This window comes from Streptomyces altiplanensis, assembly GCF_053591575.1.
Genome location: NZ_JBSFUB010000038.1, coordinates 1 through 56,349 on the forward strand (window position 1 = coordinate 1; position 56,349 = coordinate 56,349).

General features: G+C 70.4%; 51 protein-coding genes and 3 pseudogenes (1 of these 54 only partly in view). 26 read left to right on the forward strand and 28 right to left on the reverse strand.

The window, feature by feature from the left end; translation table 11 throughout:
- The 4 genes from ACWD0Y_RS18285 to ACWD0Y_RS18300 form a co-directional block, all read right to left on the reverse strand.
- A partial coding sequence (locus ACWD0Y_RS18285) for a family 78 glycoside hydrolase catalytic domain (RefSeq protein ID WP_450261369.1) occupies positions 1-2,505 on the reverse strand: 2,505 nt, incomplete at its 3' end.
- Between the two features lie 52 nt (positions 2,506-2,557).
- Positions 2,558-3,469 (reverse strand): carbohydrate ABC transporter permease, encoded by a 912-nt coding sequence (locus ACWD0Y_RS18290; protein WP_450261370.1) that lies wholly within the window; start codon positions 3,467-3,469, stop codon positions 2,558-2,560.
- A 5-nt stretch (positions 3,470-3,474) separates the two neighbouring features.
- On the reverse strand, positions 3,475-4,359 hold the full coding sequence (locus tag ACWD0Y_RS18295) for a carbohydrate ABC transporter permease (protein ID WP_450261371.1): 885 nt from the start codon (positions 4,357-4,359) through the stop codon (positions 3,475-3,477).
- 102 nt (positions 4,360-4,461) lie between these two features.
- Positions 4,462-5,781 (reverse strand): ABC transporter substrate-binding protein, encoded by a 1,320-nt coding sequence (locus tag ACWD0Y_RS18300; protein WP_450261372.1) that lies wholly within the window; start codon positions 5,779-5,781, stop codon positions 4,462-4,464.
- Positions 5,782-6,034: 253 nt separating this feature from the next.
- Between ACWD0Y_RS18300 and ACWD0Y_RS18305 the strand changes: the two genes are divergently transcribed.
- A complete protein-coding gene (locus ACWD0Y_RS18305; protein WP_450261373.1) occupies positions 6,035-7,093 on the forward strand; it encodes a LacI family DNA-binding transcriptional regulator in 1,059 nt (352 codons plus the stop codon).
- Positions 7,094-7,438: 345 nt separating this feature from the next.
- Here the strand turns inward: ACWD0Y_RS18305 and ACWD0Y_RS18310 are convergent, their stop codons facing one another.
- The gene (locus ACWD0Y_RS18310; RefSeq protein ID WP_093798292.1) at positions 7,439-8,356 is read right to left on the reverse strand and encodes a LysR family transcriptional regulator; all 918 of its coding nucleotides are present in this window, start codon (positions 8,354-8,356) and stop codon (positions 7,439-7,441) included.
- Positions 8,357-8,485: 129 nt separating this feature from the next.
- On the opposite strand from ACWD0Y_RS18310, the gene ACWD0Y_RS18315 reads away from it, so the two are divergent.
- The 10 genes from ACWD0Y_RS18315 (at position 8,486) to ACWD0Y_RS18360 (ending at position 19,162) form a co-directional block, all read left to right on the forward strand.
- A complete protein-coding gene (locus tag ACWD0Y_RS18315) occupies positions 8,486-9,484 on the forward strand; it encodes a fumarylacetoacetate hydrolase family protein (RefSeq protein ID WP_450261374.1) in 999 nt (332 codons plus the stop codon).
- The gene (locus ACWD0Y_RS18320; RefSeq protein WP_450261375.1) at positions 9,481-10,473 is read left to right on the forward strand and encodes a cyclase family protein; all 993 of its coding nucleotides are present in this window, start codon (positions 9,481-9,483) and stop codon (positions 10,471-10,473) included. Before ACWD0Y_RS18315 ends, ACWD0Y_RS18320 begins: the two co-directional genes overlap by 4 nt.
- Before the next feature lie 23 nt (positions 10,474-10,496).
- Positions 10,497-11,627, forward strand: coding sequence for an FAD-dependent oxidoreductase (locus ACWD0Y_RS18325; RefSeq protein WP_450261376.1), 1,131 nt, complete (start codon positions 10,497-10,499; stop codon positions 11,625-11,627).
- On the forward strand, positions 11,624-12,637 hold the full coding sequence (locus tag ACWD0Y_RS18330) for an amidohydrolase family protein (protein WP_450261377.1): 1,014 nt from the start codon (positions 11,624-11,626) through the stop codon (positions 12,635-12,637). The genes ACWD0Y_RS18325 and ACWD0Y_RS18330 overlap by 4 nt, the downstream gene beginning before the upstream one ends.
- Positions 12,638-12,650: 13 nt before the next feature.
- Positions 12,651-13,589, forward strand: coding sequence for a VOC family protein (locus tag ACWD0Y_RS18335; protein ID WP_450261378.1), 939 nt, complete (start codon positions 12,651-12,653; stop codon positions 13,587-13,589).
- Between the two features lie 298 nt (positions 13,590-13,887).
- A complete protein-coding gene (locus ACWD0Y_RS18340) occupies positions 13,888-14,859 on the forward strand; it encodes a fumarylacetoacetate hydrolase family protein (protein ID WP_450261379.1) in 972 nt (323 codons plus the stop codon).
- A complete protein-coding gene (locus ACWD0Y_RS18345) occupies positions 14,856-15,638 on the forward strand; it encodes an SDR family NAD(P)-dependent oxidoreductase (RefSeq protein WP_450261380.1) in 783 nt (260 codons plus the stop codon). The genes ACWD0Y_RS18340 and ACWD0Y_RS18345 overlap by 4 nt, the downstream gene beginning before the upstream one ends.
- A gap of 102 nt (positions 15,639-15,740) precedes the next feature.
- On the forward strand, positions 15,741-16,523 hold the full coding sequence (locus tag ACWD0Y_RS18350) for a CoA transferase subunit A (RefSeq protein ID WP_450261381.1): 783 nt from the start codon (positions 15,741-15,743) through the stop codon (positions 16,521-16,523).
- Positions 16,523-17,173, forward strand: coding sequence for a CoA transferase subunit B (locus tag ACWD0Y_RS18355; RefSeq protein WP_450261382.1), 651 nt, complete (start codon positions 16,523-16,525; stop codon positions 17,171-17,173). Before ACWD0Y_RS18350 ends, ACWD0Y_RS18355 begins: the two co-directional genes overlap by 1 nt.
- A gap of 297 nt (positions 17,174-17,470) precedes the next feature.
- Positions 17,471-19,162 carry a lysyl oxidase family protein gene (locus tag ACWD0Y_RS18360; protein ID WP_450261383.1) on the forward strand — a complete coding sequence of 564 codons (1,692 nt, stop codon included), beginning with the start codon at positions 17,471-17,473 and terminating at the stop codon, positions 19,160-19,162.
- 74 nt (positions 19,163-19,236) lie between these two features.
- On the opposite strand, the gene ACWD0Y_RS18365 is transcribed toward ACWD0Y_RS18360, so the two are convergent.
- Both ACWD0Y_RS18365 and ACWD0Y_RS18370 read right to left on the reverse strand, forming a co-directional pair.
- Positions 19,237-19,890, reverse strand: a complete 654-nt coding sequence (locus ACWD0Y_RS18365) for a response regulator (protein ID WP_450261423.1) — start codon at positions 19,888-19,890, stop codon at positions 19,237-19,239.
- A 41-nt stretch (positions 19,891-19,931) separates the two neighbouring features.
- Positions 19,932-21,077 (reverse strand): sensor histidine kinase, encoded by a 1,146-nt coding sequence (locus tag ACWD0Y_RS18370; RefSeq protein WP_450261384.1) that lies wholly within the window; start codon positions 21,075-21,077, stop codon positions 19,932-19,934.
- Positions 21,078-21,244: 167 nt separating this feature from the next.
- On the opposite strand from ACWD0Y_RS18370, the gene ACWD0Y_RS18375 reads away from it, so the two are divergent.
- From ACWD0Y_RS18375 to ACWD0Y_RS18385, 3 genes are all read left to right on the forward strand, one after another.
- Positions 21,245-22,219: a carboxymuconolactone decarboxylase family protein gene (locus ACWD0Y_RS18375; RefSeq protein WP_450261385.1), complete on the forward strand. Its 975-nt coding sequence runs from the start codon at positions 21,245-21,247 to the stop codon at positions 22,217-22,219.
- A 5-nt stretch (positions 22,220-22,224) separates the two neighbouring features.
- A complete protein-coding gene (locus ACWD0Y_RS18380) occupies positions 22,225-23,043 on the forward strand; it encodes a class I SAM-dependent methyltransferase (protein WP_450261386.1) in 819 nt (272 codons plus the stop codon).
- A gap of 100 nt (positions 23,044-23,143) precedes the next feature.
- Positions 23,144-23,647, forward strand: a complete 504-nt coding sequence (locus ACWD0Y_RS18385; protein ID WP_450261387.1) for an FBP domain-containing protein — start codon at positions 23,144-23,146, stop codon at positions 23,645-23,647.
- A gap of 325 nt (positions 23,648-23,972) precedes the next feature.
- Here ACWD0Y_RS18385 and ACWD0Y_RS18390 read toward each other — a convergent pair whose 3' ends face one another.
- The 7 genes from ACWD0Y_RS18390 to ACWD0Y_RS18420 form a co-directional block, all read right to left on the reverse strand.
- Positions 23,973-24,974: a TIGR03842 family LLM class F420-dependent oxidoreductase gene (locus tag ACWD0Y_RS18390; protein WP_450261388.1), complete on the reverse strand. Its 1,002-nt coding sequence runs from the start codon at positions 24,972-24,974 to the stop codon at positions 23,973-23,975.
- Between the two features lie 27 nt (positions 24,975-25,001).
- A complete protein-coding gene (hydA, locus tag ACWD0Y_RS18395; RefSeq protein ID WP_450261389.1) occupies positions 25,002-26,402 on the reverse strand; it encodes a dihydropyrimidinase in 1,401 nt (466 codons plus the stop codon).
- A gap of 76 nt (positions 26,403-26,478) precedes the next feature.
- Positions 26,479-27,774: an aspartate aminotransferase family protein gene (locus ACWD0Y_RS18400; RefSeq protein WP_450261390.1), complete on the reverse strand. Its 1,296-nt coding sequence runs from the start codon at positions 27,772-27,774 to the stop codon at positions 26,479-26,481.
- Positions 27,771-28,613 carry a nitrilase-related carbon-nitrogen hydrolase gene (locus ACWD0Y_RS18405; RefSeq protein WP_450261391.1) on the reverse strand — a complete coding sequence of 281 codons (843 nt, stop codon included), beginning with the start codon at positions 28,611-28,613 and terminating at the stop codon, positions 27,771-27,773. Before ACWD0Y_RS18405 ends, ACWD0Y_RS18400 begins: the two co-directional genes overlap by 4 nt.
- 185 nt (positions 28,614-28,798) lie before the next feature.
- A complete protein-coding gene (locus ACWD0Y_RS18410; RefSeq protein ID WP_450261392.1) occupies positions 28,799-30,223 on the reverse strand; it encodes a hypothetical protein in 1,425 nt (474 codons plus the stop codon).
- A gap of 132 nt (positions 30,224-30,355) precedes the next feature.
- Positions 30,356-30,754, reverse strand: a complete 399-nt coding sequence (locus ACWD0Y_RS18415; protein ID WP_450261393.1) for a PPOX class F420-dependent oxidoreductase — start codon at positions 30,752-30,754, stop codon at positions 30,356-30,358.
- 73 nt (positions 30,755-30,827) lie between these two features.
- The gene (locus ACWD0Y_RS18420) at positions 30,828-31,079 is read right to left on the reverse strand and encodes a helix-turn-helix domain-containing protein (RefSeq protein WP_450261394.1); all 252 of its coding nucleotides are present in this window, start codon (positions 31,077-31,079) and stop codon (positions 30,828-30,830) included.
- Between the two features lie 630 nt (positions 31,080-31,709).
- Between ACWD0Y_RS18420 and ACWD0Y_RS18425 the strand changes: the two genes are divergently transcribed.
- On the forward strand, positions 31,710-32,924 hold the full coding sequence (locus tag ACWD0Y_RS18425; RefSeq protein ID WP_450261395.1) for an IS110 family transposase: 1,215 nt from the start codon (positions 31,710-31,712) through the stop codon (positions 32,922-32,924).
- A gap of 572 nt (positions 32,925-33,496) precedes the next feature.
- Here ACWD0Y_RS18425 and ACWD0Y_RS18430 read toward each other — a convergent pair.
- Complete coding sequence (locus ACWD0Y_RS18430) at positions 33,497-34,228, reverse strand: restriction endonuclease (protein ID WP_450261396.1); 732 nt, start codon at positions 34,226-34,228, stop codon at positions 33,497-33,499.
- The gene (locus ACWD0Y_RS18435) at positions 34,225-34,434 is read right to left on the reverse strand and encodes a hypothetical protein (protein WP_450261397.1); all 210 of its coding nucleotides are present in this window, start codon (positions 34,432-34,434) and stop codon (positions 34,225-34,227) included. The genes ACWD0Y_RS18430 and ACWD0Y_RS18435 overlap by 4 nt, the downstream gene beginning before the upstream one ends.
- Positions 34,435-35,088: 654 nt before the next feature.
- Between ACWD0Y_RS18435 and ACWD0Y_RS18440 the strand changes: the two genes are divergently transcribed.
- Positions 35,089-35,655: a dihydrofolate reductase family protein gene (locus ACWD0Y_RS18440; RefSeq protein WP_450261398.1), complete on the forward strand. Its 567-nt coding sequence runs from the start codon at positions 35,089-35,091 to the stop codon at positions 35,653-35,655.
- 174 nt (positions 35,656-35,829) lie between these two features.
- On the opposite strand, the gene ACWD0Y_RS18445 is transcribed toward ACWD0Y_RS18440, so the two are convergent.
- Both ACWD0Y_RS18445 and ACWD0Y_RS18450 read right to left on the reverse strand, forming a co-directional pair.
- A complete protein-coding gene (locus ACWD0Y_RS18445) occupies positions 35,830-36,339 on the reverse strand; it encodes a hypothetical protein (protein ID WP_450261399.1) in 510 nt (169 codons plus the stop codon).
- Between the two features lie 70 nt (positions 36,340-36,409).
- Positions 36,410-36,685, reverse strand: a pseudogene (locus ACWD0Y_RS18450) (NF041680 family putative transposase); the annotation flags it as partial.
- Positions 36,686-37,930: 1,245 nt separating this feature from the next.
- Between ACWD0Y_RS18450 and ACWD0Y_RS18455 the strand changes: the two are divergent.
- Positions 37,931-38,434: a cupin domain-containing protein gene (locus ACWD0Y_RS18455; protein ID WP_450261400.1), complete on the forward strand. Its 504-nt coding sequence runs from the start codon at positions 37,931-37,933 to the stop codon at positions 38,432-38,434.
- A gap of 178 nt (positions 38,435-38,612) precedes the next feature.
- On the opposite strand, the gene ACWD0Y_RS18460 is transcribed toward ACWD0Y_RS18455, so the two are convergent.
- Positions 38,613-39,239, reverse strand: a complete 627-nt coding sequence (locus ACWD0Y_RS18460) for an SMI1/KNR4 family protein (RefSeq protein ID WP_450261401.1) — start codon at positions 39,237-39,239, stop codon at positions 38,613-38,615.
- Positions 39,240-39,312: 73 nt separating this feature from the next.
- Here ACWD0Y_RS18460 and ACWD0Y_RS18465 point away from each other — a divergent pair, with 73 nt between their 5' ends.
- Positions 39,313-39,864 (forward strand): helix-turn-helix domain-containing protein, encoded by a 552-nt coding sequence (locus tag ACWD0Y_RS18465; RefSeq protein ID WP_450261402.1) that lies wholly within the window; start codon positions 39,313-39,315, stop codon positions 39,862-39,864.
- Positions 39,865-40,361: 497 nt separating this feature from the next.
- Here ACWD0Y_RS18465 and ACWD0Y_RS18470 read toward each other — a convergent pair whose 3' ends face one another.
- Together ACWD0Y_RS18470 and ACWD0Y_RS18475 are read right to left on the reverse strand one after the other, a co-directional pair.
- Entirely contained in the window at positions 40,362-41,033 is a 672-nt protein-coding gene (locus tag ACWD0Y_RS18470; RefSeq protein WP_450261403.1) for a class I SAM-dependent methyltransferase, read from the reverse strand.
- Between the two features lie 48 nt (positions 41,034-41,081).
- Positions 41,082-41,642 (reverse strand): annotated as a pseudogene (locus ACWD0Y_RS18475) (transposase); the annotation flags it as partial.
- Between ACWD0Y_RS18475 and ACWD0Y_RS18480 the strand changes: the two are divergent.
- The 3 genes from ACWD0Y_RS18480 to ACWD0Y_RS18490 all read left to right on the forward strand — a co-directional run bounded on the left by ACWD0Y_RS18480 (position 41,586) and on the right by ACWD0Y_RS18490 (position 42,871).
- Positions 41,586-41,909: a hypothetical protein gene (locus tag ACWD0Y_RS18480; RefSeq protein ID WP_450261426.1), complete on the forward strand. Its 324-nt coding sequence runs from the start codon at positions 41,586-41,588 to the stop codon at positions 41,907-41,909. The pseudogene ACWD0Y_RS18475 and the gene ACWD0Y_RS18480 overlap by 57 nt on opposite strands.
- Before the next feature lie 402 nt (positions 41,910-42,311).
- The gene (locus tag ACWD0Y_RS18485) at positions 42,312-42,566 is read left to right on the forward strand and encodes a hypothetical protein (protein WP_450261404.1); all 255 of its coding nucleotides are present in this window, start codon (positions 42,312-42,314) and stop codon (positions 42,564-42,566) included.
- 41 nt (positions 42,567-42,607) lie between these two features.
- Positions 42,608-42,871 carry a hypothetical protein gene (locus ACWD0Y_RS18490; protein ID WP_450261405.1) on the forward strand — a complete coding sequence of 88 codons (264 nt, stop codon included), beginning with the start codon at positions 42,608-42,610 and terminating at the stop codon, positions 42,869-42,871.
- Between the two features lie 62 nt (positions 42,872-42,933).
- Here ACWD0Y_RS18490 and ACWD0Y_RS18495 read toward each other — a convergent pair whose 3' ends face one another.
- The 4 genes from ACWD0Y_RS18495 to ACWD0Y_RS18510 all read right to left on the reverse strand — a co-directional run bounded on the left by ACWD0Y_RS18495 (position 42,934) and on the right by ACWD0Y_RS18510 (position 48,341).
- Entirely contained in the window at positions 42,934-44,463 is a 1,530-nt protein-coding gene (locus tag ACWD0Y_RS18495; RefSeq protein WP_450261424.1) for an NHL domain-containing protein, read from the reverse strand.
- A gap of 112 nt (positions 44,464-44,575) precedes the next feature.
- Positions 44,576-45,094 (reverse strand): PDZ domain-containing protein, encoded by a 519-nt coding sequence (locus ACWD0Y_RS18500; RefSeq protein ID WP_450261406.1) that lies wholly within the window; start codon positions 45,092-45,094, stop codon positions 44,576-44,578.
- A 621-nt stretch (positions 45,095-45,715) separates the two neighbouring features.
- The gene (locus ACWD0Y_RS18505; protein WP_450261407.1) at positions 45,716-47,554 is read right to left on the reverse strand and encodes an FG-GAP-like repeat-containing protein; all 1,839 of its coding nucleotides are present in this window, start codon (positions 47,552-47,554) and stop codon (positions 45,716-45,718) included.
- Positions 47,555-47,621: 67 nt separating this feature from the next.
- On the reverse strand, positions 47,622-48,341 hold the full coding sequence (locus ACWD0Y_RS18510) for a hypothetical protein (protein WP_450261408.1): 720 nt from the start codon (positions 48,339-48,341) through the stop codon (positions 47,622-47,624).
- Positions 48,342-48,745: 404 nt separating this feature from the next.
- On the opposite strand from ACWD0Y_RS18510, the gene ACWD0Y_RS18515 reads away from it, so the two are divergent.
- Positions 48,746-49,840, forward strand: coding sequence for a hypothetical protein (locus ACWD0Y_RS18515; protein WP_450261409.1), 1,095 nt, complete (start codon positions 48,746-48,748; stop codon positions 49,838-49,840).
- A 40-nt stretch (positions 49,841-49,880) separates the two neighbouring features.
- Entirely contained in the window at positions 49,881-50,387 is a 507-nt protein-coding gene (locus ACWD0Y_RS18520; RefSeq protein WP_450261410.1) for a hypothetical protein, read from the forward strand.
- Positions 50,388-50,399: 12 nt separating this feature from the next.
- Here ACWD0Y_RS18520 and ACWD0Y_RS18525 read toward each other — a convergent pair.
- The 3 genes and pseudogenes from ACWD0Y_RS18525 to ACWD0Y_RS18535 form a co-directional block, all read right to left on the reverse strand.
- A pseudogene (locus tag ACWD0Y_RS18525) lies at positions 50,400-50,688 on the reverse strand (hypothetical protein); the annotation flags it as partial.
- 162 nt (positions 50,689-50,850) lie between these two features.
- On the reverse strand, positions 50,851-51,048 hold the full coding sequence (locus ACWD0Y_RS18530) for a hypothetical protein (RefSeq protein WP_450261411.1): 198 nt from the start codon (positions 51,046-51,048) through the stop codon (positions 50,851-50,853).
- A 95-nt stretch (positions 51,049-51,143) separates the two neighbouring features.
- Complete coding sequence (locus ACWD0Y_RS18535; RefSeq protein WP_450261412.1) at positions 51,144-51,992, reverse strand: Scr1 family TA system antitoxin-like transcriptional regulator; 849 nt, start codon at positions 51,990-51,992, stop codon at positions 51,144-51,146.
- A gap of 769 nt (positions 51,993-52,761) precedes the next feature.
- On the opposite strand from ACWD0Y_RS18535, the gene ACWD0Y_RS18540 reads away from it, so the two are divergent.
- From ACWD0Y_RS18540 to ACWD0Y_RS18550, 3 genes are all read left to right on the forward strand, one after another.
- Positions 52,762-54,144: an erythromycin esterase family protein gene (locus tag ACWD0Y_RS18540; RefSeq protein WP_450261413.1), complete on the forward strand. Its 1,383-nt coding sequence runs from the start codon at positions 52,762-52,764 to the stop codon at positions 54,142-54,144.
- 1,045 nt (positions 54,145-55,189) lie between these two features.
- Positions 55,190-55,900 carry a polyprenyl diphosphate synthase gene (gene uppS / locus ACWD0Y_RS18545; protein ID WP_450261425.1) on the forward strand — a complete coding sequence of 237 codons (711 nt, stop codon included), beginning with the start codon at positions 55,190-55,192 and terminating at the stop codon, positions 55,898-55,900.
- Positions 55,897-56,349, forward strand: the beginning of a protein-coding gene (locus ACWD0Y_RS18550) for an oxygenase MpaB family protein (RefSeq protein ID WP_450261414.1). 1,017 nt of this gene lie beyond the right edge of the window; only the first 453 of its 1,470 coding nucleotides appear in the window; its start codon is at positions 55,897-55,899; its stop codon lies off the right edge, out of view. Before uppS ends, ACWD0Y_RS18550 begins: the two co-directional genes overlap by 4 nt.

Below are 56,349 nucleotides of genomic sequence, written 5' to 3' on the forward strand. Positions count from 1 at the left end.
GGCCGTGCAGCCTTCGGGCACGGTGACGCGGGCCGTCACGCCGGCGGCGGTCAGCTCCCACGACAGGGCGGCGGTTCCGTAAGGCGTCTCGTGACGGGTGCGGGCCCAGGTGATGCCGCCCCCGGGTCGGGGCCGGAAGGCGATGGAACGGTATCCGAGGGCGGTGGCGGTGATGCCGCCGACCACGCGGTGGAGCCAGTCGGCGACGGCGCCGAGGGCGTAGTGGTTGAAGGAGGTCATCCCCCCGGGGTTGAGGGTGCCGTCGGGGCGGAGGCTGTCCCAGCGTTCCCAGACGGTCGTGGCGCCCATGGTGACGGGGTACAGCCACGAGGGGCACTCCGTCTGGGTCAGCAGGCGGTAGGCGACGTCGAGGTGGCCGGTGTCGGTGAGGGCGTCGCAGATCAGCGGGGTGCCGACGAAGCCGGTCGCGATACGGGCGTCGTCCGCCAGGACGAGTTCGGCCAGGCGGTCGCCCGCGGTCTGCCGCTGCCGCGGGGTGAGCAGGCCGAAGGCGAGGCCGATCGCGTAGGCGGTGGGGCTGTCACTGGTCATCCGGCCCGAGGGCAGGACGTACCGGTCGCGGAAAGCCGCTGCCACTTCGCCGGCCAGCGCCGCATACCGCCCGGCTTCCGCGTCGTACCCCAACTCCGCTGCCGACAGGGCGAGATGGTGTGCGGAGTGGGCGAAGTAGGCGGTGGCGACGAGGTAGCGGTCGGTGCGTCCGGCAGCCGGGTCGTCCGGCGGTGCGGCGGGATCGAGCCAGTCCCCCAGCTGGAATCCGGTGTCCCACAGCCTGCCGGGACCGGCCAGGCGCTCCATCAGGCCGACCCACTTCTCGGCCATGGGGTAGTGACGGCGCAGGAGTCCGAGGTCACCGAAGCGCTGGTGGAGCACCCAGGGGGTGAGGGTGGCGACGTCGCCCCAGGCGGCTCCGGGCTGGACGGGGGTCCACATCGGCCCGCCGGGGATGACGGGTACGTACCAGGGAACCGTGCCGTCGGGGAGCTGCTCGACGCCGACGTCGGTGAGCCAGGAGTCGAGCATGCCGGCGCAGTCGTGGAGGAAGCTCGCGGTGGGGGCGAAGACCTGGATGTCGCCGGTCCAGCCGAGGCGTTCGTCGCGCTGGGGGCAGTCGGTGGGGATGTCGACGAAGTTGCCGCGCATGGACCACACGACGTTCTCGTGCAGGCGGTTGACCAGCGGGTCGCTGCACTCGAACCAGCCGGTGCGGCGCATGTCCGTGTGGTACACCCGTGCGGTGACGGAGCCGTCCGTCAACTCCCCCGGCCAGCCGGTGACTTCGGCGTACCGGAAGCCGTGCAGGGTGAAGCGGGGTTCCCAGGTGAACGGTCCGCCGCCGGCGAGGACCAGGGTGTCGGTGGCGTGCGCCTCGCGCAGGGGGCGCGTGGCCGGTTCGCCGTCCTGGAGCACCTCCGCGTGCCGCAGGGTGACGGTGGTGCCGGCGGGGCCGTCGACGGTGATCCGCAGGCGGCCGACGAGGTTCTGGCCGAAGTCGAGGAGGTGGCGGCCGTCTTCCGTGCGGGTGACGGTGACCGGGGCGATCTCCTCGGTGCAGCGCACCGGCGGGCCCTGGGGGGCGATCAGGGTGTGGGGATCGCGGACGCCGGTCCGTACGGGGGTCCAGTCGCCGGAGCCGGCGCCGGACGGTGCGGCCCAGTGCGGGTCGTGGAGGCGGGCGTCGAAGGTCTCCCCCTCGTACAGGCCGCTGGTGAGGACGGGGCCGGGGGCGGCCTTCCAGGACGGGTCGGTGGCGATGACGGTGGTGGTGCCGTCTGCGTACGTGACCTCCAGCTGGGCGATGAGGGACTGGTCGGTGCCGTAGATGTTGCGGGTGCCGCCGTCGAAGCCGTACGTGCCGCGGTACCAGCCGTCGGCGAGCCAGGCGCCCATGGTGTTGGCGCCCTCCGTGAGGTGACCGGTGACGTCGTGGGTGCGGTAGCGCAGCCGGCGGGGGTAGACCGTCCAGCCCGGGGCGAGGGCCTCGTCGCCGACGCGCCGCCCGTTGATCTCCGTCTCGTACAGGCCGTGGGCCGTGATGTAGAGGCGGGCGCGCGCGACGGGCCGGTCGAGGGTGAAGTCCCGGCGGACACGGGCCGGACGGCGATCGGTGTCCGGGTCCTCGTCCCAGCCGGCGCCGACCGGGACCGCCAGCCAGTCGGCCGGATCGAGCAGGCCGGCCTCGACGGTGCTCGGTCCGCTCCACGGCGAGGGGGCCGCCGGGCCGGCGGTCCAGACACGGACGCGGACGGACACCCGTTCCCGGGAGGCCAGTGGCTCGCCGGGCCAGGCCACCAGCACCTGGCCGGCGCTGTCGACGCGACCGGTGCGGTGCACGCGGCCGGCGCGGTCGAGTTCGAGTTCGTACGCCTCCTGGCGGCCGGAACCCGGCCCCAGCGTCCACGACAGGCGGGGGGATGCGGCGCCGGTGCCGAGGCCGTCCGGGAGGTGCTCGAAGCGGACTGGGGAGGGCTGAGGGGGCAGCAAGGGGGGACCTCTCTTTCACGTGCGGGAGCGGGCGGGCGTGGTGGGCGCGGGGTCAGCCCTTGACCGCTCCCGAGGTGAGGCCCTTCATGACCTTCTGGTTGAGGAAGAGGTAGATCAGGAGGGTGCCGAAGACGTTGATGCAGATGGCCGCGAAGAGCGGGCCGTACTGGGTGGCGCCGAAGTCGCCGGTGAAGTTGAGGAGGCCGACCTGGATGGTGCGCAGGTCCTGGTTGTTGGTGAAGGTCATGGCGATGAGCAGGTCGTTCCAGATGAAGAAGAACTGCACCAGGCCGACGGTGAGGAGCGCGTTGCGGACCAGGGGAACGCTGATGGTCCAGAAGGCCCGGAGGATGCCGGCGCCGTCGAGGGTGGCGGCTTCGAACAACTCCCGGGGAACGGTCCGGTAGTAGGTGGCCATCATGAAGACGGTCAGGGGCAGGCCGGTGCCGGTGTAGGTGAGGATCAGCGGCCACAGGGTGCCGGACAGCCCGGTCTGGAAGTACACGGTGAACAGGGGCAGCAGGATCATCTGCGGGGGCACCATCATGCCCGCGAGGAAGACCAGCAGGGTGAGGCTGCGGCCCTTCCACACCATGATCTGCAGGGCGAAGCCGGCCGCCGTCCCGAGGAGCAGCATCAGCGCCAGCGCCGGTACGACCGCCAGCAGGCTGTTCTGCAGGTACAGGCCGATGTGGCCCGTGGTCCAGGCATCGGCGTAGTTGCCCCACTCCCAGGTGGTGGGCAGGCTCCAGGTGGAGTTGTTCAGATGGTCGTCGTTGGACTTCAGGGACGTCAGGAACATCCAGACCAGCGGGTAGACCTCGACGACCAGCAGGAGGCCGACTACTGCCTTCACCCACAGCCGGCCGCCCCGGCGGTGACGGGGCCGGGCCGGGCCGCCGTGGGGGCTCGCGCCCCGGCGGCCCGCGGAGGAGGTCTTCACAGGGGTGTCGATGGTGGCCATGGTTCTCAGCCCTCCGTGAGGTCGCGCCGCGAGACGCGGTAGACGACCAGGCTCACCAGCAGGCATACGACGGTCAGCAGCAGGGCAATGGTGCTGCCGTAGCCGTAGTCGCTGTAGGTGAACGACGTCTGGAACATGTACAGGGTCAGCGGGGTCGTGCCGTTGCCGGGACCGCCGCCCGTCAGGGCGACGATCGAGTCGAAAGCCTTCAACGTGCCGTTGACGCTGAAGATCAGGGACGACATCAGCACGGGCAGGGAGAGCGGCAGCACGATGTGGCGGATCAGGCGCGGGCCCGTCGCCCCGTCCAGACGGGCCGATTCCAGGACCTCGTCGGGGATGTCGACCAGGCCGGCGAAGAGGAGCACGGCGTAGAAGCCCATGGAGCGCCAGATGTCCATGACGATCAGGACCCAGAACGCGCTGCCCGCGCTGCCGAAGAAGTCGACGGAGTCGATGCCGGCCGCGTTGAGCAGGGAGTTGACGGGACCGGTCTGCGGGGCGACCTGGAAGAACTTCTGGAAGAGGAGGCCGACGGCGACGGTGGGCAGGACCACGGGAAAGAACACCAGCGTGCGGATCAGCGCGGAAGCGCGTCTGAGGAAGAACACGTACAGCAGGGCCAGCAGGTAGCCGGCGATCACTTGGCCCGCCGTGACGGTCACGGCGTACTTGAGGGTGAACCACAGGGCGTCGTGGACGGCCTGGTCGTCGAGGAGGCGGGAGAAGTTGGCGACACCGTTGCCGGTGAAACCTTCGATGGTGTTGCCCTTGGTGAAGGAGTAGCCGAGCGACCACACCATGGGGACCAGCATGATCAGTGAGTAGACGAGGAGGGCGGGACCGAGCAGGATCGCGATGGCCCTGCGGTCACCGAGTACGCGGTGCATGGGTGGTGTCCACTTTCCGTTCCGTTGGCCGTTGGGGAGACGGGTCCGGGGGCGGCCCGCACGGGGTGCGCCAGGAGGCCCGCACGGGCCGCCCCCGGCCGGTCACTGGGAGGCCAGCGCGTCCTGGACCGTCTGCATGAACTGCTTCGGGCTCGTGCTTCCGCCGACCAGACCCGCCGCGTTCTGCTGGCTGACGGTGGTGGCCCTGGTGCTGAACAGGGCCTCGAACCACAGGACGTTCTGCTTCGAGGAGCTGACCGTCTGGCGGACCTGTGTGGTGACCTCGGCGTTGTCCTCGACCTTGGTGTTCACCTTGAACCCGGAGATGGACCCGTGGTCCTTCAGCGCGGTGCTGCCGTAGTTCTCGGCGATGCAGGAGACCCAGTCACCGGTCTTCTTGTCGAAGGTCCTGGCGCCGAGGGCGATGCCGAGGCCGATGTTGGAGGGGTACTGGTCGACCGAGCCCGCGCCGCCGTCGACGGCGGGGAAGGGCATGAACCCGATGTTCTCGGCGCCGGCCTTGTTCTGCTTCTCGTCGGTGATGTTCGCCAGGGCCCAGCTGCCCATGTAGAACATGCCGGCCTTGCCGCTCAGGAACTGGTTCATCGCGGTGTCGTAGTCGATGGAGCCGACGCCCTTGCCGAAGTAGCCCTTCCTGCCGAGTGCGGCGATCTCCCCGGCTGCCTCGACGTACTCCGGGTCGGTCAGCTCGGCCTTGCCGTCGGCGACGTCCTTCAGGGCGTCCGGGCCGAGGCTGCGGTAGAGGTAACCGCTGATCAGCCGGGTCAGCGGCCAGCCCTGCCGGCCGGAGGCGGAGAACGGCTGGACGCCCTTCGACTTCAGCTTCGCCGCTGCGGCCACCAGCTCGTCCCAGGTCCCGGGGATCTTCACACCGTGCTCGCCGAACAGCTTCTTGTTGTAGAAGATCCCCTCGACGTTGTACTCGTACGGCAGGACCGCCAGCTTGCCGCCGTACAGCGCCTTGATCGTGGAGACGGCGGCCGGCTCCAGCTGGTCGTAGGCTCCGAGGGCCTTGAGCTCCTTCTCCAGGTCGGCGACCTTGCCGGACGTGTCGAGCTGCTGGGTGAGGGCCGGGGCGTTGCCCGCGGCAAACTGCACCGGCAGCGCGTCCTGTCCGGCCAGCAGCTGGAGCTTCTGGTCCAGACTGGCCTGCGGCACGGTCTCCACCTTCAGTGGCAGGGCTTCGTCCGCTGCCTTGCACGCGTCCTTCGACAGGGTGGTCAAGGCGGTCTTGACCGTGGTGTTCTCGGTAACGCTCAAGTAGCTGAAGTCCTTGGGCGCGGCCGGGGAGACACCGCCACCACTGCCACCGCAGGCGGTGGCGAGGAGGGCCATGGAGGCGGTGCCGACCGTGAGGAGGCTCAGGCGTGTGCGGCGGGCGCGGGGCATGCGGAGGGGCACGGATGACTCCCTGGGATCGTGAGAGGAGGAGGGGGCGCGGAGAGCGGCGCCAGGGCGGCGAGCAGGCCCGGCCGCACATGAAGTCGTGTAAAACGTTCTTCACCGAGAAGTGGGCTACACCCTGCACCCCTCCCCCGTTGCCGTCAAGACACAGAGTTGTAATAACCGGGGTTTCATGGAAAGTGACTTGACGCCGCCCGGGGGTCGCCATGTAGACCGTTGCACTACAACCACGGAAAATGGAGTACTGACGATGGACGGGCCTGCCACGCACCAGCAGAGCAAGCGGAGCAAGCGGGTGACCATCACCGATGTCGCCCGCCACGCCGGCGTGTCCACCGCCGCCGTGTCCAAGGTCCTGCGCAACGCCTACGGTTCGAGCCCGGCCATGCAGGAGAGGGTCCGGACGGCGATCGCCGAACTGGGCTACCGCCCGCATGCGGCGGCGCGCGGGATGCGCGGCCGGACCTACACCGTCGGTGTGCTGCTGGACAACGTCCGCAACGCGTTCTTCGCGGACATCCTCGACGGCGTCAACGAGGAGCTCCGCCAGAGCGAGTACACCGTGCTGATCGGCGCGGCCGGATTCGGGCCGGAGGAACAGGCCAGGACCGTCCGCTCCATGGTGGACCGTCAGATGGACGGCCTGATCCTCATCGCGCCGGGAACGCCCCGCCCCGAGGTGCTGGCCACGGCCGCGTCGACGCCGACCGTGGTCATCGGCCACCACGACGGCGCGGACACGCACGACTCGGTGGTGGACGCCGACGACGTCGGCGCCGGTCTGGTGGTGGATCACCTGGTCTCGCTCGGACACCGTGACATCGCCCTCGTCTCGGCCGCGGGCGCCAAGGCCGGGCAGTGGAGGCGCACGCCGGAGATCGTGCTGACCGACGGCTACCGCGAGGCCATGGAACGGCACGGCCTCGCGGAGCACGCGCAGGTCCACCACGCCGCGTACTCCGACGACGGCGGCTTCAAGGCGGGCATGACCCTGCTGACGGCGGAGCGTCCGCCGACCGCCGTCATGACCGGCGCCGACGTCGCCGCTCTGGGCATCTACCGGGCGGCCCACGAACTGGGCTTGCGCATCCCGGACGACCTCTCGCTCGTCGGCTACAACAACACCGCCCTCGCCGCCCTGGCCCCCGTCCAGCTGACCAGCGTCGACCAGGCGGGCCACACCATGGGCCGCACCGCCGCCAGGATGCTCATCGAACGGGTGGAGGGCCGGCGGGACCGGGCCATGCAGACCACGATGACGCCCCGCCTGGTGGTGCGCTCCAGCACCGCGGTGCCCCGGGACCGCTAGGCCGCGCCGGGGACGGGCATGCGGCTGCCGGCCATCGGCAGGACGGCGGGCGGTCTGCCGCGCACGGCCGGAGAGGCGCCGTGGTCACGGGCGGGGGGAGCGGGCACGGCGGCACTCCAGGGCGCGAGGCGGGAAGGCGGCGCCGCACGGCGGACGGGTCCGGTGGCGGAGAGGCGTCGGCGTACGGGCGCGTGATGTGCCACGACTATGCGCTCCGGGCACCGGCCTGCCCACCCCTGACGCGATCCGATTTTCCGATGCCGCCGATCCAGCGCGTGGATACCCCCGGGGTTCCGGGGCCGGAGCACCGGATGCGCGCGGGGCGCGCCCGTCGCGGGGCGCGCCTCACATCCGGTGCGTGTCCGCCAGCCGCCTGCCGACCCGCGCGGCCGTCTCGCGCAGCCAGATGTGGGCCGCGTCGTGCGTGTGCACCGGATGCCACCACAGTGCCTCGCGCAGGGGGACGGCCTCGTACGGCGGCTCCAGTACGCGAACGGCGGCGAGTGGCGCGAGGAGCCGGGCGAGACGCGCCTGGACCAGGGCGACGCGCCGGGTGCCCGCCACCAGCAGCGGCAGCAGCTGGAAGCTGTCCACGGAGACCTCCACGCGCGGCTCGACGCCCAGCATGCCGAGCTGGCGTACGGCCGGGGCGTCGTAGGTCCGCTGGTAGGTGACCCACGGCAGCCGGGCCAGGTCCTGCCGGGTGATCCGGTCGACGACGCTCGGGTGGTCGTCCGCGACGAGGAAGACCCAGCGGTCCTCGTAGAGGTCGGTGGCGGGGAAGTCGCTGATGACGCCGTGCGGCATGAGCAGGCCGTCGGTCGCGCTCAGCAGGGTGGCGGTGTCGTCCACCACGGTGGGCGGCGTCTGGGTGAAGCGCAGCCGGATGCCGGGGGCCTCCTCGTGCACGACCCGGGCCAGTTCGGCGCCGAAGACGGCGACGGCGTAGTCGGACGCCACGAGCCTGAACTCGCGGCTCTCCTTGTCCGGGTCGAAGTCGGCCTGGCTGGCGAAGAGGCGTTCCAGCACGTCGTAGGCGGTGGAGGTGCGGTCGAGGAGGACCTGTCCGAGAGCGGTGAGTTCGTAGTGACCGCCGACCCGGGCGAGCAGGTCGTCGTCGAAGTGGCGGCGCAGGCGGGCCAGGGCCGCGCTCATCGCGGGCTGGCTGAGCCCGACACGCTGCCCGGCGCGGGTGACGTTGCGTTCCTCCAGGAGGGCGCGCAGGGCGACGACGAGGTTGAGGTCGAGGCGGGACAGGTTCACGGGGCTTCCCCTTGGCGGTACGGCACCGAACAGGGAGGAATAAACACGGTGGATGCCGACCATCCACAGAATCTATTTCCCTGATCGGAGGTGGTGGGTCCAGATTAGTCACACCGCAATCAGGAGGACATGTCCGTGAAACCCGAATCCGCGTCCGCGCTCTTCGCCGGTCCCTTCGCCCTTGGCACCCTCTCGGCCCCGGACGGGCCGGCCTTCCCCGCCCTCGTCACCCCCGACGCCCAGGTGCTCGATCTGCAAGTCGCCTTCGACGACGAGCGGTTGACGGTCCGGAGCCTGCTGGACCGCTGGGAGACGGCTCTGCCACGGCTGCGGACGCTGGCCGGTGAGAGCGGCCTCGAACGGAAGCCGCTGGCGGACTTCCGGGTACACGCGCCCGTCGAGCCGCGGCAGGTGTTCCAGTCGGGGGCGAATTACCGGCAGCACGTGATCGACCTGCACGTCGCGCACCGGGACCCCGCCGACGACCGCTCCGAGGAGGAGCGGCGCGCCGAGGCGGCGGAGATCATGGACCGGCGGGCGGCCGAGGACCTGCCGTACGTGTTCATCGGCCTGCCGAGCGCGATCACGGGTCCGTACGACGACGTCGTGCTGCCCGCCTGGGCCGGGAAGCCGGACTGGGAACTGGAGTTGACGGCCGTGATCGGCCGGCCCGCGTACCGGGTGTCCGTCGGGGAAGCCCTGCGCTGCGTCGCCGGCTACACCATCGCCAACGACCTCACCGACCGCGCCACCGTCTTCCGGCGGGACATGCCCCAGATCGGCACCGACTGGCTGCGCTCCAAGAACGCGCCCGGCTTCACCCCGCTCGGCCCCTGGATCGTGCCCGCCGAGTCGGTGGCCGACCCCGACGACCTGCGGCTGACCCTGAAACTGAACGGCGAGACCATGCAGGACGAGTCCACCAAGGACATGATCTTCAACGTGGCGCGCATGGTGGCGTACGCCTCCCGGACCGCCCGCCTCCTGCCCGGCGACCTGGTGCTGACCGGCTCCCCGGCCGGCAACGGCATGCACTGGGGCCGGCTGCTGCGGGACGGCGACGTCATGGACGGCTCGATCACCGGGCTCGGCGCCCAGCGCACCCGCTGCGTGGCGGAGGCGTCGTGACGCACGACCGGCACGACCCCGAGGGCGCGGTCGCGCGGGCCGCCGAGGCGTACTCCAACTGGGGCCGCTGGGGCGAGGACGACGTACTGGGCACCCTCAACTTCCTCGACGAGGCCAAACGCCGCGAGGGCGCCGCGCTCGTCCGGCGGGGCGTCAGCTTCTCCCTCTCCCAGCGCTTCGACATCAACGGCCCCCAGAAGGGCTGGCGGCGGCGGACCAACCCCGTCCACACCATGCTCGACACCGGCACCGACGCCGCCCTCGGCAACCAGGGGCTCCCGCACGGCATCGGCGGCGCCGACGACGTGATCGCCATGCCGCTGCAGTGCTCCACCCAGTGGGACGGGCTCGGGCACATCTTCGACCACGGCAAGGCGTGGAACGGCCGTCCGGCCGAGCAGGTCGTCACCTCCGACGGCGACCTGGTCACCGGCATCGAGCACATGGCCCCGCACGTCGCCGGACGCGGTGTCCTGCTCGACGTGGGCCGGGCGATCGGAGAAGAGGGCGAGCTGCCCGACGGTTTCGCGATCACCGAGGAGCACCTGACCGCCACCGCCGAGGCCCAGGGCGTGACCGTCGGGCGCGGCGACCTCGTCGTCGTACGCACCGGACAGCTCGCCCGGGTGCGCCGACGGGGCTCCCCCCACGCCGAAGGCGGTGGGGGAGGCTGGGGCGACTACGCCGGCGGTCCCGCGCCCGGTCTGTCCTTCACCACCGCCGGCTGGCTGCACGGCACGGAGATCGCCGCGATCGCCACCGACACCTGGGGCTTCGAGGTGCGGCCCAACGAGTTCGAGCACGCCTTCCAGCCACTGCACCAGGTCGCCATCCCCCACCTCGGGCTGCTCATCGGCGAGATGTGGGACCCGGACGCGCTCGCCGAGGACTGCGCGGCCGACGGCGTGTACGAGTTCTGGCTCACCGCCGCCCCGCTGCCCATCACCGGAGCCGTCGGCTCCCCCGTCAACCCGATCGCCGTCAAGTAGACCGAGGAACAAGGGAGTTCCCCATGACCACACCCCGTACGGTCCTCGTCGTCGGCGGTGGCGCCGCCGGCAACGCCGTGACGGTCCTGCTGCGCCGCGCCGGACTCGCGGTGGACCTGATCGAGGCCAAGGACGACTGGAACGTCACCGCCGGCTCCGGCATCACCCTCCAGGGCAACGCCCTGCGCGTCCTGCGGGAACTGGGTGTCTGGGAGCAGGTGCGGGAGTCCGGCTTCGGTTTCGGCTCGGTCGGTATCACCGCCCCCGACGGTACCCCCCTGCACGTCGCCGAGGATCTGCGCACCGGCGGCGACGACCTGCCCGCCACGGTCGGCATGCAGCGCCCCCGATTGCAGCAGATCCTGACCGACGCGGTCCGGGCGAGCGGGGCCCGCGTACGCCTGGGCACCAGAGTGGAGACACTGGAGCAGGACGCCGACGGCGTGTCCGTCCGCCTCAGCGACGGCGCCGAGGGCCGCTACGACCTGGTGATCGCCGCCGACGGCCTGGGCTCCGCCACCCGCGCGGCGATCGGCATCACGGTCAGACCCGAGCCGACCGGCATGGCCATCTGGCGCGTCGCCGCCCCGCGCCCGGCCGGCGTGGTGCGCACCGACCTCGCGTACGGCGGCCCGGCCTACATCGCCGGGTACTGCCCCACCAGCGACACCACCCTGTACGCGTACGTCGTCGAGGCCAACCGCGACCGCGCCTCGATACCCGCCGGCTCCCACGCCGACGAGATGCGGCGCCTGGCCTCCGCGTACGGCGGGTTCTGGCCGGAGATCACCGCGCACATCACCGACCCGGCGAAGGTCAACTACACCTGGTTCGACCGGATGCTGGTGGAGGGCTCCTGGCACCGCGGCCGGGTGGTCCTCGTCGGCGACGCCGCCCACTGCTGCCCGCCCACCCTCGCCCAGGGCGCCGCCCTGTCGCTGGAGGACGCGTGGGTGCTCGCCCAGATGCTGTCCGGCGCCGGGCAGTGGGACGACGCGCTGCTCCAGGCGTACTACGAGCGGCGGATCGCACGCGTCCGTCCGGTCGTGGAGGCGTCCGTGCAGATTGGGCAGTGGCAGCTCGACGGCGTCCGCGACGCCGACGTGCCCGGCCTGATGGCCCGCACCATGACGATGCTCCGGGAGCTGCCGTGACCGCCCGCCCGTCGCCGACCGTCGACGTCCACGCCCACGTCCTGCTGCCCGAGGTCGAGGCGCTGGTGGCGGACCTGCCGGGGCTCGCCGGGGCGAAGGCGCTGGACGCCCGCCGCAACGGCCCCGCCGCCCTCGCCGTCAGCGGCCCCATGGTGCGCGAACGCGTCCCCCGGCTGACCGGCACCGCCGCACGCCTGGCCGCGATGGACGCCCAGGGCGTGGACGTCCAGCTGGTCAGCCCCTCCCCCTCGCACTACCACTACTGGGCCGACGAGGGGACGGCCGAGAAGGTGTACCGGACCGCCAACGAGGCGACGGCCGCGCACTGTTCGGCCGCCCCCGACCGGCTGCGCGGGCTGGGGCTCGTACCCCTCCAGCACCCGGAGCACGTGGTGCGCGCACTCGACCACGCCCTGGCGCAGGGGCTGTCCGGCGTGGAGATCTCCAGCCACGCGCCGGGGCGGGAACTCTCCGACCCGGCCTACGCTCCTTTCTGGGCGCGGGCCGAGGAGACGGGCGCGATCGTCTTCCTGCACCCGTTCGGCTGCACGCTCGACGAGCGCCTCGACCAGTGGTACCTCTCCAACACCGTCGGCCAGCCCACCGAGAACGCCGTCGCCCTGTCCCACCTCATCTTCTCCGGCGTGCTGGACCGCCACCCCGGCCTGAAGCTGATCGCCGCGCACGGAGGCGGTTACCTGCCCACCCACATCGGCCGCTCCGACCACGCGTGGTCGGTCCGCTCCGACGCGGGCGCCGGCTGCGCGCACCCGCCGAGCAGCTACCTGAAGCGGCTGTACTTCGACTCGCTCGTCCACGACCCGTACGTACTGCGCGAGCTGGTCCGGGCCGCCGGTCCCGACCGCGTGCTGCTGGGCTCGGACTTCCCCTTCGACATGGGCACCGAGGACCCGGTGGCCGCCCTGCGCGCCGCACGTCTTCCCGAGTCCGACTTCGACGCCGTACGCGGCGGCAACGCCTGCGCCCTGCTCAACCTCGCCCTCGCCTGAGGAGGAACCCGTCATGACCGCACGTCTGCTCACCCATCTGCGGCACGTCGACCTCGCCGTGCCCGACTACGACAAGCAGCTCGACTTCTACGCGGGCGTCTGGGGCCTGACCAAGGTCGCCGAGGACTCCGGCATCTCCTTCCTGGCCGCCGAGGGCAGCCCGGAGCAGTACGTCGTACGGCTGCGCCAGGCCGAGGAGAAGCGCCTCGACCTCGTCTCCTACGGCGCCGCGAACCCCGCGGACGTCGACACCCTCGCCGAGCGCCTGCTCGCCGGCGGCGTCCAGCTGATCTCGCGGCCGGGCACCGTCGACACCCCCGGCGGCGGCTACGGCTTCCGGTTCTTCGACGTCGACGGCCGCACCATCGAGGTCTCCGCCGACGTCGAGGTGCGGCAGCACCGCAAGATCGAGGAGAAGGAGGCCATCCCGGTCAAGCTCTCCCACGTCGTGCTCAACTCGCCCGACCTGAACCGCACCCGTGAGTGGTACGAGCGCCACCTCGGCTTCGCGCTCAGTGACACGCTGTCCTCGCCCCGCATGGGCGAGGTCATGCACTTCATGCGGATCAGCAACCAGCACCATTCCATGGCCATCGCCCAGGGCCCGCACACCGCCCTGCACCACGTCTCCTTCGAGATGCGCGGCATCGACGAGTACATGCGCGGCTCCGGCCGCGTGCTGCGTGCCGGTTTCCGCAAGATCTGGGGACCGGGCCGGCACATGGCGGGCGACAACACCTTCACCTACTTCCTCGACCCGCACGGCAACACCGTCGAGTACACGACGGAGCTGGAAGAGCTCGACGAGGACACCTGGCACCCGCACGTCTACGACTTCTCCCAGCCCGAGGTCACCGACCAGTGGGGCACCGCCAACCCCATGAACGAGCTGATCGCGAAGGAGTCCTTCAACGACGTGGACCGCGGCGTGTTCGTCGCCCCGCCGGTCTGATCCCTCCCCGAACCCCGGGGGCGCGGCACTCCTGTCAACGCCCTGACTGCCCGCCGCGCCCCCGGCCCGGGACCGTGGTCCGCTGGTGCCCTGGTGCCCTGGTGCCCTGGTGCCCTGGTGCCCTGGTGCCCTGGTCCGCTGGTCCGCTGGTCATGAAGCCGTCAGCACCGCGTGGTACGCGAAGCACGAACCACCACCCGGGCAGCGGGCTGCCGCGGGCGCGTCACCGTGGGCCACGGCCTCATAAGCATCCCCCTTCACCGACCTCCCCGGCCTCCCCTTCAACAGGAGTCGCACCATGCGTTTCGCCGCTTACGAGCACCGGCACCGCCACCGAGTGGCCGTCGTGGAAGAGGACGGCACCCTCCTCCCCCTGCCCGGCGTCACCTCGCTCACCGCTCTGCTCACGGAAACCGACGGCCTGCCGGGACTGCTCGCCGCCGGAGCGGCGGCGCTCGACGTGCCGCCCGGCCCCCATGTCTCACAGGTACGGCTGCTTCCTCCCCTCCAGCCCTCCTCCGTAAGGGACTTCGTCACCTTCGAGGAGCACGTCGAGGGCGTACGGCGGTCCATGGAGGGCACCGGCGGCGTCCCCGGGCAGTGGTACGCGGCCCCGACCTTCTACTTCACCAACCCGCACGCCGTCTTCGGCCCGCACGACGACATCCCCGTGCCGCCCGGCTCCACCGCCCTGGACTTCGAGCTGGAGGTCGGTGCGGTGATCGGCCGCGAGGGCCGCGACCTCACCCCCGAACAGGCCCGCGACCACATCGTCGGCTACACCGTCTTCAACGACTGGTCCGCGCGCGACCTGCAATCGGCGGAGATGAAGGTGGGCCTGGGCCCCTGCAAGGGCAAGGACACCGCCACCACGCTCGGCCCGTACCTCGTCACCGCCGACGAACTGGAGCCGTACCGGGACGCCGACGGCTTCCTGCGCCTCGCCCTGACCGCCGAGGTCAACGGCGAGACAGTCGGCAAGGACCTGCTGTCCAACATGAGCTGGACCTTCGAGGAGATGACCGCCTACGCCTCCCGCGGCACCCGCGTCGTGCCGGGTGACGTCCTCGGCTCCGGCACCTGCGGCAACGGCGGCTGCCTCGCCGAACTGTGGGGCCTGCGCGGCGAGCGGACGCCGCCGCCGCTGAAGCCGGGCGACACCGTCACCCTGACCGTCGAGGGCATCGGCACCGTCTCCAGCACCGTCGTCCCGGGTGCCGAGCCCGTGCCCCTGCCGGCCGGCCGGCGCCGCGGCCGGGAGCGGCCGTGACCGGCCCGCAGCCCTCGGGGCGCCTCCCGGCCGAAGGCCGGGGGAGGCTGCTCGGCAAGGTCGTCGTCGTCACCGGCGCGGCCCGCGGCCAGGGCGCCGCCGAGGCCGAGGCGCTCGCCCGGGAGGGCGCCCGCGTCGTCGCCACCGACGTCGACCCCGCGAGCGGCTGCCGGCGCCTGGATGTCACCAGCGAGAAGGACTGGGCCGGACTCGCCGCCGACCTGCGCGAGGCGTACGGGCAGGTGCACGGCCTGGTCAACAACGCGGGCATCACCTGGCGCGCCCGCGTCGGTGACGTACGCCCCGAGGACATGGCCCGGGTCCACGCGGTGAACGTCACCGGCCCCCTCCTCGGCATCCAGCACCTGGCCCCGCTCATGCCACCCGGCTCCTCCGTCGTGAACGTCGGCTCCTCGGCGGCACTCACCGCCCACTACCCGGTCGCCTACACGACCAGCAAGTGGGCGCTGCGGGGCCTGTCGAAGACCGCCGCCCTGGAGCTGGGCCCGCGCGGCATCCGCGTCAACACCGTCCACCCCGGCTACATCGAGACCGGGATGACCGCCTCCGCCGCGCCGGCCTTCCGCGAGGCCAACGTCCGCGAGACCCCGCTGGGCCGCACCGGAACCGTCGGCGAGGTCGCCCCGCTGGTCGTCTTCCTGCTGTCGGACGAGGCGTCGTTCATCAGCGGAGCCGAGATCCCCGTGGACGGCGGACTGACCGCGCACGGCGGCGTCAAGTCCGTCTCCGACGCCCTGCGGCCGGAGGCCGGCGGATGAGGCGGCCCGACGGCGGGGCGGCCCTGGTCTCCGGCACCGCCCGCGGCCGGGGCCGGTCCGCCGTCCTGCCCGGCTCGGCACACTGAAAGGAACACGCACACCATGGACAAAGTGATCGGCAGCGCCGCCGAGGCGGTCGCCGAAATCCCCGACGGCGCCTCACTGGCCGTCGGCGGCTTCGGCCTCAGCGGCGTACCCGAAGTCCTCGTCCGCGCCCTGTACGCGCAGGGCGCGAGCGGCCTGGAGGTCGTCTCCAACAACTGCGGTGTGGACGGCCGGGGTCTGGGCATCCTGCTGGCCTCGGGCCGCATCGCCCGGGTGACCGGCTCGTACGTCGGCGAGAACAAGGAGTTCGCCCGCCAGTACCTGTCCGGCGAGCTGGAGGTGGAGCTGGTGCCGCAGGGCACCCTCGCCGAGCGCCTGCGGGCCGGCGGCGCGGGCATCCCCGCCTTCTACACCCCGGCCGGCGTGGGCACCCAGGTCGCCGCCGGCGGCCTGCCCTGGCGCTACGCGGCCGACGGGACGGTCGCCGTCGCCTCACCGCCCAAGGAGACCCGCGACTTCGCGGGCCGCCCGCACGTCCTGGAGCACGGCATCACCACCGACTTCGCGCTCGTACGGGCCTGGCGCGGCGACCGGCACGGCAACCTCTGCTTCCGCCGGGCCGCCGCCAACTTCAACCCCCTCGCCGCCATGGCCGGCCGCGTCACCGTCGCCGAGGTCGAGGAACTCGTCGAGCCGGGTGAGCTGGCCCCCGAAGAGGTGCACCTGCCCGGCATCTACGTGCAGGGGGTCGTGGAGCTCGACGCCGACGAGGCCGCCGACAAGCAGATCGAGCGCCTTCTGACTTCCGCATCTCCGACACGAGGGACGGTACGTTCCTGATGACCTGGACCCGCGACCGGATGGCCGCCCGAGCCGCCGCCGAACTCACCGACGGCTCCTACGTCAACCTCGGCATCGGCCTGCCCACCCTCGTCCCCGGCCACCTCCCGCCCGGCGTGCACGTCGTCCTGCACTCCGAGAACGGCATCCTCGGCACCGGCCCCTACCCCACCGAGGACGAGGTCGACCCGGACCTGATCAACGCCGGCAAGGAGACCGTCACCGTGCTGCCGGGCGCCTCCTTCTTCGACTCGGCGCTGTCCTTCGGGATGATCCGCGGCGGCCACATCGACACCGCCGTCCTCGGCGCCATGCAGGTCTCCGCCCACGGCGACCTCGCCAACTGGATGATCCCCGGGAAGACGGTCAAGGGCATGGGCGGCGCGATGGACCTCGTGCACGGGGCCCGACGCGTCATCGTCCTGATGGAGCACACCGCCAAGGACGGGAGCCCGAAGATCCTGGAGGAGTGCACCCTGCCGCTCACCGGCAAGGCGTGCGTCCACCGGATCATCACCGACCTCGGCGTCCTCGATGTCACCGACGACGGCCTCGCTCTCGTCGAGACCGCCCCCGGCGTCACCGTCGAGGACATCACCGCGCGCACCGGCGCCCCCCTGCTCCTGGGCAGCTCCACCGCAGCCTGCTGATCGGGAGGGGCTCGCCCGCCGGGGTGGGCCGCTCGGCCAACGGACAGCGGGTCGTCCGGCGGGGCGTAGAGGCCGGGCGTAGCGGCCGGGCTCCGAAGAGCCCCGGCTCTCTTACCACAACGGGGAAGCCCCGGGGCGGAAACAGCGTCATGACGGCTTGATCCGGCATTCAGGGTCTGTTTTCGGACAACGAGCCGTGTCTCGCGAGGTCCCAGACAACCCATGCGGCCCTCCAGCAACTCTCACGGACCGGAGACAGTTCCGCGATCAGATCAGGCACCCGGAAAACGAGGAATTATGACCAGATTCCCCCAAGCCCGTCCATGGCGTTCGGCGATCGCCGGCGCCGCGGCGATCACCGTGACCGCCGGCCTCGTCGCCGCCGCGCCCGACGCCGAGACGGAGCAGCCCGCGCCGAAGCTCAGTCTGATCGCCGCCTCGGGTTCGGTGACGCTCACCTCGTGGAAGGAGAGCCCCGGCGTCTACCTGGACCTCGGTACGTACGTCACCGCCGAGAACGGCCCCCTCGAACTCAAGGTGACCCGCAAGTCCTACAAGGACCCGGTCGTGGCCACGCAGGTCATCCGCGAGAAAACGAGGACCCGGACCAAGACCCTTCCCCAGGGCCTGGTGAAGGACTTCGCGGGACTGCCGGACTTCGCCCAGATCAAGATCACCGATGCGGCCGGCCGGACCGTGCTGAACAAGTCCGAGGCCTTCTGCCCGAACAACGCCTCCGGCCGGATACGCCCCGACGCCCCGGCCAGGTCGAAGTACCCCGAGAGCTGTCCCGAGAACCCGTTCACGCTCGGCTCGGTGTGGGGTGTCGAGAAGGGCTGGGCGTCCAACACGTACGCGGGCTACTACTCCGACCCGGTCGCCCTGCCGGCCGGGAAGTACACCGCCAAGGTGTCCGTGAAGAAGCGCTACCGCGAGCTGTTCGGCATGGAGAACAAGTCCCGGACGATCAAGGTGACCGTACGCGAGCGCAGCTACGAGGACGACACGGGCGCGGCGTCCGCCATGGCGCACGGGTCGCACGCGGCCGGGCACTCCGGTCACAGCGCGATGCGCGCGCCGGCGCCGGCCCCCGCGACGAGCGGGGCGGGACCGTCGTACAACGTGGGTCACGGGCCCTACACCCCCGCACCGCCGGCGCTCCCCTGGGCGCTCGGAAAGGAAGCTTTCAGGGCGGCCCGGGTGGGTGACAAGGCCGGGCAGACCGACGGTTCCCGGAAGGCTCCGGCGATGAAGCCCGCCGCGAAGCGGCCGACCGGCGCGCCGAACGTGCCGAACGTGCCCAAGCCCGACCTGCGTTCGCTGCCGGCCTACGGCATCACCACCGACAAGGGCGAGGGCAGCACGGCGGGCAAGGACTACCTGGCCTTCAGCGCCAACGTGTGGAACGCGGGTCCCGCACAGCTCGTGGTCGACGGCTTCCGCGCTCCGGGCAAGGAGGTGATGGACGCCTACCAGTACTTCTACGACGCCGACGGGAAGCAGGTCGGCTACACGCCGACCGGCACCATGGAGTGGGACCCCCGCAAGGGGCACGAGCACTGGCACTTCACCGACTTCGCCAGCTACCGGCTGCTCAAGGCCGACCGGAAGGAGACGGTCCGCAGCGGCAAGGAGGCCTTCTGCCTGGCCAACACCGACGCGGTCGACTACACGGTGAAGAACGCCAACTGGCACCCGGACAACACCGACCTGTCCACCGCGTGCGGCCAGGAGAGCTCCATCTCCGTCCGGGAAGTGCTCGACGTCGGCTCCGGCGACACGTACACCCAGGACCTCCCCGGCCAGTCGTTCGACATCACCAACCTGCCGAACGGCACCTACTACATCCAGGTGCTGGCCAACCCCGAGAAGCGGCTCAAGGAGACCAGCCTCACCAACAACAGCGCTCTGCGCAAGGTCGTCCTGGGCGGCCGGGCGGGCGCCCGTACGGTGACCGTGCCCGCTCATCACCTGGTCGACGCCAACTGACCCGGGCCTGACGGAACACACGCGTCGATGCCGGCTCCCGGGCTCCGTGCCCGGGGGCCGGCGTCGTGGGCGGGTCAGCCGGTGCGATCGCCGGCACCCGCGGCGCCGCCCCTCGGGGTCACCAGCCCCGACTCGTAGGCGAAGACGACCAGCTGGGCGCGGTCGCGGGCGCCCAGTTTGACCATGGCGCGGCTGACGTGGGTCTTGGCCGTGAAGGGGCTGATCACCATGTGGGCGGCGATCTCCTCGTTCGTCAGGCCGTGCGCGACCAGCGCCGCGACCTCGCACTCGCGCCGGGTGAGCGTCTCGAAGCCGGGGGCCGTGCGGCGGTCCGGCGGGCGGGCGGCGAACTCGGTGATGAGGCGGCGCGTCACGGACGGCGAGAGCAGCGCGTCGCCGCGGGCCGCGATGCGGACGGCCCGGAGCAGGTCGGCCGGTTCGGTGTCCTTGAGGAGGAACCCCGCGGCCCCGGCGCGCAGTGCGTCGAAGACGTACTCGTCCAGGCCGTAGTTGGTGAGGATGACGACGTGCACCCCGGCCAGCGCCGGGTCGGCGGCGATGTGGCGGGTGGTCTCGATACCGGTCATCACCGGCATCTGCACGTCGACGAGCGCGACGTCCGGGACGTGCCGGCGGGCGAGTTCGAGGCCCTGGCGGCCGTCGGCGGCCTCGGCGACGACCTCGATGTCGTCCTCGGCGGCCAGCAGGGCACGGAATCCCGCCCGCATCAGCGCCTGGTCGTCGACGATCAGTACGCGCAGCGGGCCGCTCACCGTGCCTCCAGGGGGAGTTCGGCGCGTACGCAGAAGCCGCCGCCGGGGCGCGGCGCCGCGTGCAGGGTGCCGCCGAGGGCGGTGACGCGCTCGCGCATGCCGGTCAGGCCGGTGCCCGGGACCGGCGGCCACCCGCCCGGCGCGGCCGGGTTCGCCGGGCCCTCGTTCTCGACGTGGAGGGAGAAGTGGTCCCGGGCATAGCCGAGCCGCACGCTCGTCTTCGCGCGGCCCGCGTGCCGGGCGACATTGGTGAGTGCCTCCTGGACGATGCGGTACGCCGCCCGGTCGACGGCGTCCGGCAGCGCGCGCTCGGGCCCGGTGACGGTCACCGACGCCGCGAGCCCGGCCGTACGGGCCCGCTCGACCAGTTCGCCGAGGCGGGCGAGCCCGCTGCCCGGCGGTACGGCGTCGTCCGTACGCAGCACCTCCAGCGTCGCCCGCAGCTCGCGCATCGCCTCGCCGCTCGCCTCCTGGATGGCGAGCAGCGCCTCCGGCACGTCCTCGCCCCGCTTGCGCGCCAGGTGCACGGCGACCCCCGCCTGGAGCTTGACGATCGAGATGGAGTGGGTGAGCGAGTCGTGCAGCTCGCGCGCGATCCGCAGCCGCTCCTCCCCCGCCCTGCGCAGCGCGGCCTCCTCCTTGGTCCGTTCCGCCTCGGCCGCGCGCTGTTCGGTCTGGTGGAGGTACGCCTGCCAGTTCTTGTCGATGAGTCCCGTGACGCCGGCGCTGAGGAACCAGCCGAGCAGCAGCAGCGACCGCTCGACCGCGTCCCCCGACGGGCTCGCGACGAAGAAGCCGACGAGGAAGACGGCGCTCACCCCGACCGCCACCGCCCGGTGCCCGACCCGGGTCACGGCGTGCACCCCGGCGATCACCGGGAACGCCGCCGAGGCACCCGGGCTCGCGTGTGCGGCGTAACCGAGCATGCAGGCCGCGGTGAAGAGCAATACCGGCACCGGGGCCCTGCGGTGCGCGGCGAGTGCCAGCGACCCCGCGGTGATCAGGACCACGTCGACGGCGGCGGGGTCCGGCCCCAGTGTGGTGAAGCCCGCCAGGAGGACCGCGCCGCCGATGACGGCCGCAAGTCCCGTGTCGATGAGCCCGGTTCGCCAGGCGTTCCCGTCCCGCTGATCCCCGCGCATGAACCGCACCCTAGACGCCGTTCCCGCCCGGCGCCTCCTCCCCGCAGACGGCTTTCTCCCTACTCCCGGGGAAGCAGCAGGGCCGCGGCGCCCCCTGCCGGGCGCAGCCGGCAGTGCCTCCCGCCGTACGACGACGGGGAGCCGGCCCGCGGGCGAGCATCGTCCCCATGACCGGACCTTTCCGCTTCACCTCGCCCGCCGCACCCGGCTCCGCGACCGGAGCCGCCGCCGCCGTCTACGCCCAGCTGAACACCGACTTCGGTGTCCCGGGGGCGTCCACCTTCGCCGTACTGTCCCCCTCCACCCCGCTGCTGACCGGATTCTGGGCGCTGCTCCGCGAGTCCCTGCTGGTGACGGGGCAGGCGTCCCGTACGGACAAGGAGCTGGTGGCCACCGGGGTGTCACTCGCCAACCACTGCCGCTTCTGCGTCAACGCGCACACACTGCTGCTGTACGCGGGCGGCGACCACGCCCTCGCGGAGACGATCGGGCGCGGTGAGACACCGGCCGGCCCTGCGCACGCCCGGCTGCTCCAGTGGGGAAAGGCGGTCGGCGCGGACGCCGGGCCGCCGCCGTTCCCGCCGGAGCAGGCCGCCGAGTACATCGGCACGGCCCTCACCTTCCACTTCATCAACCGGATCGCGTCGGCGCTGCTCGCCGACGTCTCCCTGGCGGGGAACGAGCAGAAACTCCGCTTCCTCGACACCGCGGCGGGCCGCCACCTCGCCCGCACCGTCCGGCGCGAGCTGCGCCCCGGCGACAGCCTGCCCCTGCTGGAGACGTCCGGGCCCGGACCCGCCTGGGCGGCGGCCGGGTCTCCCGTCGCCGTGGCGTACGGCGCGCTGCGCGAGGCGGCACTCACGGGCGCGGGCCTGCTGTCCGAGGACGACCGGGCGTACGTGCGCAAGACGGTGTCCGAGTGGGACGGTGTCGCGCCCGTACCGCCGGCCGGTGACTGGCTGCCCGGCCGGGAGGACCGCCCCGGCGCCCGGCTCGCGCTGCTGGCCGCCCTCGCCCCGGACCACATCGCCGGGGAGGACGTCACCGCGTGGCGGTCCCCGGTCCACACCGACCACTGTCTGGTGCATCTGGTCGCGTACGGCGCGATCACCGCCGTCGAGCGCATCGAGGAGAACCTGTGAATCCCGTGCCCCCCGCGCCTGTGAACCCCGTCGCCGAAGCGTGGGACGGGCCGGTCGGCGCGCACTGGGCCGAGCACCAGGACCGCTACGACGCCATGGTGTCCGACTTCGACGACGCGCTCTTCGCCGCCGCCGCGATCGGCGAGCGTGACCGCGTCCTGGACATCGGCTGCGGCAGCGGCCGGACCACCCGCCTCGCCGCGCGCCTCGCCCCGCGGGGCAGCGTCGTGGGCGTGGACATCTCGCGGCCGCTCATCGAGCGGGCGCGCGCCTCGGCCGGCCAGGCGCGGATCGTGTACGAGCTGGGGGACGCCCAGACCCATCCGTTCGCGCCGGCCGGCTACGACGTGGCGATCAGCCGGGGCGGGGTGATGTTCTTCACGGACCATACGGCGGCCTTCGCCCACATCGGCCGCGCCCTGCGCCCCGGCGGACGGCTCGCCTTCGTCTGCCCGCAGCCGGCCGGACCGGACGGCGAGGAGACCAGGACGCTGGGCCTGCTCGGCTCCCTGCTGGGCCGGCAGGACCCCCGGGACGTCGAGTTGCGGCGAGCCATGTCCTCCCTGTCCGTTCCCGCCCGCGTCCACGAGGTCCTGGAGCGGGCGGGCTACGGGCAGGTGACCGTCACCCCGGCCGCCGGGTCGACGGTCTGGGGCCGGGACGCGGCCGACGCCGTGGACTTCCTCCTGTCCCGCGCGGGTACGGGGGGCTCGGTGCCCGCGTCCACCCGCGCCGCGATGGAGGACGCTCTGCGCCCTTACGAGACGGGGCGGGGCGTGGTGATGCGGGCCGGGGTCTGGGTGGTCGGCGCGGTACGCCCGTAGGGAAGGCGGCGGGAGCGGGCCCCGCCGGCCCCGTGGGGGTGGTGCCGCACGGCGGATATTGAGATGCGGCGCCACCCGCTGCTCCGTAGGGTCGACACCCGTGGAACCGCTCAGTGAGAAACAGATCCGCTCGTCCTTCGTGAACTGCACCAAGGGCGAGGCGACCCGCCTCAGGCTGCCGCTCGGCTTCGCCGGGCTGCCCTGGGAGGACCTGGACTTCCTGGGGTGGGTGGATCCGGGCGCTCCGCTGCGGGCCCACCTCGTACTGCCCCGCGCGAACGGTCCGCTGGGCATCTCCCTGCGCGTTCCCGCCGTGGGCCGCACCAGCGCGGTGAAGTCCAGCCTCTGCCAGATATGCCTGACGGGACACGCCTCCTCCGGAGTCTCCTTGCTCGCCGCCCCCCTGGCGGGTGCGCGGGGCCGGGAGGGCAACACGGTCGGCATCTATGTCTGTTCCGACCTCGCCTGCTCGTTGTACCTGCGCGGCAAGCGGCAGCCCAAGCTGCGTTCCGGGCGCTACGAGGAGTCCCTCACCCTGGACGAGCGCATCGCCCGCATGACGGGCAATCTGGACGCCTTCGCGGCCAAGGTCACCGCGGGCTGAGGTCTGCTCCGCCCCGCTCGCCGTCCGCCGCACGCGCCCTCCCGGCGGGGGCTGCCTGCTTCCGGCCCACGCCGAGGATGACCGGTCCCGAGGCGAGGAGCCGGGAGGGGACGCTGTGCGTCATGCCGGCCCGCGGGGCCGCGAAGTCGTACGCCGTCCGGCGGCGCCGTTCCACCGGTACGGGGAGCGGGCCGTCGTCGACGAAGCGGCTGTCGGAGCCGGCCGCGCCGGGGGCGGGGCCCGACGCGGCCCTCCGGGCCGGGCACGCGGGGGCGGGGGACCCCTGGGAACGGTTGCGGTCACGGCGGGACCCTTCGCGGGTGACTCAGGAGCCGAGCGCGGGGATGACCTCGGCGCCGTACGCGTCGATCGTCGCTTCCTTCGCGTCGTGCATGTCGTAGACCGCGAACTGGTCGACACCGAGAGCGCGCAGCGCCCGGAGCTTCTCGATGTGCGCCTCGGCCGGTCCCAGCAGGCAGAAGCGGTCGACGATCTCGTCGGGCACGAAGGCGGTGTCCGGGTTCCCGGCCCGCCCGTGGTGGCTGTAGTCGTACCCCTGACGCTGCTTGACGTACGCCGTGAGGGCCTCCGGCACCAGGCCGGAGTCCTCGCCGTACCGGGCCACCAGGTCGGCGACGTGGTTGCCGACCATGCCGCCGAACCACCGGCACTGCTCCCGCGCGTGGGCGAGGTCCTCGCCGACGTACGCGGGGGCGGCGACGCAGATGGTGACGGACTCCGGGTCGCGTCCCGCGTCCGACGCGGCGGTGCGTACCGCCTTGATCATCCACTCGGTGAGGAACGGGTCCGCCAGCTGGAGGATGAACCCGTCCGCCTTCTGCCCGGCCAGTTCCAGCGCCCTGGGGCCGTACGCCGCCATCCACACCGGCAGCCGGCCGTCCTTCACCCACGGCAGCCTGATCCGCTGCCCTCCGATGTCCGCCTCCCGCCCCTCCGCCAGGTCGCGGATGACGCCGATCGCCTCGCCGAGCCGGGCCAGGGTGTTGGGCTTGCGGCCCGCCACGCGCATCGCGGAGTCGCCGCGGCCGATGCCGCACACGGTCCTGTTGCCGTACATCTCGTTGAGGGTGGCGAAGGTGGAGGCGGTGACCTCCCAGGTGCGGGTGGAGGGGTTGGTCACCATCGGCCCGACGATCAGGCGCTCGGTGTGTTCGAGGACGCGGCTGTAGATGACGAAGGGTTCCTGCCACAGCACGGCGGAGTCGAAGGTCCAGCCGTAGCGGAAGCCGTTGCGCTCAGCGCGCCGCATCAGGCCGACGACCGCCGATGCGGGCGGGTCGGTCTGCAGGACGAGTCCGAAGTCCATGACGTGGACCTCCCGGTTCGCTCGGGGTCAGTTCAGGTTCTGACAGGTGGATCGGGGCGTGTAGATGCCGTGCCCCGCCCGGCCGGTGAACTCGCGGCCGTCGATGACGGGTTCGCCGCGCGAGAGCACCGTCTCGACCTGCCCGGTGATCCGCTTTCCTTCGTAGGCCGAGTAGTCGACGTTCATGTGGTGGGTGGCCGCGGAGATGATCTGCTCGGCGTGCGGGTCGTAGATGACGACGTCGGCGTCGGCGCCCGGCGCGATCGTCCCCTTCTTCGGGTAGAGGCCGAACATCCGGGCCGGAGCCGCGCAGGCGATCTCGATCCAGCGGCGGCGCGAGATGTGCCCGTCGACGACGGCCTGGTGCAGGAGGTCCATGCGGTTCTCGACGCCCGGCAGCCCGTTGGGGATCTTCGAGAAGTCGCCCCGGCCGAGCTCCTTCTGGCCCGAGAAGCAGAAGGGGCAGTGGTCGGTCGAGACGACCTGGAGGTCGTCGGTCCGCAGGCCCCGCCAGAGCGCGGCCTGGTGCTCGCGCGGCCTCAGCGGCGTACTGCACACGTACTTGGCGCCCTCGAAGTCCGGCTCCGCGAGGTTGTCGGTGGACAGGAAGAGGTACTGGGGGCAGGTCTCGCCGAAGACGTTGAGCCCCTTGTCGCGGGCGGCGGCGATCTCGGCGACGGCCTCCTCGGCCGATACGTGCACGACGTACAGCGGGGCGTCCGCGACGCGTGCGAGCTGGATCGCCCGGTGGGTCGCCTCGGCTTCGAGGAGGACCTTGCGGACCTCTCCGTGGTGGCGCGGGTCGGTGCGGCCCTCGGCCAGGGCCTGCTCGACGAGGACGTCGATGGCGATGCCGTTCTCGGCGTGCATCATGATCAGCCCGCCGTTGCCGGCGGAGCGCTGCATGGCGCGCAGGATCTGCCCGTCGTCGCTGTAGAAGACGCCGGGGTACGCCATGAACAGCTTGAAGGAGGTGACCCCCTCCCCCACCAGCAGGTCCATCTCCTTGAGGGAGTGCTCGTTGACGTCGGAGAGGATCATGTGGAAGGCGTAGTCGATCGCGCACTTGCCGTCGGCCTTCGCGTACCAGGCGTCGAGCCCTTCCCGGACGGAGTGGCCGACGCTCTGCACGGCGAAGTCGATGACGGTCGTGGTGCCGCCCCAGGCGGCCGCCCGTGTGCCCGTCTCGAAGGTGTCGGAGGCGAAGGTGCCGCCGAAGGGCAGTTCCATGTGGGTGTGCGCGTCGACGCCGCCCGGGATGACGTACTTCCCGGTGGCGTCGATCGTGCGGTCGGCGGTCCAGGCACCGGCCGCGCCGCTGCCGTGGGAGGCGAGGGCGGCGATCCGCCCGTCCTCGATCAGGACGTCGGCGTGGATCTCGTCGGAGGCCGTGATGACGAGCCCTCCGCGGACAACGGTACGGTTCACGGTTCTGCTCCCTTCGGGTCCGGGAAAAGCGACGGGCGGAGCCGCCCCGGGAGGCGGCCGGCGGCGGCTCCGCGGCTCACTGCGCGTTCCTCAGCGCCTTCTCGAGGATGCGCGCGCCCTCCTCGGCCTCCGTGACGGTCAGGGTCAGGGGCGGGGCGATGCGCAGTACGGCGGTGTTGTGGCCGCCGCCCTTGCCGATCAGCAGGCCGCCCTCGCGCGCCGCTTCCAGTACGGCCGCCGCCGTCTCGGGCGCCGCCTCGTCGGTGCCGGGTTTGACGAGCTCGATGCCCGCCATCAGGCCCCGGCCGCGCACTTCGCGTACGCACGGCACACCGGCGGTGATCGCGCGCAGCCGCTCCAGGAGCAGGCCGCCGACGCGCCGGGCGTTGCCCTGGAGGTCGTGTTCCAGGAGGTAGTTGAGGTTGGCGAGGCCCGCCGCCATCGTGATGGGGCTGCCGCCGAAGGTGGAGATGGAGTGGGCGTCGAGGCAGTTCATGACCTCGGCGCGGGCGACGACGCCGCCGATGGACATGCCGTTGCCGATGCCCTTGGCGAAGGTGAGGATGTCCGGCGGGCCGTTCTGGGCGTGTGCCTGCCAGCCCCAGAAGTGTTCGCCCGTACGTCCCCATCCGGTCTGCACCTCGTCGGTGATCCACAGGATGCCGTGCCGGTCGAGGACCTCGCGGAACGCGGCGTACAGGCCGTCGGGCGGTGAGGTGAAGCCGCCGACGCCCTGCACGGGCTCGGCGAGGAGCGCGGCGACGCGGCCGCCCGCCTGGCCGAGGAGGTCTTCGAGGTCGGCGACGCACGCCTCGATGAACTGGGCGTCGGAGAGGTGGGCGTACGGGCCCCGGCAGCGGACGGCTCCGTGGACGTACAGCGTCTGGAGCGGGGAGAGGCTGGTCGGGGACCAGGCGCGGTTGCCGGTGACGGACACGGTGGAGAAGGACCGGCCGTGGTAGCTGTTGCGCATCGCCAGGATCTGGTTCGAGCGGCGGTACGTCGTGGCGAGGAGCAGGGCGGTGTCGTTGGCCTCGGTGCCCGACGTGGTGAAGAAGACCCGGGCGTCGGGGATGCCGGAGAGGGCGGCGACGCGCTCGGCGAGCTCGACCATGGGGCGGTTGAGGTAGAGCGTCGAGGAGTGGATGAGGCGGCCGGCCTGCTCGCTGACGGCCTTGGTGACCTCGGGGAGCGCGTGGGCGGTCATGGTGGTGAGGATGCCGCCGAAGAAGTCGAGGTAGCGCCTGCCGTCGGCGTCGTGGACGTACCGGCCCTCGCCGTGGGTGATCTCGATCGGCTGCCGGTAGTAGAGCGAGACCCAGTCGGGGATGACGGCCTTGTGGCGGTCGTGCAGGTTGATCGCCTGGGTCACGGGTTCACCAGTCCTTCGTACGCGTCGGGCCGGCGGTCCCGGTAGAACGCCCATTGCTGACGTACTTGCTCGATGAGATCGAAGTCCAGGTCCCGGACCAGGAGTTCTTCTTCCTTGTCGCCGGCCCTCTCGCCGACGAACTGGCCGCGCGGGTCGACGAAGTAGCTGGTGCCGTAGAAGTCGTTGTCGCCGTACTCCTCCTGGCCGACGCGGTTGATGGCGGCGACGAAGTACTCGTTGGCGACGGCGGCCGCGGGTTGTTCCAGCTGCCAGAGGTGGGCGGAGAGGCCGCGGTGGGTGGCGGAGGGGTTGTAGACGATCTGGGCCCCGTTCAGGCCGAGTTGGCGCCAGCCCTCCGGGAAGTGGCGGTCGTAGCAGATGTAGACGCCGACCTTGCCGACGGCCGTGTCGAAGACGGGCCAGCCCAGGTTTCCCGGCTTGAAGTAGAACTTCTCCCAGAACCCCTTGACCTGGGGGATGTGGTGCTTGCGGTACTTGCCGAGGTAACTGCCGTCGGCGTCGATCACGGCGGCGGTGTTGAAGTAGAAGCCGGACTGCTCGCGCTCGAAGACGGGGACGACGATCACCATGCCGGTCTCACGGGCGAGTTCCTGCATACGGCGTACGGTCGGGCCGTCCGGGACGGCCTCCGCCCACCGGTAGTGCTCGGGCTCCTGCACCTGGCAGAAGTACGGGGCGTTGAAGACCTCCTGGAACCCTATGATCTTCGCGCCCTGCCGGGCCGCCTCGCGGGCGTGCTCCTCATGTTTGGCGATCATGGATTCGGTGTCGCCGGTCCAGGTCGCCTGGACGAGCGCGGCGCGTACGACGTTGGCCATGACTTGTCTCCTTCAACGGGACGTCAGAGACCTTCTACGCCCGTAGATTCGGGACGTAGAGGGATGAACGTAAGCCCCGGCGGGGAGTGGGGCAAGACCATCGCCGTCAACCCGCAGAGTCGATCACGTTTCGCACCCGAGGGGGTGACACGGGGAGGCCGCGAGGTTCACGGCCTCCGCGGCGTTCACGGCGCGGCGCCCGCCACCCGCAGGGCGTGGACGACGGCCCGGTACCGGCTCTGGGACACCCGCCGCGCGGTGTCGAGCAGCAGCGGGGAGAGGCGGCGCGGGTCGGTCCGGGCGGCCTGGGCGACGTCCTCGGGCGTACGTACGTGAACGAACGCCTCGGCCAGCGCCCGCACTTCGCGCTCGTGTCCGCCCGAGCCGTCCAGGGCGAGCAGCGCGGCCGCGATCTCGGCGGCGGGGCGCGCGACGCCCTGCCGCAGCAGCTGCCGGCCGTCGTCGGCGAGCCCCGCGGCGCCGAGTGCCCCGGCGACGGCGGCGACCCGGTCGGGCGGCAGCGAGGCCACCTCCCAGAGGAGGGTGGCCCAGTCGGCGCCGAGCCCGGCATGGTGCAGGGCGGCGGCGAGCGCGGGCAGCCGCACCGGGGGCCAGCCGGCGGCCTCGCAGAGGAGCACGTGCGCCTCACCGGTACGCCCCTGGACGCGCAGCCGCACGAGCACGGCGACGGTGCCGGCGACGGCGCGGGTGTCCCGGGCGGGGTCCGCGGTGTCCGTCACGGCGGCTGCCTCCGGCTCCTCCATCCCGGCGTACCGGGCGCCCCGGGGAGCGGCGTTCCGGGCGGGAGGCGCCGCGGGCACGGCGGACACAGCGCTCCCGTCGTCGTCGAGCCCGGCGTAGCGGGCCCCGCGGGGGCGCCGTCCGGGAGCGGTGACGCGGCCGGGGCCGGCGGACCCCCTGGCCCCCGGTTGCCCTCCGGGCGTGTCCTCGATCACCGCACGGGCCGGACCGGGCCGGGCCGGGTACGTCGGTGCGGCGGCTTCCGGCCCCTCCGGGGCGCCGGCGGCCCCGGGCGCCTCCCCGCGGAACCACGAGCCCGGGGCCGGGGGGCGGGCCGGGAGACGTTCCCGGGGCGGCGGGGGCGGTGCGTCCAGGGCCGCCAGGCGCGCGCTCAGCTCCGCACAGCGGGCCGTCGCGCGTTCGTGGTCGTCGCGCGCCCATGCCAGCCGGACGTCGAGCCCCTGCCCGTCAGAACCGCCGGACGGCTCCCGCAGGCGCAGCGCCAGCTCCCGCTCCTGTCCGGCGGCGTACGCCTGCTCGCGCCGCGTCGCCCCGAGCCGCTCCACCAGCGCCTCGCGTCCGCCCGGCCGCCGGTCGTGCGCGGCGGCCGCCGCCGTGTGCAGCTTCCGCGCGCGTACGGCCGCGCGCTCGGCGGCTGCCGTGCCGTGCCGTGCGGCCAGGTCCTGGAGGAGTGCCTCCAGGACGTCTCCCGGCGGGAGCTCGGCACCGGCGAGCCAGGCGCGCATGCCCTCGGGGTCGCGCCGCCCGAAGACGCCGCACCAGCCGGCGCCCGTGTCGACGAGCGCCGTCAGTTCGCGCAGACAGCGCGCGAACTCCTCGCCCGGTGAAGCGTGTTGACCTACCGCCATAGCCGCCCGCCCCTGCCGCCCACCCGCAACCGTCCGGTCCGATCCGGTCCGCAGGCATTGGACCGCAGTCGTGTTACGGCGCCGCTACGGGCGGTTTTCGCGCGAGGCGCAGACTCCTCATGGCGGTCGGGGTCAGAAGCTGATGGCGATACCGACGTGCGGGCGCTTGCCGAGCCGGACGATCATGGCGGGCACATCGGTGAGCCAGAACTGCCAGGTGTACTTGCGCGCGAGGAGCCTGCGCGCCGCGCGCAGGCCGTCCGCGTCCAGCAGCCGCGCGGTGCCCTCGGCGGACGGCGCGCCGTCCTTGACGCGCCCGCGCACGTCGCACGCCGCCACCACGACCCGCTTGTCGTTGCGCAGCCGCTTGACCTTCCAGGAGTCGGCCCTGGTCCATACGTAGAGTTCGGTGCCGTCGGAGGCGGCCCACACCGGCGTGGCGACCCCGGTGCCGTTCTTGCGGAAGGTGGTCAGGCTGACGTACGGGCTGCGGCCGAGCACGGCGAGCGGGTCGTCCTGGTCGGAAGTCATGCCCGTGAGACTACGCCGTACGCCGCCCGGGCCCCGGCCGGCTCCGGCAGGCGCTCCCCGCTCCGGGCGCGGCTCACACCGGGACCAGGGCGCAGCGGGCCGCGACGTCGTCCATCGACAGGCCGAGTGCGCCCGCCAGCGCCGCCACCGTGAAGAAGGCGGGGGTCGGGGCGCGGCCCGTTTCGATTTTGCGGAGGGTCTCGGGGGAGAGACCGGCGCGGGCCGCGACGTCCACCATGGTGCGGTCGCCACGCGCCTGCCGGAGCAACTGGCCCAGACGCTCGCCGCGTTCGCGCTCTTCGGGGGTGAGGGGGGTACGTACCATGACGTCATTCTAATACCGCCAAGACCGATACGGTAATGGGCGGGGCCGAGATCAGGACGGACCACTCGGCGGACGCGACGCGGGAGGCCGGTGCCTCGCAGCCCTTCCTGGACCACCGCCCGGACTGGGCCCCTCCCCTCCCCCGCCGTCATCTGCACCTCCGTCAACGACGCGATCGTCACCTTCAGCGTCGGCGGCACCGCCCACGCGAACGGCCACGGCATGGGCCGCGCGCCCCGCACGAGGGTCCCGGGGCGCCGAACGAGGGCCGTGCGGGGCGCGGCCCCGTCCTGCGTCACGGCACGGCGCCGGCCATCGGGCCGCTGCTGATCGGCGGCGGCCGGGACGCGTGCTGCCCCCCCGTTATGTTCTTGGCGGTCCTGCAATGGGACCGCTGGCCTCCGGGCCCGGCATGACTGTGTCCCCCTGTCGAAGGCATGACCTGGGGGGTGGTGTCACCGGGCCCGGTAGGTGCCGTCGGAGACGCTGATGAGAGGTCCGGCCACTGCCCGGTCCGGCGCAATGCCGGACGGCTCGCGGGCGGCAGGTCTGCATAACGTGGATGCGCGCGTACGACACCAACGCCGAGGCCGGCACCGTGAACACCCCTTGGGGAGAGGGAGAGTAACGATGCTCGACACCACCGAGGTGGGCGTCTTTCTGGGGCTGGACGTCGGCAAGAGCGCCCATCACGGGCACGGGCTGACTCCGGCAGGGAAGAAGGTCTTCGACAAGCAGCTGCCCAACAGCGAGCCGAAACTGCGGGCCGTGTTCGACAAGCTGACCGCGAAGTTCGGAACCGTGCTGGTGATCGTGGACCAGCCCGCCTCCATCGGGGCCCTGCCCTTGACCGTCGCCCGCGACGCCGGTTGCAAGGTCGCCTACCTGCCCGGACTGGCGATGCGCCGGATCGCCGATCTCTACCCGGGCGAGGCGAAGACCGACGCGCGTGACGCCGCGGTGATCGCAGACGCCGCCCGCACCCTGCCCCACACCCTGCGCTCGCTGGAACTCACCGACGAGATCACCGCCGAGCTCACCGTCCTGACAGGCTTCGACCAGGACCTCGCCGCCGAGGCCACCCGCACCTCCAACCGCATACGGGGCCTGCTCACCCAGTTCCACCCCAGCCTGGAACGCGTCCTGGGCCCCCGCCTGGACCACCAGGCCGTCACCTGGCTCCTGGAGCGCTACGGGTCCCCGGCCGCGCTGCGGAAGGCGGGCCGACGACGGCTCATCGAAGTCATCCGGCCGAAGGCGCCGCGCATGGCCGCCCGGCTGATCGACGACGTCTTTGCCGCTCTGGACGAGCAGACCGTCGTCGTTCCCGGCACGGGCACCCTGGACACCGTCATTCCGTCCCTGGCCCGCTCCCTCGGGACTGTCCACGAACAGCGCCGGGCCCTGGAAGCCCAGATCAACACCCTGCTGGAGGCCCACCCTCTTTCCCAGGTCCTGACCTCGATGCCCGGCGTCGGCGTCAGGACCGCCGCAGTCCTGCTGACCACCATCGGCGACGGCACCAACTTCCCCACCGCCGCCCACCTCGCCTCCTACGCCGGCCTGGCCCCCACCACGAAATCGTCCGGCACCTCGATCCACGGCGAACACGCACCCCGCGGCGGAAACCGGCAGCTCAAACGTGCCATGTTCCTCTCCGCCTTCGCCTGCATGAACGCCGATCCCGCCTCCCGCACCTACTACGACAAGCAACGCGCCCGCGGCAAAACCCACACCCAAGCCCTCCTCCGCCTCGCCCGCCAACGCATCAGCGTCCTGTTCGCGATGCTCCGCGACGGAACCTTCTACGAGCCCCGCACCCCCGCCGTCACCCTCGCAGCATGAACACGACTAACGACCCCAAAAACGACGGCACCGTCTTGACGAACGACATAGAGGCACCCCCCCCCCGAATCATCAGCACTTACACAGACCTTGGGACGCAACCCGATACCCTGCACGTAGAAAGTGCCCTCCGCCTGGACCGACAGAACCCCTCAGCAAGGTTCATCACGCCAGGTCAGGAAAAGCACTTTCGCGCTTCCACCTCGACAGCCGCCACACCCAACCGAAACGGCGAGGCTAAGGTTCTGCGGCTCAGAGGCTCCGCTCCCCGCGCACGCGGGGACGGTCCCTGGGCCGAGGACGACACCCGCGACGACGTGATCTGCTCCCCGCGCATGCGGGGGTGGTCCCCGGAGCCAGCCCGGCCAGCGGTCGTCCGGCTCGCCCCGTCGCGGGAGTCCTCGGAGGCGTGATCGGGGACGTTCGGGTCGGCCACGGTCGCGTGTCTGGCGAGGGCCTCATCGCCGTGGCGCCGATTGGGCCCCAGATCACCGAAACGGGCGGCGCCGAACCGCCAGAGTTGACGCCCGGCCCGGCGACGTCAGTTAACCACCCCGCTGCTGGGGGCCTGCTCAGGAGAGGGCGGTCGGTTTGCGGGGCGGCGGGACGGCCCGGAGTAATTCCCACAGGGGGCGTGAGCCGGACGCCCACACGCCGAGGGTGTGGCGGTCGACCACGTGGAGGCGCTGCTGCTTGGCGAAGGCCACGGCGGGCGCGGTCACCCGGCCGTTCGTCACGATCACCGCGATGTCGGCACTGTGGACCTGGCGGGCGGTGCCGTTGAGCACTTGAAAGTCCGGCGTGCCGACCGCGGAGCCGGCCAGGCCGTTGCGCCGGTGTTTGCACTGGATCACCCAGCGTCGCCCGTAGGGATCGGTGGCCTTCACATCAGCACCCAGGTCCCCGCCACCACCCACCCGGACGGCGTCCCGGCAGCCGTCACGGCGCATCAGGCCCCGCACCGCGTCCTCGAACCGGGAGTGGTGCAGGGCGTCCAGCTGGGACAGCCCGTATCGCAGGCCCTGTGCGTGGACCGCTTCCCACCGCGCTCTCTGCTGCTTTTGGTAGAGCCAGCCGCCGCCGGTCAGCATCGCGAGCGTGCCGATGACGACCAGGATCCACCAGTGGGCCAGCAGCCAGTTGATGACAGCCACCACCAGGGTGACGGTCAGGGCCGTGGCCACGAGGAGAGCGATCAGCCCGTCATCCGCATGCTGCCGCCGCTTGCCCGGCTTGCGGGGACGCCGCCCCGTCGGCGAGCGCCTGGCCGTCGTCGCCCTCCCCTTACGTCCGCGGGGGTTCATCGGCTGGCCTGCGTGACGCCGCTCGCGAGCTGCCCCAGGATGTCCAGGATTCCCTGGCCGACCGGGGTGGGAGCGAGCAGAACGCCCAGCGCCAGGATGATGACGGCAGTGGTTCTCTCCTCGTTTCGGCTGCGGGCCTGCGTACGGCGCCGCAGCCGGAAGAAGACGATAACCGCGAGCAACACCGCCACATTGATCGTCAGCAACCCTCGGACCTCCCACCAGACCACGACCGTCCTCAAGAGTGCAGCGGGCGCTCACCCCAGCTCTCTTGTGTAGCCGGGCTTCAGCGGTGTCGGAGGCAGGTTGCAGACGAATGGCACAAAGCTGTCGGGCCTGGCCGAATACCGCGCGCTGGATCAGTCGTGGACATGCACGGTGACGTACAGGGCTGCTTCCTGCTGCACGCTCCGCTCGCCCAGCAACATTTGCAGGGTTTCGCGGCTCGTGCCAGACGTCAGCCCCGTGACCGGGGAGCCTGTTCGCTGTCTCACGGCGTGTCGAACGCCTGGCGCCTCAGCCGTACGTCGGACGGCCGATGGCGGAACCGGAGTTTGAGGGACATCCGTGTCAAATCATTGCAGGGTCTCGCCGCTCGTGACATGTCGATCTTGCGTGACCTGGGCGTTCCTGGCTGCCTCACGGCCTTGTCACCCATGATCAGTCTCAAATCCGTGGCATTTCCTCGCGAGGGCGAGGTCGAGGTCGAGGTCGAGATCAGGCGGCTTGCCCGTGTCGGCCGAGTACACCACGCTGAGCCCCGAGCACGAGGACTGCCGGCGAGCCCAGATCGCGCACCGATGATTTTCCCGCGCCGCGCTGGTCTATACGCCGGACACCCACGGACGGAAGGCTGGGCCATGCGGAAACTGATCTACGGCATGAACCTGACTCTGGACGGCTACATCGCCGCGGCCGGCGACGACATCGGCTGGAGTGGACCGCCGAGCCACGAGCTGTTCCAGTGGTGGCTCGACCATGAGCAGGCGAGTGGCCTGTCGCTGTATGGGCGCAAGCTATGGGAGACGATGAGCTCCTACTGGCCGACCGGCGACCAGCAGCCCCATGCCACCCCGGCGGAGATCGAGTTCGCGCGGAACTGGCGGGACACGCCGAAGGTGGTGTTCTCCTCGACGATCGACAAGGTCGACTGGAACACCCGCCTGGTCACCAGCGACGCGATTGCCGAGATCACCCGGCTCAAGGCCGAGGACGGCGGCCCAATGAACATCGGCGGCGCGACGCTTGCCGGGGCGGCCATGCGCGCCGGGCTGATCGACGAGTACGTGATCGCCGCCCATCCGGTCCTGGTGGGCGGCGGCACGCCGTTCTTCACCGCGCTGGGCAGCTGGGTGAACCTGAACCTGGTGGAGACGCGGACGTTTCCCGGCGGCGTGGTCCTGACCAGGTACGAGACGAGGCGCTGAGCAGCTTCCCGCTGTCTCACGGATTGGATGGGTGTTTCCTCCCACCGTCGCGGCGATCTCCCCCACCGCACCCCCAAGCAATGCTCCGTGAGCTTACTTTTCAACCTCTGCCTCGATCAGTTTTTGGCTGGTCGAGGCAGACAAGAGAGCTCGCACGGAGGTGAGTGCCAGCTCTCAATCTTCATGCGACACACCGAGGTCGTGGCGCATAGCGGTTCTCATAGTTCGGAGCATCTCCCAGACCTCGTACTGGGCATGGGCCGCGGTCTCCATCGTTTCGCCTGGTTCGGGGGCACCGCGTTCGAGGCGCTTGACCTGGCCGTAGACCTTGTTCAGGGCTTGGTTGACGACACTCGCTCGCCTGAGTACTTCTTCGGAGGCGATCATCTGTGCTTCGGAGTATCGATCGCGGTGCGCCTTCTTCGCCTCCTCGAGTGCGTCGCTGTCGGCCTCCTCCACACCGCGTTCCCTCATGACGTGCAGGTGGCGGTTGAGTTCGGTAGTGAACTGCCGAGCATCCCGGTTGAGTTCCACATAGCAGGTGCGTCGCAGCGAACGGGCCTCGCGAACCTCCTCATGGTCTCGAACGAGCTCTATCTCCAGGCGCTTCGCTCGTTCGGAGCCGCGCTGGGTGAGCAGCGCCCCTCCCAGGGTTCCCGCGACGCCTGCGACAGCGATGATCACTGAGCTGAGATCCACCGACGTACCCCGTGAAATTCTTCGGCCTCGTGCCCGCTGCACATGGCCCAGGCCGTCAAGTTTGCCGCTCCTCGGTGCGCCGGGGCTTAGTGCCCTTCTTGTGGTGGGCGGGGCGGCTGTATGCCTCGCCGGTGGCGAGGACTCTGCCCACGTCATGGCGGGTGGCTTGGCGGCGGTTCTTCGAACTCGGCGGCCGGCCTGGTCCGGGCCGGGACGGTTTCGCTGCACCGGCTGGTGACCCGGTCTTCGCATGCAGGTTTCTGAAGCCTCTACGGACGCGGGCGGGTGTCAGTCTGTTCGGTTCGGCCGGCCTTTCCCATGGCCTCCGCAGTCGGCAGATACGGCTCGACGAACTCCCACTGGTCATCGCTAAGTTGCCTACGCGTCACGCCTCCAGTCCTGCCCCGCTTCACCGCACCCGGAGGACGAAACCAACCAATTGATCACAACGACATACAGGCCCTAGCGGGGAGCCGTGCCGCTCGGGGTCGGCACGGCTCCCCACCAATGGGGGTAGCAGCCCGCTCGGTCCTGTCAGTGATGCGCGGGCTCCCCCCTCCTACTCCATGGCCGAACCACGGCCTGCGCGACCACCCACCGAGCCCTCCACGGCGCCCTGGAAGCTCCCGGAGGACATCCCCGGACCCGGGACCCGGCCCACCAGGCCCCGCGCCTCCCGTACGGGCCGCACGCGCCCGCCCACGCACCCACCGCCCGCACCCCCGGCCAGGTCACCGGCGGACAACGGCGACCATAGAGACGACCAGGGCCACCCCGCCGTACAGGAGGCCCAGCAGGGCCACCACCCACGGAGCGGTAACCGGAGGAGCGGCCGGAACGGCGGGCGTGGCCGGAGCAACGGCCGGGGCAGGCGAAGCCGCGGCCGGGTCCGGTGCGGCGGCGGGCTGGGAGGGGTTCGAAACGGCAGTCATGGTGTTCCCCCATCGGGATCGGTACGGAGCGCTCCGGTTGAGCGCGGGGCCACGGTCCGCGATCCGGACCGCTCGTTCGAGTTCTCGCGAAAATCCGTTCCGGCCCCCGCAGGCGGTTCCTGACGGAGCGTGGAGCAGATTCGCGAACGCTTGACGAACGGGTGTCGCGGGGGGGGGTGGCAGCACCGTCGGGCACCGGGGGGCTAGACCCGCAAGCCCGGTTCGAGGGACCCCAGATTTCCGACGCGGCGGGCCGTATTCAAGAAATCTGGCCGACGAGGTTCGCGACGCGGATTCCTTGAATGGACGACGCGGCAGTGCTACGGGCCACCCCCTCGTGAAGTCTTCGAGCAAGTTGAACGCCCGGTACACGAGCGGAAGGGAGTCAGATACCCGCGAGCTCCCGAACCCGCCCCTGGCGCGGCCAGCCACCGGGATGCGATGTACCGCCTTCGTGGCAGTGAGCCACGTGCACGTACCGCTCCCACGCCAGCCACCGAGACACAAAACACCACTTCATGCCAGCAACCGGCCATCACCATGAACCAGGGATCTGCAAAAACGCCCTACCCGATCAGCCGGCACTGCCACCAGCTCACCGACCTGAAGCCGACACATCGCACCTGCGCCTTCAGAATGCAGGCATGACCAACGCACCGAACCGATCGTCCACGGCCCGCTCCCCCCTCGTCGACCTGCTCGGGCTGCAACCCCATGTGGAGGGCGGCTGGTACCGGGAGACCTGGCGCACCGAAGGCGTCGCCACCCCCGAGGGCTATCCCGGGGACCGGGCCTACGCCACCGGCATCTACTTCCTGTTGCACCCCGGCGAGAGCTCGGCCTGGCACCGGGTGCGCTCCGACGAGCTGTGGCTCTGGCACCGGGGCGGGTCGCTACGGCTCTCCCTGGGCGGACCGGGCGAGCGCCCCGGCAAGACACCCGAGGAGTTGGTGCTCGGGGCGTCGGTGGAGACCGGCGAGCGCCCACAGGTCCTGGTCCCGGCCGGCCACTGGCAGTGGGCCGAGCCGCTGGGCGACGAACCGGTGCTGGTCTCCTGCGTGGTCGCGCCCGGCTTCGCCTACGAGGACTTCGAGCTGCTGGAAGGCGACCGGGAGAGCCGCCGGGAGGACGATGAGCGGGAGGGATGAATGACCGGAGCCGTCGCCTACGAGAGGTGAGCGGCGGCTCCGGCGGGATGCCGTGCCGGAGGACCTGACGATCCGCCCCACGATTAGCCTGGCTGAGAGTCCTGATCGGTGGGCGGGTTCGGGAGTTCTGCTGCCGGGCTGCCGACACCGTCCTCGCGGGAGGCCGGCCCGGCAGCGTTCACCAGCCGACCAGGTCCATGGACCTTCGCGCGAGCCAGTCCGTAAAAGACACGGGCTGACCATCCAGGTTCAGAGGCAGGATCTGGTCGCAGGTGGCCCGGCCGTCGAACCACAGTGAGCCGTGGTGCGGACCGGTGACAACGAGCAGGGTCGAGAAGCCACAGCCATTGTCCTGGATGAATACAGCACCGGACGTCTTGTGCTCCTGGAACACCTCGTATTCGGCGTCCCACTGCTCACACGCTGCCTGGTAGGCAGTGTGGTCCGGGAAGTCCTCCGGCAGCGGCTCGCGCGCGTCCAGTTCGACCTCGTAGGCACGGTAGGAGTCGGGATGCGGGAAGGCGGTGGTGAGCAGGTCGTAGTTGGTTTCCGAGTCCCCATGCCAGCCCCAGCCCGCCGCAGATCGGCATAGACGCTTCACCGCGCCGCCGGCGTCCTGCCGGAGCAAGTACTCGCGGTACTGGTCCGGGAACGCGATGCCCAGCTCCGCCTCCGCTTCGCAGATTTCCGCTTCGGACAGCGGCGCCGCCGGGCAGGCGCCCTGCCGCGAGGGGGGAGAGCTGAGCTCGTCAAAGCGCCGCCCCCGGGCCATGCGTTGTGCTTCCGCTATCCAGTCGGTCGTCATACAGGTGAGGTTAGACCGAGCGGTTTGTCGGACTCTGCTGTGACCTGGGAGCGCCCCGCCAGGTTCTCAAGGTGTGAAGAACAAGCAGGCTCGTGCTGTCATGCCGCATCGTGCGTTCTGCGGCATCTCGGCTCAGCATCTCGGGGAATTGATTGCCGAGCACGCGACACGCTGGGATGCACGATGCGAGTCAGACCGACACGAGCGGCGGCGTGGCGCCCGGAAGCGGAAGGGCGGCGCCGGACCGAAGTACGAACTCGTCCTCACCGGCCGGGTCCTGGTGACGCTCGTTCACCTGCGGACGGGACTGACCCACGAGGCGCTCGGAGCGATCTGCAGCGTGGGATCTTCCGCCATCGGGCGGGCGATCCACGAGATCCGTCCGCTGCTGGCCACGCGTGGATTCGCAGTGCCCGACCGGCCCGGCCTTCGGCTACGAACACTGGAGGACGTGTTCGCCCATGCCGCGGCCGAGAACGTCACGCTGAGGCTCGATGGCACCGAGACCCAGGTCCGCCGCCCCCAGGCACGCCGCCCCGGACGCCGAGCCTTCGTCTCTGGCAAGCGGAGGCAGAACACGGTCAAAACCATCAGGATCAGCGACCACCAAGGCCGCACACTGTAGTCCGGCGCCACCCGGCCCGGGCGGATGCATGACCAGACCGCCGTGCGTACCGAGGGCATCGCGGAGCAATTCCGGCAGACCCCGGCGTGAGAGCCGAGGTCGACGAGGACTACCGAGGTCTGGCCAACGAGCTCCCCGACCAGGTCAGCGCACCGCCCATAAAGCCGAAGGACATCAACAATGCACCGCTGACCGAGCGGTACGGATGGCGCGAGATGCGCCGTTGTCAATCCTCTCGACGGATCTGCGTTGAGCATGCCAACGCCGAGCACGACAGTGGCGCCCGCTCCAGCGGTACACCGGACGCCGTGAGGAGTACGCCGAGACTCACCGCGCCATCGCCGGCCTGGTCTCCGACCGAGCAGCCAAGCGGGCCACCGTGTACAACTCGGCCGCCGAACTCGTGCTCGTCCACACCACGGCCTACTGAATCATCCGCCGGCCGAACGACCGGCCAAGCACGGCCCAACATCAATCGCGGGGCAGCCCGTAAGAAGTCAAGCCGGCCTCCTCGGAGTCGGCTTGTGGGCGAGGAAGCTGGCGATCTTCCACTTCAGCTCCTCATCGGGCTCCTGCACCAGTTGAGCGTCGAGGGTGAACCCGGCCTGGTTCAGCAATCGTGCGAGCCGGCCTGTGGGCAGGCGATAGGACTCGAAGGTCACGGGGTGGCCGCCGTAGGCCTGTGCGGGGCGCCGATGCTCACCGGAACCCACGTGGCCGACGAGGAGAAGATGTCCACCCGGCGCCAGGGTGCGGTGGAACTCGGCGAACACGACTGGCAGCAGCTCCGGAGGCGTGTGGTGGGTGGAGTAGAAGGCCAAGATGCCCCCGAGCACGTCGTCTGCGAACGCCAGGGCGGTGATGGAGCCCACCGAGAACGGCAGGTCGGGATAGGCGGTTCGCGCGAGTTCGATCATCTTCGGAGACACATCGATGCCGATTGGCGACACCCCGAGGCCAGCCAGGTGTGCCGTCACTTTGCCTGGACCGCAGCCCAGGTCTGCGACCGGTCCTCGGTCAGATGCCTGTACGAGTTCAGCGAACGTGGTCAGCATCGAGCGTGACAACGGGTCCAGCTCGGATGGCGGCTTGACGAGGGCGGAGTAGGCGTCAGCCACGGTGTCATACGACTCCCGGACAGCGGCAAGGTAGGAAGGCTCATCGGTCATGGGGCGAATCTAGAGGGGTGCACTGACATGCCCGTGCCGGCTTCCGGATCACGCGGCTGCTTGCAGGAGCGGTGCGAAAGCGCGCTGTCCGTCGAAGTACTGCCGGGTCTGGAGGCAGTGGTGGAACTGGCCGAGGAAGCGGTTGAGCAGGTGACGCCGAACGGCGTTGTGCCAGTCTCCGTGCTCGCGTCGGCGGCGGTAGTGGGCGCTCGCTCCGGGTGAGGCCTGGAGGGCTGAAAATACCCAGAGGAAGCCGGCGTGCATGAGCCGGTTGTTCTTGACGAAGCGGCGGCCGACGAAGCGTTTCTTGCCGGGGGCCCGGGTGATCGGGGCGGAGCCGGCGCAAGACTTCAGAGCTCTGGCGTCGGCGAAGCGGGGCCGGTCGTCGCCGGTCTCGGCGAGAACACGGGCTGCGAGCAGGGGGCCGAGGCCGGGGAAGCTGAGCAGGATCTCGCTGTCGGCGTGCTGCTTGAAGGTGGCTTCGGCTGCTGCGACGAGGTCGTTCGCGGCCTGGCAGGTGGCGTCCAGCTGCTTGAGCAGTGCCAAGAGCTGGTGGCCGAAGGCGTCCTCGACGACCGGGAGCTGTCGGGCGTACTGAGAACGGAAGTCGTCGAGCACACCGCGGCGTTCGCGGCGGAGACCGGCATCAGCAAACCCATGCAGCGCAAGCCGCACGAGATGCTGCGCCTCGCGCGCGCCGTGCGCGACGCGGGCGGCGGCGACATCGTCGATGAGTCGGTCCTCGACGACATCCCCAACTACGGCCGGTCCGTCCGGGCGATCCTGCTGCGGGCAGGCATCTCAGGCTCCTGCCAGAGCCGCGCGCACCTGACCGTCCCCAGCGGTCTCGGACGTCACGGTCCGCGCGCCGGATAGGGGCGCCCCGGGCGACGACACCGAGGTCCTGCCAGCAGTGCGGGTGCTGGTTCGCAGCGAAGACGAAAGTCACCTGCGAGCCCTGCTCATCCTTCACCGCCCGGAAGAGAGGAAACAGCGCTGCATCCGCAGGAGCGTGCGACCACTGCCGCCGTGTCGACCTGCCGCTCGCCGACAGATACTGCCGCGAATGCCGATGGCACGTAGCCACCTACGGTCCAGGGGACATCGCCCGGTTCGGAACGCAGTTGTGGCTCGGTTCACCCGTCCCCGGGCCCACTAGCCTGCGTCACTCGGATGCGGCCCCGTTCACTGCGCGCTGCCCCTGTTTCCCAGCACGTAACGGCCCCTGCGCAGGAGAAGCTGTTCGAGCTCCGGCGGAACTGGCGACCGGTAGTCGAGTTGGCGCGACAGGATCTGCCGGAGCTCACCGAGTCGGCCGAGCGGCTGCTCGCCGACCTCGAGAGCGTGATGAAGCAGGAGATGTGGTCCAAGGTCCCCGCCACCAAGACCCGGCACACGCTGACCGTCCTGGTGTCCTGGCTCGGCGCCGATGCCCCGCTGCTGGAAACCGACATCCGGGCGCTCGTCGACAACCGTCCCCTGAAGTTCAGTGGACGGCGGTCACACAGTTCCTTGAAACCCGAGGACTGCTGATCCCGGATGCCGAGTTTCGCCGGGACGCGCACCAAAAGCGCTTGGAGGCCGAGCTCGCCGCCCTGCCCACGACGATCGCACAGGAACTCTCGGTCTGGATCAAGGCAGTGCGCGGAGAGGACAAGTGGGAGCACACGGGGCGCACCTACCGAAGCATCGCCCGCTACTGGCATGTCCTGGATCCGATTCTCAAGAGATGGCTCGCCGACGGCATCGAGAGACTGCGCCAAGGCCCCAAGAACCAGGAGACGCCGAAAGCACACGAGCCGCCCGCCCAGCAGGCCCCCAGACCTGAGGCCGAGTAGTGCCCGGCTGAAAGGCAGGGGGGCAGGATTGGCGAGGCCGCTCCTGCCCCCCTGCTCGTGCGTCACACCGGCAGCAACTGCCACTGCCTGCCCCGGTGGTCGCCCTCCGCCCAGCGCTGTGTGATCACCACAGGCGCGTTGATTTCGACACCCAGAAGCAGACCGCTGTTCCGGTTCGCGATCTCGTAGACCCGGAGGTCGTCGGCCCCGGTGCCCACCGGGATCAGCCGCCACTGCTGATGGTGTGCCTCGTCGCCTTCGTAGGCGCGCTGCGCGACCACCGCCCCGGCCGCCCCCCGGGCTTCGTCGACCTCCAGAACCTTCCCGCTGCGCACGTTCTCCATCGTGTACACCACGTCGCCGCTGTCGCTCTCCCCGGCTACGACCAGCCGCCACCGCTGCGACTGGCGGGGAGCGGCGAGCGACTGCTGGATCTTGGCCCCGTCCTTGAGCGACTCGCGCGTGACCCCGATCCGCAGTCGGCTGCGGACGCTCGCCCAGGAAACCACCGTGCCTGATTCGGGCAGTCCTGCCATGGCGGCCGCCGCGACCTTCCGGACGCGGTTGTTGACGTAGTCGGCGATGCAGAGGGCGCCAACGCAGTCGACCGCGAGCCCGAATGGGTAGTTCAGCTGGGCGGAGGCGGCGGGGCCGCCGTCACCGCTGAAGCCGTCGGTGCCCGTGCCCGCGACCGTGCTGATCGTGCCGTCCCCGGCGACCCTGCGGACCCTGTGGTTGTTGTGGTCGGAGACGTAGAGGGTGCCGGTGGTGTCGGCTACCACGCCCAGGGGGAAGTCCAGCTGGGCGGAGGCGGCGGGGCCCTGATCGCCCCCGAACCCAGCAGTGCCGGTCCCTGCCACCGTGCTGATCGTGCCATCCCCGGTGACCCTGCGGACCCTGTGGTTCTCGGCATCGGTGATGTAGAGGTCGCCCGCGCCGTCCACCGCAACGCCGTACGGGCTGTTCAGCTGAGCCGCGGCGGCAGGCCCGCCGTCGCCGGAGAATCCCGGGGTTCCGGTCCCGGCGACTGTGCGGATCTGCCCGTCCGGTGTGACCTGCCTGATCCGGTGGTTGTCACTATCGGCGATGTAGAGGTTGCCGGTGCTGTCCACAGCGACCCCGTACGGACAGTTCAACTCTGCGGCAACGGCGAGGCCGTCGTCACCGCTGAACCCGGCGGTGCCCGTGCCGGCGACTGTGCCGATCTGTCCGTCGGCCGTGACCTTGCGGATCCGGTGGTTCTCGGAATCGGCGATGTAGAGGTTCCCGGCACGGTCCACCGCCACCTCACGCGGGCCGTCCAGCTGGGCTGAGAGGGCAGGGCCCTGGTCGCCCCCGAACCCAGCAGTGCCGGTCCCTGCCACCGTGCGGATCCTGCCGTCCGTGGTGACCCTCCGGACTTGGTGATTGTTGTAGTCGGAGAAGTAGAGGGTGCCCGTGCTGTCCATCGCGAGGCCGTAGGGACGGTCAAGCCGGGCCGCGACAGCGGGCCCGTCGTCTCCTGCGGCCCCGGCATCTCCGGTACCGGCGACCGTAGTGATCTCGGGGGCGAGGTCTTCACCCTCTGTTGCTGCTGTCTGGGCCTTGCTCATCATCATCCCCTCACCGTGTGCCGGCCGGCCAGGACGGAGGCCTTGCCGATCGTGTCCGAAGACCGCAGGAGCGGCAGGCGGCAAGCGCGCCCGCGCGTGGACGTCGCGGCGATCACTCGTCGACCGTGTACTGCAAGGTCATCTGGATACCGTTGCGCATGATGCCCACGGGCACCGCGATTCCGGCTCGCTTACCGGCGAGGACGGTGCTGAGGGAGGCCGCCGACGTGACGGGCTGACCGTCGACGGAGGTGATGATGTCCTTGTCTCTGAACCCTGCAGCGGCGGCATTCAGATCGGGGTCGACGAAACGAACCCGGGCGCCTCCTCCCCCGGGGACGCTGCTGACGTACCCGCCGAAGGCCCCGGGAGTGCCCTGGGTGATGTTGACGGTCCAGTCCACCGCCACACCTTCAAAGGTGAGAGTGCCGGTGAACCGACCACCTGCCATGGGCGCGTCATCCGCGGCGACAACGTCAACCTTCCAGGGCCGGCTCCACACCCAGTTGTTGCTCTGCAGCGAAAAGCTGGCGGACGAGCCGTCGGGGGCAATGGACACAGGGCAGCTCATGCCGCTGCACCAGGGGTCCACCCGGACAATGCGCGTGTACTGCGGAGCCTGGATCTTCACATGCCCCGGACTTGAGCGGACCCGCCCGTCCGGCGGGAACTCGACCGTCCTGGCCGGCCCCGGGGCATCGAGATCAGTGACAGACGACGGAGGCGTCGGCGCACGGAGCGCCGTGACCGCACCAGGAGCGGCCGCAGCAGTGGCTCCGGGCGCCAGCCCTCCGAGCAACAAGCTCGCTCCCAGCGCGAGCACCGTGCATGCCGCCGTGGATTTACGCATGAATTCTCCCCAACTTTAACTACGCAGAGTAGTTAATCGAGTACACAGGGTATGGGCGCATCCATAGACGGACATCCTCGAATACGCCACGGTCGTGCAGTGCGACAGCGAGACCCCGAGCAGGAGTGGTACGCGCAGGGTCCGGGCAGTGGCTCTGGCGCCCAGCGGTGGGCCACCGACGACCGGCCCAGAGCGCTGTGTCTCGTCCCCCAGGGGCGAGGATGTGGTCCCCGGCCCGTGTATGGGCAGCGAGACGCTCTGGCTGACCGAACCGGTGCCGTAGCACCGGACCGGCCGGAGTGGCCGGGTTCCGCACCGGGGGCCGCATCCCGGCGCCGTATACAGGACGGCAGCCCGGTGACCCATTGTCGAGATGCCGCTGTTGCTGTTTCAACCCAGGGCTTATCGGGTTCGGAAGCGGCGGTAGAGGTTGCGGGCCACGTACACGCCCGGTCCTCCGAAGCCGACGATGTCGACGCGTCCGTCGCCGGTGATGTCCGCGAGGAAGCGGGGGTGGTGGCCGACCCGCCAGGCGCCGGCGTCGTCGTTGTACCCGAAGCCGCGGCAGGCCAGTTGGGCCTGCTCGAACGTGCCGTCACCGCGGTTGTGGGAGACCCAGACCCCTTCGTCGCCGAAGCCGACGATGTCGGGGTTGCCGTCACCGGTCACATCGGCGAGGAAGCGCAGGTGCTTCTCGGCCGTCCATCCCTGGGCGGTGCCGAAGTCGTTCAGGACGAGCTTCGAGGGCTCGAAGGTGCCGTCGTCGAGGCCGCGTGCGACGACCACGCCGTGGGAGCCGAAGCCGATCATGTCCGTCGCCCCGTCGCCGGTGGTCTTCAGCAGGAACCGGGGGTGCTCCTCGGCCGAGGTCCACCCCTGGTCGGTCCCGAAGTCGGCGAGGACGTACAGGGGCTCGGCGAAGACGCCATCTCCCTCCTGGAGGGAGATCCAGACGCCGTCGTCGTGGCAGCCGACGATGTCGAGCCTGCCGCTGCCGGTGGTGTCGGCGAGGAAGCGGGGATGCTTGTCGGCCAGCCACCCGCCGGCCTTCTCGTCGTGGCCGAAAGCACGGAGAGCGGACTCGTCGGACAGCGGCGCGAAGTTCCCGTCCTCGTCTTGGAGGGAGATCCAGACGCCGTCGTCGTGGCAGCCGACGATGTCGAGCCTGCCGCTGCCGGTGGTGTCGGCCAGGAAGCGGGGATGCTTGTCGGCCAACCACCCGCCGGCCTGATCGCCGTGGCCGAAAGCTTGGAGGGTCGGCTCGCCGCCCGCGGGCGCGAACGTCCCGTCCTCGTCCTGGGTAGACACCCGGACACCGTCGGCTGCTAGCACCACGATGCCGGGCTTGCCTCCGCCCGTGATGTCGGCGAGGGTCCACAGGTCCGCAGGGCTCGCGGAGGGCGCGGGCGGCTGCAGGACCCGCTCCTCGGCCTCGAACGTGCCGTCACCTCGCGCAGCCGCTGTCACGGCCCCCTTGGCTGGCTTGAGCGCAACGATGGCCGCTGGCGCCTTTTCGGCGGTGTCGGCGAGGAACCGCGCGCCGAGTCCGGCCCACCGGCCCGGTTGTGCGCCGGGGCAGGGCACGGCCCCTTCACTCTTCCACCCGCCGGCGTCCTGGTCACTTCCGAACCGCTCGAGGACCAGCAGCAGATCGCTGAACGGGGGTGTCGCGCCGGGTGCGGGCCGCAGCGCCGCCGAGGGAGCCAGACGCCAGGACTGCCGGCCGTTCCAGTGCCCCAGCCGTGCCCAGCGCAGTACGGGGTCGCTGACACGCTCGGGCTCGGCCGGCACGAGACGCCACCGCTGGCTCTCCGCATCCTCGTCGTACGCGCGCAGGACGACCGGGGTGCCGCTCTCACCGGACGCGTCGAGGTCGAGGTCGAGGACGGTGTCGTCAGCCGCGCTCTCGATGAAGTAGAGGGCGGCTGCGCCCTCGACGGGGACGAGGCGCCACTGCTGGGTCTTCTTGCCGTCGGCCGCGTCTCCCTGACGGACGCCGCCGTCCGCGGCGGCAGGCTGCTCAAGGGCCTTCCCGCCGGTCACGTTGCGGATCACGTAGACCTGCTCGTCCTGCGCGGACTGCACGGGAAGGATCTGCCACTGCTCCGGGGCCGGACCGTCCTCGGGGAGCTCACGGACGACGACCGCCCCGCCCTGCCCCGGTGCGGCCCTGCCGTCGAGGATCTCCCCCGTGGCGGCGTTGACGATCTCCAGTTTCAGTTCTTCCGTGGGCACGGGCATCGTGGTGCCTCTTCCAGGCGGTGCGGACGGTGGCTCGGGACGGGTGTCGTACGGCGGTGGCCGCGGATCACGTGAAGACGTGGTGGTACGGGACATTCCACTCGCTGGGCAGGCGCGGGTAGAACGTGTTGATGACCGTCCCGGTGAAGTCCCCGCCCCAGTTGTGGGTGAGGCTCACCTCGCTGTTGGCGGTCACCGCGTGGTCCTTGAAGCCGAGGATGGTGTCGGGGTGGGTGATGGGCACGAAGGTGATGCCGCCCCACGGAGTGACCGTGACGACCCAGAGCTGGGTGTCCTCGGGTGCGCCGTTCTTCCCCCGCCATTTGTCGCCGACCTTGTCGGGCAGGCCGACCTGGACGGTGTCGGCCGTGCTCTGGGGCGCGTCCTGGTGGACGGTGATGCGCCTACGCTGCGGCTTCGGCATGCCGTCGTCGCCACGTCCGGTGTCGGTTCCGCCCGCGCCGACGGGCTTGGGCGTCGCCTGGCCGGCGGCACTCTCGATGAAGTACAGCGGCCGCTGCCCGAAGAAGCCGGCGGGGGTGATGTGCCAGAGGTGGCCCTTGGCCTCCTTGACGGTCTCGTCGAGGGCGGTGGCCAGTTGGACGCCCTTGTCGTGGCTCGCTTCGCCCAGCTCTGCGGGTCGCAGGTAGCCGCCGTTGAAGGCATGGACGAGCATCACCGGACGGTTTTCGACCAGCGCCGCAACGATCGCGTTGTCGTAGCTGTTTACCGCCACCGGGCCGCCGACCACCAAATTGGACATCGCCGTGCGCTCTTGGGTGTACATCGCGGAAACCTCACCTGTTCTGAATGCGAAACACAAAAACTTCGGATGCTTAACACGGCATCCAATGGGGCCGTATTGAAGCGAACCTGGCCTTCGAACGGAAGCCGAACGGAGCTGGATGAACGACCGAAAGCGAAACTCCCCCTGCCATAACGCCTGGGGTCACGGTACCCATGAACAAGGTTGACAAAAAGTCACCGATCGAGTGAATGCCAGTGAAGAAAGGTCACTTCACCGGCATTTCGGAAGCAACTTCCGAAAATCGATCACTCGATTGAGCGTGACATGTGAATACACCTTCCCTGACAAGAGGAGACGCGGTAATTTCGCCTGTCGGAACACGTGCGTTTTCTGTTCTCATTTCACCGAGCATGGTTCGGTCGAAGTCATTCAAGGATGGGTAGATGCCTTCCACTGCATACAGCCTGGTAGACGCCAAGCGTCAGCCGCTGACGAAGAAGAACCTGCGGGAACTCAACATCGAGCAGATCTGGCAGGCCATCCTGAACCACCCCAACCTGGTCTACGCCGACCCCTCCGGTGTAAAACACAAGCCCGTCGGGTTCTCTGTGAACAAGTCGAGCTTCGGCACCTTCTCGGGGACCGCGTTCGAGCGGGGCTGGCTCGCCTACATGAACCTCGGGGAGCCGCTGATCGAGGTGCGGGGCGACATCGCCCAGCCCCCGCCCGACACGTTCTCTTCTCGCACCTACGTCAACCGCAGCGGCACCGAGATGACCTTCACCGACTCGGTCGACTTCACCGTCTCCAACGGAGTCACCTGGTCGCTCCACGGCGACGCCAAACTCACCTTCGGCGGCAGCGTCGGCGCCTCGCTCCAGCTGCAGCTGCAGAACCAGCTCCGCCTGGACCTGCAGGCGCAGCTCGCGGCGTCGTGCCAGAACGGGACGGCGAACAAGAACGCGAACACGGTCACCAACAAGAACAGCAAGGACAGCATCGGCGTCGACAACGCCAACACCACCGAGACGTCCGCGAGCAGCTCCGCGACGAACTCCTCGTCGAACACGATGACCAACTCGGTGGGGTTCACAACCTCGGGCAGCGCCACCGGCAACGCGTCACTCAACGCCCAGTTGGCCCTGGGTATCGCCGCCACGGTCGGCGGCTCCCTGAACACCAGCTGGGCCTCCAAGTCGCAGATCTCCGGCAAGGTGCCGGCGAACTCCCGCGTACAGACCATCGTCACCCAACGGCGCACCCGCAAGCAGTACACCTACGAGATCCCGGTGACCTTCTCCGGACTGATCGCGGTCCAGTACGCCGTGCCGGCGACGGTCCTGTCCCCCCCGCAGCCCGGCACCTACCCTGGCCTCAGCCACATGGTCGCCCGTGACATCAACGACATCGACCTGGCGCCCGGCGGCTTCCGCATGAAGGGACTGGCCGAGGTCGTCTCCACCCTGAACGTCCACCACACCATGCTCGACGTCGAGAACCTGACCGTCAGCCAGCAGACCCTTTACAAGCAGCCCTGACCACGTGGCACCGCCGCCACAACGACCAGAGGTGACGACCATGGTGTTCGACAACATCTTCAACTCCGCCGGCAAGGGCGCGGGGCTTTTCTCCGTGACCACCGACAGTACGAAGCCCCAGCCGGGTGAGGACGTCGACTTCGAGGACTCCGACGACGGCACATACGACGACACGAGCACCAGCCTGTTCAACAACGCGATCCACGGCGCCTCCTCCCGCGCGAAGATCGTGCAGGAGACATCGCCCGAGGCGCGGGCCGTCCTGGGCTTCCTCGGCTCCTTCATCCAGACCACCCAGGCATCCGCCGGCGCGCAGGCCCAGTACGCCCAGGACCCCGGATCGGTCACCAAGGCAGCCTCCGCCGGCATGCAGGACGCGAGCGCGACGGTGAGGGAATACGGCGACCTCCAGAAGGACGAGGATCTGGAGAACAGGCCGAAGAAGAACGACTTCAGCAAGCCCCCCAAGACCCCGGAGGCTCCGAAGGCTCCGGAGGCACCCAAGGCGCCCAAGGCAACCGCGGAGAAGCCGTCCCGCTCCGAGTAGGCCGGACGTGTGAGAGGAGGCAGGCCCGGGTTTCTCCTCGAGGACGGCGAACTGGGCATCGGTGACGGTCGAGGAGTTCGCCGGGCCCGTCAAGCGCAAGGCCTCCATGCCGCCCTCGCGCCAGGCACGGCGCCACCGACCGCACACTCACCCGCAGGTCCTTCGCGATCACCGTGGCTTTCTCATCCACCGCGAACCGCACCCCGGCCTGAAGCGGGATCCCCTCAGGAAACGGCCGACGCTCAGCGGGCAGACCCCACTCTCCGAATACCTCACCCCACCGGCACACCGCGAGGATCATGAACCGTCACCACCTGACAGCGACCCGAAAACCTCAGTACGTATCCGAGCTGATCCGCGCAGACGCTTGAACTGGTGGAGCCAGGCGAAGGTCCGCTCCACCACTCAACGTGTCTTGCCCGGTCCGGAGCCGTGGGCGACGCCGCGGCGGGACCGCCATCATCTACCTCGCCGGACTCCACATCGCCGCCGTCTTCCGCCGCCCCACCGACTTTATGCTGGCGTCCGGGGCCTGGACGGCGAGGAAGCGGGCGTAGCCGCGGTCGGCGCGGGCGAGCAGCGCCGGGGAAAGCCGGCCGAAGGCAGAGGGCTGGAGTCCGTGTCCTTCCGGTGCGGGTCCGGCGGATGTGGGTGCGCTCATGGGCACCGCCTTCTGTTGCCGGGTGCCTCGGTGTCGTTCGACGCTACGGAGGCCGTCGCTCGCTCCTCAACGAAGTTGCGGAGAATTGCGGAGGTTCACTCCAGGGCGTCGATCGCGGCCCGGATCAAGGCGCGGGCGGCCTCGCCGTAGACGGCCATCTGTGCGAGGCCGGCGAACGCCTTGGCGTAGTCGGCGAGCTCGCGCGGCTGCGTCACCTTGATCTCCGCCGTCAGCGTCTCCACCACGGCCATGGTGTCGTCGTGGACGTAGAACGCCTCCAACGGCCACACGGTGCGCTGCGCGGTGAACGGGATGATCCCCAGCCAGACGGAAGCAAGCGGCATCACGGCCAGGAGATGGCGCAGCTGCCCGCGCATCGCCTCGGGGTCGGCGGTGCGGAAGCGCAGGACGGACTCCTCCATGAGCACGACGTAGCGGTGGCCGCCCTCGTAGAGGAACCGGGAGCGCGCGACGCGGGCGGCGACAGCTTCGGCGACGTCGTCGGGGGTGCCCTGGAAGCGGGTGATCTGCTCCATGAGGGCGGTCGCGAACGCCGGGGTCTGGAGGAAGCCGGGCGGGAGGTTGGAGAGGTAGACGCGGCAGTGGCGGGTCTGCTCGTGCAGGGCGTACCAGTCCTCCTGGACCTGGCGCATGCCGCCCTGGTGCAGGCGGCGCCACTCCAGGTACATCGAGTCGACGGCGCGGGCGGTGGCGATGAGGTCGTCGGCCTGGTCGTCGGCGCCGCACGCCGCGCACCAGGTGCGGATGTCGGTGTCCGAAGGCCCGGCGTCGCCCTTCTGGATGCGGGTGGTCTTCGCCGGATGCCAGCCGCACCGGGCGGAGAGTTCCTTCCCGGTGAGGCCGGCGTCCTTGCGCAGGTGCGTGAGCCGCACTGCGAGCGCCTCACGGGCCGCCTGGGCGCTGGACGATGGAGAGACGGGCATGAGCAGCTCAGGGCGCCTGGACGGTGTACTTCTCGTGCGGGATGCCGCGCTCCCACACCGCACTGACACGATCCTGAGACAGAACCAATCCGTCACTGTCTGAGACAGATGGAAGAACAGCAGGTCGCAGAGTCGCCAGATGGCAGCGAACTGGAGAACCTACAACTTTTGTGGGGTCTCACGAGCCGTGTCCTAATCTCACGGCCAATGTCCTGCTGATGTCCACTCGCGAGACTTCGCAGGTCAGCGACGTGCGCCTCCCGGCCGTTCCGAGGATGTGGACACGATCGTGAGACTGAACGGCTGGACACGGCGTGAGACAGCGCGACAACCACCAGGTCACAGCGTCGCCGTTGGACATGGGCGGCGAGACCCTACATGACTTTGCGGGATCTCAGATTCCGTGGCCGAATCTCAGACCGGAGGGCTCCTGGCTGGCCAGTTGGCCATGTCACTGAGACGCATACGTCAGCGGCTGTCCCGTCTCGCTGAGCTTGAACGAGTCTCACTGTTCTGAGTGAGGCGGCCTCGAATCTCATGTCCAGTGGCGGTTGTCGAGGGTGCGGTCACCCACCGGGGTGACTCGCGTCCCGTTCCATGTGGCTTGTCTCACGGCATCAGTGATGGTCGATTCATGGGTGGGGTCGCCGCAGGCAGGCGGCAGGTCCCGGAGTGGCATCTGCTCCACAGCGGACCTGTGGTTATCCCCAGGAGGAAAACTGAAGGTGGCAGGCTGCCCGGACCTGCCGCCCATCGGCAGCCTTGATCCATGCCTGTATTTCACAGATCACATCGATTGCATCGGTTACTGCTGCTCCTGCTGGCGCTGACGCTCGGGGTCGGTACGCTGACGGTCGCCGCCCGGCCGACGGACGCGAACGCGATGACCGCCACCGATCCGGTGCGCGAACTGGCGCGCGTCGCGGAGCCGCTGCGCTCCACGGAGGCCGGCGCCCCCGGCAGCGATCTGCGCCCGCTCGGCCGCATGATCGGCTCGGCGAAGATCGTCGGCCTGGGTGAGGCTACGCACAGCTCTCGGCAGTTCTTCACGATGAAGCACCGCGTCTTCCGGTACCTCGTCGAGGAGCAAGGCTTCACCACCTTCGCGCTGGAGGCGCCCTGGTCCACCGGTCTGGTCCTCAACGAGTACGTGTTGCACGGGAAGGGCGACCCGGAGAAGCTCATGCGGGAGGAGTTCCAGAGCTCGTACCGGATATGGAACACCCGCGAGTATCTCAATCTGCTGAGGTGGATGCGCGCCCACAACGTTCGCCACCCCGACCGCCCCGTGCAGTTCATGGGTGAGGACAACGGCTACGCGGGACCTGAACTCTTCGACGCGGTCACGGACTATGTGTCCGCGCACCACCCGGAGCTGCTGACGGAGTTCCGCCGCCTTTACCGCGAGCTCCGGCCGACGGGGAGCGTGGAGGAGACCGTCAACGAGAACATAGCCAAGCCCATCGCCGAGCGCGAGCGGACGGCCGCGGATGTGCGGCGCGCCTACGAGCTGCTTCAGGCGCAGGGGCCGGACGGGGACCGGCAGGCGTACGAGTGGATCCTCCAGCACGCCAGGGCCATCTCCCAGACCGGCACCCTCTACGCGTACTACGACTTATCCGACCCGGAGAAGATCGCTCGGGCCATGCTCTACCGCGACCAGATCATGGCGGAGAACACTGTGTGGTGGCAGCGGCACACCGGCCACCGGATGCTGTTGTCGGCCCACAACGGCCATGTCTCCTACGAGTCCGACAACCCTGAGCAGTATCCGAAGACCCAGGGGGAGTTCATACGCCAGACGGTCGGGGCCGAGTACGTGAACATCGGTTACACCTTCGGGCAGGGCTCGTTCAACGCGATGGATCTGACGGATCCGGAGGAGCCCTACCGTCGCTTCTCCGTGAAGCCGCTGGGCGCGGGCAGCAGTGAGGAGGTACTGGAGCGAGTCTCGCGCCGGGACTACTACGTCGATCTGCGGGCCGTGCCCGAGCCGGCGCGAGACTGGCTCATGGCGAAGCGGCTGACCCGCTCCATCGGGAACGCCTGGCCGGAGGACCCCTACCAAACCTCGCTCGGACGCCAGTTCGACGTGCTGATACACCTCCATCGCGTCACGGCCGCGGATCTCCTGTCAACGACCCGGGACTGAAAGTCCCGGGCTTGCACAACCGGTCAGCTGTGATCATTCGCCGGTACTGAGTCCGCCAAGTCACAACGGCGACAGCTCAGTAGGGTCGAGGACTGGCAACCGAGCGTCAGTCACCGCACCAGTCCCCGACCCTACTAAGCACCCGGACTCAGACCCATACGCATCGGCTGCAACCACAGTTGAGCTGTCAGGTCCAGCAGCAGGTTCTGACGCGGAAACGGCCACCTTTGGTGACAACTCTGGAAACAGGCAGTCCACCGTCCTGACACAGACCAGCTCAGGACACATCGGCCTCGCCACGATCGACGGGACTCACGCTCGGCGCCAGTGACACGGCCTCCACGATGCCCCGCCAACCCCGGCGCGAAACCCACTCCAACCTGTCACTCCGCAGGTCAACGGCCCCATCTCCGCAAGGTCTCATGAGACGGAACAGGGGTTTCCGCCTTTCGGTGATCCCGGTTCCGGTCCGGCCCTTCGAAGCATGCAGGCTGACACCTTGGCTGTACAGGTCTCACGCCCGTGTACGGGCTCCCTTCGCGGTCAACTTCCGCACCGGAGGTGGCCGTGGGTAAGGATCGTCCATTCCGGCTGATCGTGGCGCGGTTCACCAAGAGCCAGTGTCAGCCCTGGCCGGTCCGCAGGAAAAACGTGCCGGGTGCGCACGAAGTGAATGAGCGGCATCGTCACCGGCGATGCCGCTCATTCCCGCATGGTGCAGTGCGTTCCCATCCGGTGCCGGTACGAAGGGCTTGGACGTACGTGCCAAGGGTGACAGCCACCCGTTTGGCCGGTCAGGGCCCTTTCGCGCTGCCAGACTCCCGGGAGGCAACGCGCCGGTGGGGCGTGGGCGAGGCAAGGGCGGTGAGACGGGGTGGGCGTGACCGAGCGCGGTACGGCCGGTTGTGCCGCTCCGGACGGGACGGGTCCGGGCGTGAGGGACCACGGCGTCCCGCGCGCACGAGCGGCGGAGGACCGGCCGGGCGAGCGACAGCGCGGCGACGGGTTCGGCGAGCCGCGGCCGGGCGACGGGCCGGCGCGTGCGGTGCCGCAGCACGTGGCCTGCGTGATGGACGGCAACGGCCGCTGGGCGCAGCGGCGTTCGCTTCCCCGCACGGCGGGCCATCGGGCCGCGGAGACGGCCGTTATCGACATCATCGAGGCGGCCCGGACCGCGGGCGTCGAGTGGCTGAGCCTGTACGCCTTCTCCACCGAGAACTGGAATCGCCCTGGCACCGAGGTCGACTACCTGATGCGCCTGGTCCGCCGGGTTGTGCGCAAACACGCGCCGCTGCTGCTCGCCCGCGGCATCCGCTGCCGCTTCCTCGGAGTCACCGACCCGCGCATCCCCCGTGAACTGGCCCGGGACTTCGACGACCTGGCGACGCTGACCGCCGACAACCAAGGGATGACGCTGACCGTCGCCTTCGACCACGGCGGGCGCCGGGACATCGTCGAGGCCGCACGATCGCTGATCCGCAGTGGGACGCCCGCCGGTGAGGTGACCGAGCGGCTCTTCGCGGACCACCTGCCGTTTCCCGACACCCCCGACGTGGACCTCGTCATCCGCACCTCCGGCGAGCAGCGCATCTCCAACTTCATGCTCTGGCAGGTCGCCTATGCCGAGTGGGTCTTCCCCGAGATGCTCTGGCCGGACTTCCGGGCCCCCGACTTCCTCGCCTGCCTGCACACCTACCGGTGCCGCGATCGCCGCTTCGGCGGCGTGCCGCCCCGGACGAATGGAGACCCATCATGACGACCGGAACCACGGGAACGGCCGACGAGACGCCTCTGTTCGGCCCGGAATCGCAGTTCAGTTCCTTCTTCGACGACCCACGCTGGGCGCTGGCCATGATCCGCGCCACCGTGCTGGAGGCGGCTCACCCGCAGATCGGCGCCGCCCTCGTCGACAACTCCACCTTCGTCGCCCACCCCTGGCGCCGGCTTCGCAACACTTTCCTCAGCATGCGGCGCATGTTCGGCGCCGACTTGGCGGTACGTGAACGGGAGGCCGCCCGGCTCAACCGGCTGCACGCCCGCATGAGCGGCTCCGACTCCCGGGGTCGCGCCTACGACGCGATGGACCGGGCGGCCCGGGCGTGGGTGGTCGCCACCCTCTTCGAGAGCGCCGTCACCATGTGCCGGCTGAGCGGCCAGCCGCTCGACCAGGACACGATGGAGCGGATGTACGCCGAGTACCGTGCG

What these genes read in the sequence shown, in the direction of transcription:
- ACWD0Y_RS18290 (WP_450261370.1), bottom strand. Translation starts at nt 3,469, where the DNA reads ATGGCCACCATCGACACCCCTGTGAAGACCTCCTCCGCGGGCCGCCGG.
- ACWD0Y_RS18295 (WP_450261371.1), bottom strand. Translation starts at nt 4,359, where the DNA reads ATGCACCGCGTACTCGGTGACCGCAGGGCCATCGCGATCCTGCTCGGT.
- ACWD0Y_RS18305 (WP_450261373.1), top strand. Translation starts at nt 6,035, where the DNA reads ATGGACGGGCCTGCCACGCACCAGCAGAGCAAGCGGAGCAAGCGGGTG.
- ACWD0Y_RS18315 (WP_450261374.1), top strand. Translation starts at nt 8,486, where the DNA reads ATGTCCGTGAAACCCGAATCCGCGTCCGCGCTCTTCGCCGGTCCCTTC.
- ACWD0Y_RS18325 (WP_450261376.1), top strand. Translation starts at nt 10,497, where the DNA reads ATGACCACACCCCGTACGGTCCTCGTCGTCGGCGGTGGCGCCGCCGGC.
- ACWD0Y_RS18335 (WP_450261378.1), top strand. Translation starts at nt 12,651, where the DNA reads ATGACCGCACGTCTGCTCACCCATCTGCGGCACGTCGACCTCGCCGTG.
- ACWD0Y_RS18340 (WP_450261379.1), top strand. Translation starts at nt 13,888, where the DNA reads ATGCGTTTCGCCGCTTACGAGCACCGGCACCGCCACCGAGTGGCCGTC.
- ACWD0Y_RS18350 (WP_450261381.1), top strand. Translation starts at nt 15,741, where the DNA reads ATGGACAAAGTGATCGGCAGCGCCGCCGAGGCGGTCGCCGAAATCCCC.
- ACWD0Y_RS18355 (WP_450261382.1), top strand. Translation starts at nt 16,523, where the DNA reads ATGACCTGGACCCGCGACCGGATGGCCGCCCGAGCCGCCGCCGAACTC.
- ACWD0Y_RS18360 (WP_450261383.1), top strand. Translation starts at nt 17,471, where the DNA reads ATGACCAGATTCCCCCAAGCCCGTCCATGGCGTTCGGCGATCGCCGGC.
- ACWD0Y_RS18365 (WP_450261423.1), bottom strand. Translation starts at nt 19,890, where the DNA reads ATGCGGGCGGGATTCCGTGCCCTGCTGGCCGCCGAGGACGACATCGAG.
- ACWD0Y_RS18370 (WP_450261384.1), bottom strand. Translation starts at nt 21,077, where the DNA reads ATGCGCGGGGATCAGCGGGACGGGAACGCCTGGCGAACCGGGCTCATC.
- ACWD0Y_RS18375 (WP_450261385.1), top strand. Translation starts at nt 21,245, where the DNA reads ATGACCGGACCTTTCCGCTTCACCTCGCCCGCCGCACCCGGCTCCGCG.
- ACWD0Y_RS18390 (WP_450261388.1), bottom strand. Translation starts at nt 24,974, where the DNA reads ATGGACTTCGGACTCGTCCTGCAGACCGACCCGCCCGCATCGGCGGTC.
- ACWD0Y_RS18405 (WP_450261391.1), bottom strand. Translation starts at nt 28,613, where the DNA reads ATGGCCAACGTCGTACGCGCCGCGCTCGTCCAGGCGACCTGGACCGGC.
- ACWD0Y_RS18410 (WP_450261392.1), bottom strand. Translation starts at nt 30,223, where the DNA reads ATGGCGGTAGGTCAACACGCTTCACCGGGCGAGGAGTTCGCGCGCTGT.
- ACWD0Y_RS18415 (WP_450261393.1), bottom strand. Translation starts at nt 30,754, where the DNA reads ATGACTTCCGACCAGGACGACCCGCTCGCCGTGCTCGGCCGCAGCCCG.
- ACWD0Y_RS18420 (WP_450261394.1), bottom strand. Translation starts at nt 31,079, where the DNA reads ATGGTACGTACCCCCCTCACCCCCGAAGAGCGCGAACGCGGCGAGCGT.
- ACWD0Y_RS18425 (WP_450261395.1), top strand. Translation starts at nt 31,710, where the DNA reads ATGCTCGACACCACCGAGGTGGGCGTCTTTCTGGGGCTGGACGTCGGC.
- ACWD0Y_RS18430 (WP_450261396.1), bottom strand. Translation starts at nt 34,228, where the DNA reads ATGAACCCCCGCGGACGTAAGGGGAGGGCGACGACGGCCAGGCGCTCG.
- ACWD0Y_RS18440 (WP_450261398.1), top strand. Translation starts at nt 35,089, where the DNA reads ATGCGGAAACTGATCTACGGCATGAACCTGACTCTGGACGGCTACATC.
- ACWD0Y_RS18455 (WP_450261400.1), top strand. Translation starts at nt 37,931, where the DNA reads ATGACCAACGCACCGAACCGATCGTCCACGGCCCGCTCCCCCCTCGTC.
- ACWD0Y_RS18460 (WP_450261401.1), bottom strand. Translation starts at nt 39,239, where the DNA reads ATGACGACCGACTGGATAGCGGAAGCACAACGCATGGCCCGGGGGCGG.
- ACWD0Y_RS18470 (WP_450261403.1), bottom strand. Translation starts at nt 41,033, where the DNA reads ATGACCGATGAGCCTTCCTACCTTGCCGCTGTCCGGGAGTCGTATGAC.
- ACWD0Y_RS18495 (WP_450261424.1), bottom strand. Translation starts at nt 44,463, where the DNA reads ATGAGCAAGGCCCAGACAGCAGCAACAGAGGGTGAAGACCTCGCCCCC.
- ACWD0Y_RS18505 (WP_450261407.1), bottom strand. Translation starts at nt 47,554, where the DNA reads ATGCCCGTGCCCACGGAAGAACTGAAACTGGAGATCGTCAACGCCGCC.
- ACWD0Y_RS18510 (WP_450261408.1), bottom strand. Translation starts at nt 48,341, where the DNA reads ATGTACACCCAAGAGCGCACGGCGATGTCCAATTTGGTGGTCGGCGGC.
- ACWD0Y_RS18515 (WP_450261409.1), top strand. Translation starts at nt 48,746, where the DNA reads ATGCCTTCCACTGCATACAGCCTGGTAGACGCCAAGCGTCAGCCGCTG.
- ACWD0Y_RS18520 (WP_450261410.1), top strand. Translation starts at nt 49,881, where the DNA reads ATGGTGTTCGACAACATCTTCAACTCCGCCGGCAAGGGCGCGGGGCTT.
- ACWD0Y_RS18530 (WP_450261411.1), bottom strand. Translation starts at nt 51,048, where the DNA reads ATGAGCGCACCCACATCCGCCGGACCCGCACCGGAAGGACACGGACTC.
- ACWD0Y_RS18535 (WP_450261412.1), bottom strand. Translation starts at nt 51,992, where the DNA reads ATGCCCGTCTCTCCATCGTCCAGCGCCCAGGCGGCCCGTGAGGCGCTC.
- ACWD0Y_RS18540 (WP_450261413.1), top strand. Translation starts at nt 52,762, where the DNA reads ATGCCTGTATTTCACAGATCACATCGATTGCATCGGTTACTGCTGCTC.